The 55235-nt window shown below is 66.4% G+C and carries 56 protein-coding genes (1 of these 56 running past the window's edge); 29 read left to right on the forward strand and 27 right to left on the reverse strand.

Translation table 11 applies throughout. The annotated features are described in order from the left end of the window. Positions 1 to 87 precede the first annotated feature (87 nt). Complete coding sequence (locus GGQ93_RS07490; protein WP_183216119.1) at positions 88 to 2286, reverse strand: glycosyltransferase; 2199 nt, start codon at positions 2284 to 2286, stop codon at positions 88 to 90. Positions 2287 to 2411: 125 nt separating this feature from the next. Here GGQ93_RS07490 and GGQ93_RS07495 point away from each other — a divergent pair, with 125 nt between their 5' ends. Then, the gene (locus GGQ93_RS07495) at positions 2412 to 3248 is read left to right on the forward strand and encodes a phytanoyl-CoA dioxygenase family protein (RefSeq protein WP_182713351.1); all 837 of its coding nucleotides are present in this window, start codon (positions 2412 to 2414) and stop codon (positions 3246 to 3248) included. 171 nt (positions 3249 to 3419) lie between these two features. Here GGQ93_RS07495 and glmS read toward each other — a convergent pair whose 3' ends face one another. Further along, entirely contained in the window at positions 3420 to 5234 is a 1815-nt protein-coding gene (gene glmS / locus GGQ93_RS07500) for a glutamine--fructose-6-phosphate transaminase (isomerizing) (RefSeq protein ID WP_183216121.1), read from the reverse strand. 166 nt (positions 5235 to 5400) lie between these two features. On the opposite strand from glmS, the gene glmM reads away from it, so the two are divergent. Beyond that, on the forward strand, positions 5401 to 6750 hold the full coding sequence (gene glmM, locus GGQ93_RS07505) for a phosphoglucosamine mutase (RefSeq protein WP_183216123.1): 1350 nt from the start codon (positions 5401 to 5403) through the stop codon (positions 6748 to 6750). A 248-nt stretch (positions 6751 to 6998) separates the two neighbouring features. After that, a complete protein-coding gene (locus tag GGQ93_RS07510; RefSeq protein WP_183216126.1) occupies positions 6999 to 8834 on the forward strand; it encodes a DUF885 domain-containing protein in 1836 nt (611 codons plus the stop codon). 9 nt (positions 8835 to 8843) lie between these two features. On the opposite strand, the gene GGQ93_RS07515 is transcribed toward GGQ93_RS07510, so the two are convergent. Genes GGQ93_RS07515 through GGQ93_RS07525 form a run of 3 tightly spaced genes read right to left on the reverse strand, consistent with a single transcriptional unit; the run spans position 8844 to position 11109 of the window. Continuing rightward, positions 8844 to 9803 carry an NAD(P)/FAD-dependent oxidoreductase gene (locus GGQ93_RS07515; protein ID WP_183216128.1) on the reverse strand — a complete coding sequence of 320 codons (960 nt, stop codon included), beginning with the start codon at positions 9801 to 9803 and terminating at the stop codon, positions 8844 to 8846. Further along, entirely contained in the window at positions 9752 to 10900 is a 1149-nt protein-coding gene (locus GGQ93_RS07520) for a DUF1176 domain-containing protein (protein ID WP_183216130.1), read from the reverse strand. The genes GGQ93_RS07515 and GGQ93_RS07520 overlap by 52 nt, the downstream gene beginning before the upstream one ends. Continuing rightward, on the reverse strand, positions 10897 to 11109 hold the full coding sequence (locus GGQ93_RS07525) for a hypervirulence associated TUDOR domain-containing protein (RefSeq protein WP_183216132.1): 213 nt from the start codon (positions 11107 to 11109) through the stop codon (positions 10897 to 10899). The genes GGQ93_RS07520 and GGQ93_RS07525 overlap by 4 nt, the downstream gene beginning before the upstream one ends. 308 nt (positions 11110 to 11417) lie before the next feature. Between GGQ93_RS07525 and GGQ93_RS07530 the strand changes: the two genes are divergently transcribed. The 3 genes from GGQ93_RS07530 to GGQ93_RS07540 all read left to right on the forward strand — a co-directional run bounded on the left by GGQ93_RS07530 (position 11418) and on the right by GGQ93_RS07540 (position 14027). After that, positions 11418 to 12638 (forward strand): NADP-dependent isocitrate dehydrogenase, encoded by a 1221-nt coding sequence (locus GGQ93_RS07530; protein WP_183216134.1) that lies wholly within the window; start codon positions 11418 to 11420, stop codon positions 12636 to 12638. A gap of 210 nt (positions 12639 to 12848) precedes the next feature. Next, positions 12849 to 13430: a DUF2939 domain-containing protein gene (locus GGQ93_RS07535; protein WP_183216136.1), complete on the forward strand. Its 582-nt coding sequence runs from the start codon at positions 12849 to 12851 to the stop codon at positions 13428 to 13430. A 45-nt stretch (positions 13431 to 13475) separates the two neighbouring features. Continuing rightward, positions 13476 to 14027, forward strand: coding sequence for a DUF2939 domain-containing protein (locus GGQ93_RS07540; RefSeq protein WP_183216138.1), 552 nt, complete (start codon positions 13476 to 13478; stop codon positions 14025 to 14027). Between the two features lie 139 nt (positions 14028 to 14166). On the opposite strand, the gene alaS is transcribed toward GGQ93_RS07540, so the two are convergent. Then, positions 14167 to 16815: an alanine--tRNA ligase gene (gene alaS, locus GGQ93_RS07545; RefSeq protein WP_183216141.1), complete on the reverse strand. Its 2649-nt coding sequence runs from the start codon at positions 16813 to 16815 to the stop codon at positions 14167 to 14169. 191 nt (positions 16816 to 17006) lie between these two features. On the opposite strand from alaS, the gene GGQ93_RS07550 reads away from it, so the two are divergent. Next, positions 17007 to 17309, forward strand: coding sequence for a hypothetical protein (locus GGQ93_RS07550; RefSeq protein ID WP_152949374.1), 303 nt, complete (start codon positions 17007 to 17009; stop codon positions 17307 to 17309). A gap of 43 nt (positions 17310 to 17352) precedes the next feature. On the opposite strand, the gene GGQ93_RS07555 is transcribed toward GGQ93_RS07550, so the two are convergent. Continuing rightward, positions 17353 to 18219, reverse strand: a complete 867-nt coding sequence (locus GGQ93_RS07555; protein ID WP_183216143.1) for a pirin family protein — start codon at positions 18217 to 18219, stop codon at positions 17353 to 17355. Between the two features lie 265 nt (positions 18220 to 18484). Here GGQ93_RS07555 and sdhC point away from each other — a divergent pair, with 265 nt between their 5' ends. The 7 genes from sdhC to GGQ93_RS07590 all read left to right on the forward strand — a co-directional run bounded on the left by sdhC (position 18485) and on the right by GGQ93_RS07590 (position 25249). Beyond that, positions 18485 to 18949: a succinate dehydrogenase, cytochrome b556 subunit gene (sdhC, locus tag GGQ93_RS07560; RefSeq protein ID WP_183216145.1), complete on the forward strand. Its 465-nt coding sequence runs from the start codon at positions 18485 to 18487 to the stop codon at positions 18947 to 18949. Next, a complete protein-coding gene (gene sdhD / locus GGQ93_RS07565; RefSeq protein ID WP_183216146.1) occupies positions 18946 to 19350 on the forward strand; it encodes a succinate dehydrogenase, hydrophobic membrane anchor protein in 405 nt (134 codons plus the stop codon). The genes sdhC and sdhD overlap by 4 nt, the downstream gene beginning before the upstream one ends. Before the next feature lie 7 nt (positions 19351 to 19357). Beyond that, positions 19358 to 21142 carry a succinate dehydrogenase flavoprotein subunit gene (gene sdhA / locus GGQ93_RS07570; RefSeq protein WP_183216148.1) on the forward strand — a complete coding sequence of 595 codons (1785 nt, stop codon included), beginning with the start codon at positions 19358 to 19360 and terminating at the stop codon, positions 21140 to 21142. 12 nt (positions 21143 to 21154) lie between these two features. Then, positions 21155 to 21952, forward strand: coding sequence for a succinate dehydrogenase iron-sulfur subunit (locus GGQ93_RS07575; protein ID WP_054764563.1), 798 nt, complete (start codon positions 21155 to 21157; stop codon positions 21950 to 21952). A 10-nt stretch (positions 21953 to 21962) separates the two neighbouring features. Then, the gene (locus tag GGQ93_RS07580) at positions 21963 to 22337 is read left to right on the forward strand and encodes a gamma-glutamylcyclotransferase family protein (protein ID WP_183216151.1); all 375 of its coding nucleotides are present in this window, start codon (positions 21963 to 21965) and stop codon (positions 22335 to 22337) included. A 312-nt stretch (positions 22338 to 22649) separates the two neighbouring features. Next, positions 22650 to 23873, forward strand: a complete 1224-nt coding sequence (locus tag GGQ93_RS07585) for an ATP-binding protein (protein WP_183216153.1) — start codon at positions 22650 to 22652, stop codon at positions 23871 to 23873. Then, positions 23873 to 25249: a DUF6414 family protein gene (locus tag GGQ93_RS07590; protein WP_183216155.1), complete on the forward strand. Its 1377-nt coding sequence runs from the start codon at positions 23873 to 23875 to the stop codon at positions 25247 to 25249. The genes GGQ93_RS07585 and GGQ93_RS07590 overlap by 1 nt, the downstream gene beginning before the upstream one ends. Before the next feature lie 58 nt (positions 25250 to 25307). Here the strand turns inward: GGQ93_RS07590 and GGQ93_RS07595 are convergent, their stop codons facing one another. After that, complete coding sequence (locus tag GGQ93_RS07595; RefSeq protein WP_183216157.1) at positions 25308 to 25445, reverse strand: hypothetical protein; 138 nt, start codon at positions 25443 to 25445, stop codon at positions 25308 to 25310. 159 nt (positions 25446 to 25604) lie between these two features. Between GGQ93_RS07595 and GGQ93_RS07600 the strand changes: the two genes are divergently transcribed. Together GGQ93_RS07600 and GGQ93_RS16410 are read left to right on the forward strand one after the other, a co-directional pair. Beyond that, complete coding sequence (locus GGQ93_RS07600) at positions 25605 to 25925, forward strand: 2Fe-2S iron-sulfur cluster-binding protein (RefSeq protein ID WP_054764560.1); 321 nt, start codon at positions 25605 to 25607, stop codon at positions 25923 to 25925. Positions 25926 to 26024: 99 nt separating this feature from the next. Continuing rightward, positions 26025 to 26372 (forward strand): PilZ domain-containing protein, encoded by a 348-nt coding sequence (locus tag GGQ93_RS16410; RefSeq protein ID WP_152949368.1) that lies wholly within the window; start codon positions 26025 to 26027, stop codon positions 26370 to 26372. 2 nt (positions 26373 to 26374) lie between these two features. Here the strand turns inward: GGQ93_RS16410 and GGQ93_RS07610 are convergent, their stop codons facing one another. Beyond that, positions 26375 to 27235, reverse strand: coding sequence for a haloacid dehalogenase-like hydrolase (locus GGQ93_RS07610; RefSeq protein ID WP_183216159.1), 861 nt, complete (start codon positions 27233 to 27235; stop codon positions 26375 to 26377). 42 nt (positions 27236 to 27277) lie between these two features. Beyond that, positions 27278 to 27805 carry an S-type pyocin family protein gene (locus GGQ93_RS07615; protein WP_224764303.1) on the reverse strand — a complete coding sequence of 176 codons (528 nt, stop codon included), beginning with the start codon at positions 27803 to 27805 and terminating at the stop codon, positions 27278 to 27280. Between the two features lie 108 nt (positions 27806 to 27913). Between GGQ93_RS07615 and coaBC the strand changes: the two genes are divergently transcribed. Together coaBC and dut are read left to right on the forward strand one after the other, a co-directional pair. Then, the gene (gene coaBC / locus GGQ93_RS07620) at positions 27914 to 29137 is read left to right on the forward strand and encodes a bifunctional phosphopantothenoylcysteine decarboxylase/phosphopantothenate--cysteine ligase CoaBC (protein WP_183216161.1); all 1224 of its coding nucleotides are present in this window, start codon (positions 27914 to 27916) and stop codon (positions 29135 to 29137) included. Then, positions 29134 to 29592: a dUTP diphosphatase gene (gene dut / locus GGQ93_RS07625; RefSeq protein WP_183216163.1), complete on the forward strand. Its 459-nt coding sequence runs from the start codon at positions 29134 to 29136 to the stop codon at positions 29590 to 29592. Before coaBC ends, dut begins: the two co-directional genes overlap by 4 nt. Before the next feature lie 86 nt (positions 29593 to 29678). On the opposite strand, the gene GGQ93_RS07630 is transcribed toward dut, so the two are convergent. From GGQ93_RS07630 to GGQ93_RS07645, 4 genes are all read right to left on the reverse strand, one after another. Further along, positions 29679 to 31406 carry an ATP-binding protein gene (locus tag GGQ93_RS07630; protein ID WP_183216165.1) on the reverse strand — a complete coding sequence of 576 codons (1728 nt, stop codon included), beginning with the start codon at positions 31404 to 31406 and terminating at the stop codon, positions 29679 to 29681. A 103-nt stretch (positions 31407 to 31509) separates the two neighbouring features. Next, on the reverse strand, positions 31510 to 32727 hold the full coding sequence (gene fabB / locus GGQ93_RS07635; protein ID WP_183216167.1) for a beta-ketoacyl-ACP synthase I: 1218 nt from the start codon (positions 32725 to 32727) through the stop codon (positions 31510 to 31512). Positions 32728 to 32793: 66 nt separating this feature from the next. Beyond that, positions 32794 to 33330 (reverse strand): 3-hydroxyacyl-[acyl-carrier-protein] dehydratase FabA, encoded by a 537-nt coding sequence (gene fabA, locus GGQ93_RS07640; RefSeq protein ID WP_152949363.1) that lies wholly within the window; start codon positions 33328 to 33330, stop codon positions 32794 to 32796. Positions 33331 to 33409: 79 nt separating this feature from the next. Further along, positions 33410 to 33982 carry an SH3 domain-containing protein gene (locus GGQ93_RS07645; RefSeq protein WP_224761158.1) on the reverse strand — a complete coding sequence of 191 codons (573 nt, stop codon included), beginning with the start codon at positions 33980 to 33982 and terminating at the stop codon, positions 33410 to 33412. A 63-nt stretch (positions 33983 to 34045) separates the two neighbouring features. On the opposite strand from GGQ93_RS07645, the gene GGQ93_RS07650 reads away from it, so the two are divergent. Together GGQ93_RS07650 and GGQ93_RS07655 are read left to right on the forward strand one after the other, a co-directional pair. Then, positions 34046 to 35032 carry a 2-hydroxyacid dehydrogenase gene (locus GGQ93_RS07650; RefSeq protein WP_183216169.1) on the forward strand — a complete coding sequence of 329 codons (987 nt, stop codon included), beginning with the start codon at positions 34046 to 34048 and terminating at the stop codon, positions 35030 to 35032. A gap of 116 nt (positions 35033 to 35148) precedes the next feature. After that, entirely contained in the window at positions 35149 to 35400 is a 252-nt protein-coding gene (locus tag GGQ93_RS07655; protein WP_054764550.1) for a hypothetical protein, read from the forward strand. A gap of 10 nt (positions 35401 to 35410) precedes the next feature. On the opposite strand, the gene GGQ93_RS07660 is transcribed toward GGQ93_RS07655, so the two are convergent. Beyond that, positions 35411 to 36148: a HesA/MoeB/ThiF family protein gene (locus tag GGQ93_RS07660; RefSeq protein WP_054764549.1), complete on the reverse strand. Its 738-nt coding sequence runs from the start codon at positions 36146 to 36148 to the stop codon at positions 35411 to 35413. A 51-nt stretch (positions 36149 to 36199) separates the two neighbouring features. Next, positions 36200 to 36619 carry a BLUF domain-containing protein gene (locus GGQ93_RS07665; RefSeq protein WP_183216171.1) on the reverse strand — a complete coding sequence of 140 codons (420 nt, stop codon included), beginning with the start codon at positions 36617 to 36619 and terminating at the stop codon, positions 36200 to 36202. Between the two features lie 237 nt (positions 36620 to 36856). Between GGQ93_RS07665 and hslV the strand changes: the two genes are divergently transcribed. Then, positions 36857 to 37411 carry an ATP-dependent protease subunit HslV gene (gene hslV, locus GGQ93_RS07670; protein WP_152949360.1) on the forward strand — a complete coding sequence of 185 codons (555 nt, stop codon included), beginning with the start codon at positions 36857 to 36859 and terminating at the stop codon, positions 37409 to 37411. A 10-nt stretch (positions 37412 to 37421) separates the two neighbouring features. Here hslV and GGQ93_RS07675 read toward each other — a convergent pair whose 3' ends face one another. Beyond that, positions 37422 to 38003 (reverse strand): peptidase S14, encoded by a 582-nt coding sequence (locus GGQ93_RS07675; protein WP_152949359.1) that lies wholly within the window; start codon positions 38001 to 38003, stop codon positions 37422 to 37424. Next, positions 38000 to 38227, reverse strand: a complete 228-nt coding sequence (locus GGQ93_RS07680) for a hypothetical protein (RefSeq protein ID WP_224761157.1) — start codon at positions 38225 to 38227, stop codon at positions 38000 to 38002. Before GGQ93_RS07680 ends, GGQ93_RS07675 begins: the two co-directional genes overlap by 4 nt. Before the next feature lie 127 nt (positions 38228 to 38354). On the opposite strand from GGQ93_RS07680, the gene hisS reads away from it, so the two are divergent. Continuing rightward, positions 38355 to 39842, forward strand: coding sequence for a histidine--tRNA ligase (hisS, locus tag GGQ93_RS07685; RefSeq protein ID WP_183216173.1), 1488 nt, complete (start codon positions 38355 to 38357; stop codon positions 39840 to 39842). A 370-nt stretch (positions 39843 to 40212) separates the two neighbouring features. On the opposite strand, the gene GGQ93_RS07690 is transcribed toward hisS, so the two are convergent. Then, entirely contained in the window at positions 40213 to 42333 is a 2121-nt protein-coding gene (locus tag GGQ93_RS07690) for a M13 family metallopeptidase (protein WP_183216175.1), read from the reverse strand. A gap of 155 nt (positions 42334 to 42488) precedes the next feature. On the opposite strand from GGQ93_RS07690, the gene GGQ93_RS07695 reads away from it, so the two are divergent. Together GGQ93_RS07695 and GGQ93_RS07700 are read left to right on the forward strand one after the other, a co-directional pair. Beyond that, on the forward strand, positions 42489 to 44324 hold the full coding sequence (locus GGQ93_RS07695; RefSeq protein WP_183216177.1) for a cation:proton antiporter domain-containing protein: 1836 nt from the start codon (positions 42489 to 42491) through the stop codon (positions 44322 to 44324). A gap of 203 nt (positions 44325 to 44527) precedes the next feature. Further along, entirely contained in the window at positions 44528 to 45169 is a 642-nt protein-coding gene (locus GGQ93_RS07700) for a TetR/AcrR family transcriptional regulator (RefSeq protein ID WP_054764542.1), read from the forward strand. 403 nt (positions 45170 to 45572) lie between these two features. Here the strand turns inward: GGQ93_RS07700 and GGQ93_RS07705 are convergent, their stop codons facing one another. The 3 genes from GGQ93_RS07705 to GGQ93_RS07715 are packed head-to-tail and all read right to left on the reverse strand — an operon-like array spanning position 45573 to position 47055. Beyond that, entirely contained in the window at positions 45573 to 46184 is a 612-nt protein-coding gene (locus tag GGQ93_RS07705) for a Smr/MutS family protein (RefSeq protein ID WP_183216179.1), read from the reverse strand. Then, complete coding sequence (locus GGQ93_RS07710) at positions 46181 to 46420, reverse strand: helix-turn-helix domain-containing protein (RefSeq protein ID WP_183216181.1); 240 nt, start codon at positions 46418 to 46420, stop codon at positions 46181 to 46183. Before GGQ93_RS07710 ends, GGQ93_RS07705 begins: the two co-directional genes overlap by 4 nt. Positions 46421 to 46443: 23 nt before the next feature. Continuing rightward, positions 46444 to 47055: a DUF2975 domain-containing protein gene (locus tag GGQ93_RS07715; RefSeq protein ID WP_183216183.1), complete on the reverse strand. Its 612-nt coding sequence runs from the start codon at positions 47053 to 47055 to the stop codon at positions 46444 to 46446. Between the two features lie 463 nt (positions 47056 to 47518). On the opposite strand from GGQ93_RS07715, the gene rdgB reads away from it, so the two are divergent. Beyond that, positions 47519 to 48136, forward strand: coding sequence for an RdgB/HAM1 family non-canonical purine NTP pyrophosphatase (gene rdgB, locus GGQ93_RS07720; RefSeq protein ID WP_183216186.1), 618 nt, complete (start codon positions 47519 to 47521; stop codon positions 48134 to 48136). Beyond that, on the forward strand, positions 48129 to 49301 hold the full coding sequence (gene hemW, locus GGQ93_RS07725; RefSeq protein ID WP_183216188.1) for a radical SAM family heme chaperone HemW: 1173 nt from the start codon (positions 48129 to 48131) through the stop codon (positions 49299 to 49301). The genes rdgB and hemW overlap by 8 nt, the downstream gene beginning before the upstream one ends. A gap of 9 nt (positions 49302 to 49310) precedes the next feature. Here the strand turns inward: hemW and yihA are convergent, their stop codons facing one another. The 4 genes from yihA to rpmH are packed head-to-tail and all read right to left on the reverse strand — an operon-like array spanning position 49311 to position 52338. Then, positions 49311 to 49964, reverse strand: coding sequence for a ribosome biogenesis GTP-binding protein YihA/YsxC (yihA, locus tag GGQ93_RS07730; protein WP_183216190.1), 654 nt, complete (start codon positions 49962 to 49964; stop codon positions 49311 to 49313). Next, positions 49961 to 51760, reverse strand: a complete 1800-nt coding sequence (yidC, locus tag GGQ93_RS07735) for a membrane protein insertase YidC (RefSeq protein ID WP_183216192.1) — start codon at positions 51758 to 51760, stop codon at positions 49961 to 49963. The genes yihA and yidC overlap by 4 nt, the downstream gene beginning before the upstream one ends. Beyond that, positions 51757 to 52173 (reverse strand): ribonuclease P protein component, encoded by a 417-nt coding sequence (rnpA, locus tag GGQ93_RS07740; protein ID WP_183216194.1) that lies wholly within the window; start codon positions 52171 to 52173, stop codon positions 51757 to 51759. The genes yidC and rnpA overlap by 4 nt, the downstream gene beginning before the upstream one ends. Before the next feature lie 30 nt (positions 52174 to 52203). Next, the gene (gene rpmH / locus GGQ93_RS07745) at positions 52204 to 52338 is read right to left on the reverse strand and encodes a 50S ribosomal protein L34 (protein ID WP_003164000.1); all 135 of its coding nucleotides are present in this window, start codon (positions 52336 to 52338) and stop codon (positions 52204 to 52206) included. A gap of 126 nt (positions 52339 to 52464) precedes the next feature. Here rpmH and GGQ93_RS07750 point away from each other — a divergent pair, with 126 nt between their 5' ends. Then, entirely contained in the window at positions 52465 to 53226 is a 762-nt protein-coding gene (locus GGQ93_RS07750) for a TVP38/TMEM64 family protein (RefSeq protein WP_183216196.1), read from the forward strand. Then, positions 53223 to 54695: a sensor histidine kinase gene (locus GGQ93_RS07755; RefSeq protein WP_054764532.1), complete on the forward strand. Its 1473-nt coding sequence runs from the start codon at positions 53223 to 53225 to the stop codon at positions 54693 to 54695. The genes GGQ93_RS07750 and GGQ93_RS07755 overlap by 4 nt, the downstream gene beginning before the upstream one ends. Positions 54696 to 54698: 3 nt before the next feature. On the opposite strand, the gene GGQ93_RS07760 is transcribed toward GGQ93_RS07755, so the two are convergent. After that, positions 54699 to 54962, reverse strand: coding sequence for a hypothetical protein (locus tag GGQ93_RS07760; RefSeq protein ID WP_007390203.1), 264 nt, complete (start codon positions 54960 to 54962; stop codon positions 54699 to 54701). Between the two features lie 152 nt (positions 54963 to 55114). Here GGQ93_RS07760 and GGQ93_RS07765 point away from each other — a divergent pair, with 152 nt between their 5' ends. Next, a protein-coding gene (locus GGQ93_RS07765) for a hypothetical protein (RefSeq protein WP_183216198.1) crosses the window boundary here: on the forward strand, positions 55115 to 55235 show its 5' end (the start). The gene runs 374 nt beyond the window's last position; the window shows 121 of its 495 coding nt (coding positions 1–121); its start codon is at positions 55115 to 55117; the stop codon falls past the right edge of the window.

Consider the following 55235-nt stretch of genomic DNA (forward strand, 5'->3'; position numbering starts at 1 on the left):
ATCTGCTCTTCCGTGAACCTCGATCGCTTCATTCTGTCCGTCCTTCGTTGGGCGGACTCTAGCTATTCCTGGAGGAGTTTCAGGGGGTCACGTCACCGCCTCTCTTATCCTCAGACATAAATCTATGTCATTAAATCCAACTGCGAGGAGAGGATCAAAACCGCCCACCGTCTTAAATATGTCGGCGCGCACCATCATACAGGCACCGGTAACAGCCGAAAAATCACGCACGGAAACCAAGCCGCTTATATACCCTGGGTTCCTTCCCTCACCAAGGTTCGAGGGCGCATTCTTGTACACGTGCTCTGCAGGCCCACCCACATTCAGCACAACGCCGCCGTGCTGAACGGATCCATCAGAATAGAGGAGAAGCGCTCCTACAGCCCCAACATCCTCACGAAGGCAAAGCCCCTGCATGTGCTCAATCCAACCAGCTTCGATCGCTTCGACGTCATTATTGGCAAACAAGTAGAGATCATAACCACTCCCCGCCTCTTCGACTGCCCTGTTATTCATTGCAGAAAAATTGAACGGTCCGGAATACCTTATTACTTTTACACGATTCGGAAGTTGAGACATGTAATCCAAAGTCGACTGATCGTTCGAATCATGATCGACGATCAATACGTCAGATTCTGTCGTTAGCAACAAAGAATCTACGCAGGGCTTCAGCAGGTCAACGCGATTCTTTGTCGGAATTATGATCAGAGATTTGGCGCAAGAAGGAAAATCATGGCGGAATGTATTGAACGTTAGTCCATTCGACACTTCAGCCCTACTATTTGTTCGGGCATGATGTCGCTCTAAAGAACGTCGCGTTGCGTCCATTACGGCGTCGATTTTCTCATGACCAGCACTGCCATCGTGCGTCCTCCACCGATAAAGCGGAACAGGAATGTGCGACACGGATTTCGAATTTTCCAAGATGCGCAGGACAAAATCAACGTCCATAGAGATGTTCATTTTTAGATCATACCCGCCCACCTTCTTAGCTAATGATCTTTTTACAGAAACAAAGTGAACAAAATATGGATGCGATATGTAATAATCGTAGGAAAAACTGGGGCGAGCTACAACTTGAGATATAACATCTATGTCCTCACCACATATGACTTCGTCAGTATATATAATATCGTGACCTGACAGTGATTCTTTCAGAACCCTATACACAGCCTCCGGCTCTAGGGCATCATCATGGTCGAGAAAGGCGACATATTTTCCTCGCGCATGTCGAATGCCATCATTCACAGCCGCAGACACACCGCCATTCTTCTCTCTTCTTATCACCTTAATCCTGGAATCGACAGCAGAAAACTCAGTCAACACTTGTTGCACCAGAGGTTCTGTGGAGGCATCATCTACACACAGCAGCTCCCACCTGCTACAGAACTGTGAAATTACGCTGTTTATTGCCCGTCTGAGCCAATCAACGGGCGTATTGTAGACGGGCATTACAATGGACAATAAACTTCCAGCTGTTTCACGATCCATTGAATCGCAAAGCTCTTCTAGCTCATGGCTGGCCAAGCCGTCCCACCGCTTGAGCCATATGGCTACATGATCGTCTGCAGAAGGCTGGTACGGCGAGTTTACCAAGGTCCGTTTGCTGCGCGCCAACCTAGCCACCACCGCGCCGGCCTCCGCTCGGTAGTCAGAGCTGAGCGCGATCCTAAACCCAGCATGAGTGTTGCTAAAGCCGGCGGCCACCACGTCTGGCCGCGGCAACGATGTCCTGCCCTCCCCGACAACCAAGCCGTTTTGGAGAAATTCCAACTCGGCCGGACCTTCGGGCCCATCGGGGTCCACACACCAGCCGAAAATCGAATTCGCGACGAGACCGTCGATGCACCCGACGATATCCGGCGCATCTCGGACTGACGCGCCGTGCTCACCCATTCTAAGAAGCTCCCGCCCAGCTTCCGAATTGCCGTCAAGCTCGAAGCTCCGACGGAAGAAAGCCGCAGCTCGTTCATTGTGGCCGGAAAATTTTGCGAGATAAGCGCGCCTCAGCCAAGCATTGGACGAGCGCGGCTTGAGCTTGCAGCCTCTTTCATAGGCTGCCTCCGCCTCGTCGTAGCGGCCGGTGTCCTTCAGCGCATTTCCCAAGCGCACCCAACTGTGACCATCATGAGGGCGCACAGCGAGATGCCTGCGAAGCGCATCTATAGCTTCCAGAGGACGCCCCGCCCTCAAAGCAGCCACCCCCTCGTCACGATGAACGGTATTGTTGGACTTCCTGAGCCTCTCCAGTGCCTTGGCCCACCCGCCAGCGATTTTGTAACTCAACACCTGTCTACGGGTCCCTGTCATTGCTCATCCCTTTTAGATGCCTTGCGGCATGAGACAACTGCTGCAGATACGGTTGAACGGAAATCCCGCGCTCGTTAATATGCCTTCTCGGGAGCCACTCAATGTTCAACGCGTTTCGATCGCTTTCTGCAGCACAGCAGAAAATATGGAAAGATCAGGGTTATCTGCATCTCAAGAAGGCCATAAGCCCGACGGAGATGGCGGCCGTAAGAAAGGCTGTTGATTGGCAGTGGGCGAACCCCATGGGCAACCCACACCAAGTAGATGTCATCACTGGACCGCACGCGGGTCGCTGCTTTTCGATGAATGAGGCCCCGCCGTCAGTGAGATCCGAAGCCTACAAGCTGAACAATCTATTCCTTTACAGCGAACAAATCCGCAATGTTGCGCTGTCAAGGAGACTTAAGCCTGTCCTAGCTGAGCTGCTCAATGGCGAACCCATGATATGCAACTCTCTCAATTTCGAACGGGGCAGCCAACAGGATGCACACATAGACAGCTGGTACATGCCCCCTCCGAAAGACGAAGGCATGGTGGCGGCAAGCATCACCTTAGATCCAGTTGACGACCAAAATGGCCCGATCTTCTTCTACCCGGGAAGCCATCAAATTCCACCATACCGTTTTTCGGATGGACGACTGAACGCGATCGAAGCAGAGATGGCAGCCTGCCACGATTACATTCGAGGAGAAATCGAAAAGCGAAATCTCGAAGTTACGCTTTACAAGGGGCAGCCGGGAGATGTTCTAATCTGGCACGGTCAACTAATCCACGGCGGATCGCCGATCAAAGACTTCGCCCGAACCCGTAATAGCTTGGTCGTTCATTACTGGCGAGCTGAGGACGTTTCACAGAGCGCCTTGTTTCGTGGTAAAGGAGGCAGCGCTTACCTCGGTCACACTTTGCGTGGCGAGCTAACGCCGCTGTCGATCAAATAGAAAACTAGCCCTGAGCCGCGAAATTTAACGAGCTGCCCATGCAATAAATTTGCCGGATGGGCACTCATCAATAAGGATGCAATCCCGATTGCCGCCGAGCCCTTGACGATATTTCAGGCTGAATCGCGACCTATAGTTTAATTCTAAGTATGCTTTTTGATCACCCGCGCGTCACTCCACCGTGACGGACTTGGCCAGATTGCGGGGCTGATCGACGTCCGTGCCTTTCTGAACGGCCGTGTAGTAGGCCAGAAGCTGCATCGGCACGGCGTAAACCAAGGGCGCGATCAGGGGGTGGCAGTCCGGGGCGTGGATACGGCGAATGCCGGCGCCGTGCGGGTCGGGGGCGTTTTCCGGGGCGATCATGATTACGGGGCCGCCGCGCGCGGCGACTTCCTGCAGGTTTGAGGCGGTCTTTTCGAACACATCGTCCAGGGGGGCCAGGGCGATGGTCGGGGTTTCCTCGTCGATCAGGGCGATCGGGCCGTGCTTCAGCTCGCCGGCGGCGTAACCCTCAGCGTGGATATAGCTGATCTCCTTCAGCTTCAGAGCGCCCTCCATGGCCAGGGGGAACATGGCGCCCCGGCCCAGGAACAGGATGTCGTCGGCCTTGGCCAGATCCTGGACCACGGAGCGGATGCTGGCGTCCATGCGCAGGGCTTCGGCGATCAGGCGAGGGCTTTCGAACAGGGCCTTGACCAGTTCCGCCTCCTGGGCCGCGTCGATCCGACCACGCGCCACGCCGGCCGCGACGGCCAGGGCCAGCAGGGCCGCGACCTGGGCGGTGAAGGCCTTGGTCGAGGCGACGCCGATCTCCGGCCCGGCATGGGTGGGCCACAGCACCTCGGCCTCACGCGCCATGGAGGAGGAGTGGACGTTGACCACCGCGGCCGTCTTCAGTCCCTGGGCCTTGCACCAGGTCAGGCTGGCCAGGGTGTCGGCGGTCTCCCCCGACTGGCTGACGGCGACGGCCAAGGTCTTGGGCGACACCGCCGGCGAGCGGTAGCGGAACTCGGAGGCGATCTCGACGTCGCAGGGCAGGCCCGCCAGCCTTTCAAAGGCATAGCGACCGATCTGGCCGGCGTAGAAGGCGGTGCCGCAGGCCACGATCTGAATCCGCTCGACGGCGGCGAAGTCGATGGCGTTCGTCTTGGCCTTTCCGGTCACCAGATCGAGGTATTCCGACAGGGTGTGCTGGACGCTGTCGGGCTGTTCATGGATTTCCTTCTCCATGAAGTGGCGGTATTCGCCCTTCTCGACCATGGCCGAGGAGGCCGAGACCTGGACGACGGCGCGTTCGACCGGCTTGCCGGCGACGTCGAACATCTGGGCGCCGGTTCGGGTGACGGCGACATAGTCGCCCTCTTCCAGGTAGGAGATCTTCTGGGTGAAGGGCCCCACGGCCAGGGCGTCAGAGCCCAGATACATTTCATCCTCGCCCCAGCCGACGACCAGGGGGCTGCCGCGGCGGGCGCCCAGGATCAGATCGTCCTCGCCGTCGATCAGCACCGCGAGGGCGTAGGCGCCGGTCAGACGGTCCAGAGTGATCTTGAACGCCTCCAGGGGGCTACGACCAGTGTTGAGCTCGGCGTCCAGCAGGTGGGCGATGACCTCGGTGTCGGTCTGGCTTTCGAAGACATGGCCCTCTGCGGCCAGTTCCGCCTTCAGCTCGGCGAAGTTCTCGATGATGCCGTTGTGGACCAGGGTGACGCGGCCGGCCTTGTGCGGGTGGGCGTTGGCGGTGGTGGGCGCGCCGTGGGTGGCCCAGCGGGTGTGGCCGATGCCGACCGTGGCCTTCAGCGGCGCTTCGGCCAGGACGGCTTCCAGATTGCGGATCTTGCCCTGGGCGCGCCGGCGCTCGACCGCGCCGTCCACAACGGCGGCGACTCCGGCGGAGTCATAGCCTCGGTATTCCAGCCGTTTCAGGCTGTCGATCAGCCGGGGAACGACGGGTCCATTGCCGGTGACGCCGATGATGCCGCACATGCGCTGGGAACTCCGAAGAGGAAGGAAACAGAAGGGCGCCGCTTTGCACTGGCGGCGATCCGGGGCTAAGCCACGCATCGAGCCCCACCGGCCGTCTAGGCAATCTTAAGGCGGACTGCATCAAAAATGGGGTTTCGGAACGTTACCCGAAACGAAGGACGACGCCTTGGGCGACAGGAAATATTTCGGCACCGACGGCATTCGCGGGCGCGCCAACACCTATCCGATGACGGCCGAGGTCGCGCTGCGCGTGGGGCTGGCCGCCGGGAAACTGTTCCGCACCGGCGACGACCGTCGCCATCTGGTGGTGATCGGCAAGGACACGCGCCTGTCGGGTTATACGATCGAGCCGGCCCTGGTCGCCGGTTTCGCCTCAGTGGGCATGGACGTGCGCACCTTCGGCCCGGTGCCGACGCCGGGGGTGGCCATGCTGACCCGGTCGATGCGCGCCGACCTGGGGGTGATGATCTCAGCCTCGCACAATGACTATGCCGATAACGGGATCAAGCTGTTCGGGCCGGACGGCTACAAGCTGTCGGACGAGATCGAGCTGAAGATCGAAGCCCTGATGGACGACGGTCTGGACCAGGGGCTGGCGCCGTCGAACAAGCTGGGTCGGGTCAAGCGGATCGACGACGCCCAGGCCCGTTACATCGAGATCGCCAAACAGGCCTTCCCCAAGCGGCTGAGCCTGCAGGGGCTGCGGATCGCCGTCGATTGCGCCAACGGCGCCGGCTACAAGGTCGCGCCCACCACCCTGTTCGAACTGGGGGCCGAGGTCTTCCCCGTGGGGGTGGCCCCGAACGGGACCAATATCAACGCCGAATGCGGCTCCACCCACCCGCAAACCCTGGTCGAGGCGGTCAAACGCTACCGCGCCGACATCGGCATCGCCCTGGACGGGGACGCCGACCGGGTCATCATCTGCGACGAGAAGGGCCAGGTGGTGGACGGCGACCAGATCATGGCCCTGGTCGGCCTGGACTGGGCCCGGCGCGGCCGGCTGGCGGGCGGCGGGGTGGTCGCCACCGTCATGTCGAACCTGGGGCTGGAGCGCAAACTGAAGTCGCAAGGCCTGACGCTGGAGCGGACCAAGGTCGGCGACCGCTATGTGATGGAGCGGATGCGCGAGGGTGGTTTCAACATCGGCGGCGAACAGTCGGGGCACATCATCCTGCACGACCACGCCACCACCGGCGACGGCCTGATGGCGGCGCTGCAGGTGCTGGCGGTCCTGGTCGAGTCCGGCAAGCCGATGAGCGAACTGGCCCGCCAGTTCGACCCGGTGCCGCAGAAGCTGGAGAATGTCCGCTTCACCGCCGCGAAACCGCTTGAGAACGAAAAGGTCAAGGCGGCCATCGCCGAGGCCGAGGCGGCGCTGAACGGCTCGGGGCGGCTGCTGGTGCGGCCCTCGGGCACGGAGAAGCTGATCCGGGTCATGGCGGAAGGCGACGATGCGGCCCTGGTCAAACGGGTGGTGTCGGAGGTTTCGGCGGCGGTGAAGGCGGCGGGGTGACTTTCAAGACCCTCTCCCGCTTGCGGGGGAGGAGGCCCGGCGTTCGCGAAGCGAACCAGGGTCGGAGGGGGAAGTCTTCTTTCTTTAAGAGGCGGAACTTCCCCCATCGTCAGCCGTCTCGCTGCTCTCTACGAGCTGACACTTCCCCCGCAAGCGGGGGAAGGTGGTCTGCGCCTGTCCGCGATTTCACTTGCGGGTCGAGACGACCGGCGCTCCATTGGGGTCAGACATACTCGCTGGGGCCTTCCATGATCGACCGTCGCCGCCTTCTTCTGTCCGCCGCTGCGGGCGCGGGTCTCGCCGCCGCCCACGGCCAGGCGTTTGCGCTGAACGCCCCGGCCGGCGACGCCGCCCAGTCCAAGGCCGCCCTGGCCGCCTTCATGGACCAGGCGTTCGAAAAGACCCTGGACCTCAGTCCCGAAACCGTGACCGCCTTCGGCCTGGACGCCGGCGCGCGCGCGGCCGCCAAGTCGCAGTTGACCGTTCCGACTGCCGAGAACGAGGAGAAGTTCCGCGCCTTCACCAGAGCCCAGCGGACCGCGCTCGGCGCTCTGGATCGGTCGTCCATGGACGCCCAGGACGGCATCTCTTACGACACCATCGCCGACAATCTGGACGGGGTGATCGCCACCTTCGCCATCCCCTACGGCCAGGGCGGATGGCCCAACCCCTACCGCGTCAGCCAGCAGGGCGGGGCCTATCAGTCGACGCCGGACTTCCTGGCCAACCAGCATACGATCCAGACGGCCGAGGACGCCGACGCCTATGTGGCCCGCGTCGCCGCCTTCGCCGACGTCCTGACCGCCGAGACCGAACGTCTGCGCGAGGACTACGCCCTGGGCGTGATCCCGCCGGACTTCATCCTGGCCAAGGCCATCGCCCAGCAGGACGGGATTCTGGCCACCGCCGCCGCCGCCTCGCCCATGGTCGCCTCGGTCGTGGACCGCACGCGGGCCAAGGGCCTGTCGGGGGACTGGGGCGCCCAGGTCGAGGCCCTGCTGACCCAAAAGGTCTATCCCGCCCTGTCGGCCCAGAACGCCCTGCTGAAGGCCGCCCTGCCGCGCGCCGGGCACGAGGCCTCGGTCCGCCGCCTGCCGCAGGGCCAGCAGTATTACGCCAACAGCCTGCGCTTCATCACCACCACCCGGCTGACGGCGGACGAGATTCATCGCACCGGCCGCGCCCAGATGGCCGAGCTGACCGCCCGCGCGGACACCCTGCTGAAGGCCCAGGGGCTGACCCAGGGCGCCGTGGCGGAACGGATCCGCGCGCTCGGCCAGGACCCGAAATACGTCTATCCGAACACCGACGCCGGAAAGGCCGAGCTGATCGAGAAGCTGAACGCCCAGATGGCCGACATGCAGGCCCGTCTGCCCGGCGCCTTCGGCCGCCTGCCCAAGGCTTCGGTCCAGATCAAGCGCGTCCCGCCTGCGGTCGAGGCTGGCGCGCCCATGGGCTACTACAACTCGCCGAGTCTGGATGGGTCGCGGCCGGGCATCTACTGGATCAATCTGAAGGACACGGCGGAATGGCCGTCCTGGACCCTGCCGACCCTTACCTATCACGAGGCCGCGCCGGGCCACCATCTGCAGATCAGTCTGCAGCAGGAGAGCGAGGCGGCGCCCAAATATATGAACCTGCTGGGCTTCTCCAGCTATGTGGAAGGCTGGGGTCTGTACGCCGAACAGCTGGCCGACGAACTGGGCGCCTATGAGAACGATCCGGTGGGCCAGATCGGCTATATCCAGTCGCTGATGTTCCGCTCCGCCCGTCTGGTGGTGGACACCGGCATCCATTCCAAGGGCTGGAGCCGCGAACAGGGCATCCAGTACATGATGGAGTCCTACGGCGATCAGGAAGGGGCCGCCGTGTCCGAGGTCGAGCGCTATTGCGGCTGGCCGGGCCAGGCCTGCGCCTACAAGGTCGGCCATAACGAATGGGTGCGGTTGCGCGAAAAGGCCAGGACCAGCCTCGGCGCCAAGTTCGACCTGAAGGGCTTCCACGACACGGCCTTGGCCGCCGGGGGCGTGCCCCTGTCGGTGCTGGAGCGGATCGTGGACGGCTGGATCGCCACCCAAGCCTAGTGTTGGGCCCTAACCGTCGGAGACGGTCTGTCCGTCGAGCCGACGCAGGCGGTTGTGGATGTCGGTGGCGGCGACGGCCGCCTCCGCCGTGGCCACGGCGATCTGGTTGAGGCCGCGCACCACGTCGCCGGCGGCGTAGAGGCCGGGCACGCTGGCGGCCTGATGCAGATCGACTTCCAGCCGGCCGTCGGCGGCCAGCCGGGCGCCGAGCCCCCTCGCCAGATCGGCGTTGGGCGACGCGCCCAAGGCGGAGTAGACGAGGTCGAAGGCGCGGCTCTGGCCGCCATAGCTCAGGGCCGTCACCCGGTCGTTTTCGATGTCGATCGAGTCCAACGGCGCCAGGATCAGTTCGACGCCGAGCCGTTCCAGCTCGTCAGGACGGCTGAGCGCGTGAGGCGGCCCGATGTGGATCAGTGTCACCCGATCGGAATAGGTGCGCATGAAGGCGGCTTCACGGGCGCCCTTGTCGCTTTGGCCGATGATCGCGACGGCCTTGCCGACGGCCTCATAGCCGTCGCAGATCGGACAGATGCGGACCAGCGCCCTGCGCACCGCCGCTTCGACGCCCGGCAAGTCAGGATGATGATCGACGACTCCCGTCGCCAGAAGAACGGCGCGGGCGCGAACAGATCGGCCATCCCTCTCTGCGATGAAACGCTCGCCGTCGTGGGTCAGGCGATCGATAAGACCCGGCGTGATGACGGCGCCGTATTCTTCAGCCTGTTCGCGCATCCGCTTCAGAATACCCGCGCCAGTGACGCCCGCCGGAAAGCCCGGCATATTGTGGCTGAGCGGAATCCAGCTGGCGCGAGGCGCGCCGCCGTCCGCCACCAGGGTGCGCCGACGAAACCGGCCCAGATAGGTCGCCGCCGTCAGGCCGGCCGGACCGGCGCCGATGATCAGAACCTCCGGGTCGTTCACCGCGTGCGCCAGGCGACGGGCCACAGATCGGATGGCACGCCGGCGCATTCGCCCATGACGCTTTCCTGCGTCAGTGTGAAGCCCTGCCCGGTCCAGGCCCAGGTCTGGGCCGCGCCGCAGTCGCCGATGCCGCGCCCCTTGGCGAAGGCCGACAGGGTGCGGGTCTTCGGATCATAGGCGCCGTTGACGGTCGCATTGTCGGGCATGACCGGATCGGAGCCTGGGCCTTCCGTTCCGGCGAGGATCGCAGGACGAGGATCGCGGCCGCCCGGCCCCGTCAGATACCAGTTGTGAGTTACGTTATAGGCGCCTGCGCCGCAGGGCACGCCCCACAGCTCGGTCCGCGCGTCAAGTCGGGCGGACATGACCATGTCGCTGACGGCGGGCATGGCGGACGCTTTCAGGCAGTTTCCGACCTCGGTGCGGGCGCGCAGCGCGGCGGGCACGCGCTGGTTCTGATCACCGAACCCCGACTGGTCCACGGCCGGAGCGGGGGTGACGGTCGGCAGCGGCGGCGCGACCGGAACGAGGGCGGCCGGACGGGAGCCGCGTCGGATCAGGGCGGTGGGCGTGTCCAGACGGCCCTGTTTCTCGTCGATCCACAACAGGGCGGCTGCGGCGCCGTGCAGCGAGACTTCCTGGGTGGAAGCCCCGCGAATGGTCATGACCTTTCCCTGGGCAAGGGCGTCAAGGGCGCCGCGGACCCCAGTGCGGATTTCGCCGATGGGCGCGTCGGCGTTGCTCGCCTCGCTGAGCGCGGCCGGATAAGCGCGGCCGTCGATGGTCAAGCCGAGGGGGTTGGCGCCCTTGGCGTCGCCGTCGGGCCAGTAGCCAAACAGGATTTGCGGCTGGGCGTCCGGTCCGGGCGCCAGGGCGATACGGACCCAGCCGGCGGCGAACTCGGGCGCGAAGCCGAAGGCCCAGCAGGTTCCGTCATTGCCGCAGGTGGCGCGCCAGTCGCGGAAGGTCTTGGTCTCGGGGCGAATTTGCAGCACCGGCGCGGCGACGGCGGGCGCCGCCGTACTGGCGGCCTTAGGCGCAGCAGGGGTCTCGGCCGCATCCTTATCGCCGCATCCGGCAATGGCGAGCGCAGCCAGAACAACCGCGGACAGGGGGACGCCGCGCGACAGTGCGTTCAGCTTCATGCCTTCTTCAACTCCGACGGCCTGTGCGCCGCGCGTGCGCCGGTCTTGGCGCTTTCGACGATATACTCCGGATTGTCCTCGGAGGCCGCAACCTTGTGGCCCTTGATCCTGGTTTCGGAGGTCACCTTCTTGACCACCTTGCCGGTCGTCACGCCCTGGCTGTGGTCCCATTTCACCTTGTCGCCGGCCTTGAATGTCTTGTCCGACATGGTTTCGCTTCCTGCTGCATCGTTTCCTGCTCAGCGATCAGCCTGCGCATCAGTTCCGCATCGACCACCGGCGGCGCCTCGCAGAAGGTGATGATCCACTGATCCACCAGTCGGCGCTCTTCCTCCGTCATCCTGACGTCCGTGTCTGTTGCTGAGCCAAAGAGAAGCCCGGGCGCGCCAAAGGGTTCAGGCGGGATCTGCGTTATTCCGCGCGCCGACGATGGGCGGCGGGGTTTGCGCGGGCGCTTGGCCTCGCTATACCGCCGCCACGACATTCCCTTCCCCACAGTCACAGGCGGACCGCACGCATGGCCAAGATCAAGGTCGAAAACCCCATCGTCGACATCGACGGCGACGAAATGACCCGCATCATCTGGCAGATGATCAAGGACAAGCTGGTCTTCCCGTTCCTGGATCTCGAGCTGGACTATTACGACCTGGGCATGGAGAACCGCGACGCCACCGACGATCAGGTGACGATCGACGCGGCCCACGCCATCCAGAAGCACGGCGTCGGCGTGAAGTGCGCCACCATCACCCCGGACGAGGCCCGGGTGAAGGAGTTCGGCCTGAAGAAGATGTGGAAGTCGCCGAACGGCACCATCCGCAACATCCTGGGCGGCGTGGTCTTCCGCGAGCCGATCATCTGCTCGAACGTGCCGCGCCTAGTGCCGGGCTGGACCCAGCCGATCGTCGTCGGCCGTCACGCCTTCGGCGACCAGTACAAGGCCACCGACTTCCTGATGCCGGGCGCCGGCACCCTGTCGATCAAGTTCGTCGGCGACGACGGCCAGGTGATCGAGCATGAGGTGTTCAAGTCGCCGGGCGCCGGCGTCGCCATGGGCATGTACAACTTGGACGACTCGATCCGCGACTTCGCCCACGCCTCCTTCGCCTACGGCCTGGCGCGCAACTATCCGGTCTATCTGTCGACCAAGAACACGATCCTGAAAGCCTATGACGGCCGCTTCAAGGACATTTTCCAGGAGGTGTTCGACGCCGAATACGCCGAGGAGTTCAAGAAGCGCGGCCTGACCTATGAGCACCGCCTGATCGACGACATGGTCGCGGCCGCGATCAAATGGTCGGGCGGCTTCGTCTGGGCGTGCAAGAACTACGACGGGGACGTTCAGTCGGACGTCGTGGCCCAGGGCTTCGGCTCTCTGGGTCTGATGACCTCGGTCCTGATGACGCCGGACGGCAAGGTGCTGGAGACGGAAGCCGCCCACGGCACCGTGACCCGCCACTATCGCCAGCACCAGAAGGGCGAGGCCACCTCGACCAACTCGATCGCCTCGATCTTCGCCTGGACCCGCGGCTTCAAACACCGCGCCAAGCTGGACGGCAACGAGGCCCTGGGCGTCTTCGCCGACACCCTGGAGAAGGTGGTCGTCGAGACCGTGGAGTCGGGCGACATGACCAAGGACCTGGCCCTGCTGGTCGGCGATCAACAGGGCTGGCTGACCACCGAGGGCTTCCTCGACAAGGTCGCCGAAAACCTGAAGGCCGCCCTGCCGGACGTCGGCTGAGCCCGTCCTCAAGCCGTCAGCGCGGCAGGACAGCGAGCATCCTCAAGCCGCGCAAAGCGCGGCAGGACAACAGCCGTCCTCAAGCAGAGCGAAGCGCGGTAGGACACCAAGAGAGAGAGAGAGACAGCCCCGCCGGATCCGTCCGGCGGGGCTTTTCGTTGCGTCCTCCGGTGGGCCGTGCATGATCGGGCCCAGGGTGGGGGAAGCGACGTGAAACGGTTGTTCGGCAATCTGGTGGTTCTGGCGCTCGTGACGGCGGTCGCGGCCTTTTTTGCGGCGCCGGCGGTGGGCTTTTTCGCCATCCGGTCGGCGGCGGAGGCGGGCGACGTCCAGGGCCTGACCCGGCTGATCGACTTCCAGGCCGTTCGCCAGTCGTTGCGGCCGCAGCTGAGCGGCGGGGTTCAGGCGCCGGCGCCCTCCTTCCTGGAAGACCCGATCGGGGCGGTAAGGCGCCAGATGGAACGGAACCCGGTGCTGAACGCGCCAGACGTGGACGCCTATCTGACCCCGGCGGCCATCTCGGCCCTGACGCGGGGCGAGGGGCGCTACGCCAGCCAGTGGTCCGGAGCGGTTGCGCACCCGGCGGAGGCGAACACACCCAAGCCCTGGCCTCGGCCGGTGTTCTGGAGCGTGAACCGGGCGCGGATGGCGGTTCAGGACCAGGGCGGATCGCGCACCGTCTTCACCTTCGAACGGCGGGGGCCGTTCGAATGGGTGCTGGTCCAGATCGGTCTGCCCGACGGGGCGGCGCCCGCCGCGCCCAGGCCGGCCGAGCCCTCGTCGAAACCCTAGACGCAACATCCCGCCCGTCTCGACGTTTCGACTGAAGGAGCACCCATGAAGAAGATCGCCATTGGTCTGGTCGCGGCCGTTCTGGGACTGGCCCTGGTCGCCTGTTTCATCTCGCCCTTCGTGGCGGCCCAAAGGCTGATCCGGGCTGCGCGGATGGGGGATGTGGCCGGCCTGGAGCAGACGGTGGACTTCCCGGCCTTCAGGGCCAGTCTGAAGGCCGAGCTGAACGCCCGGGCGGCGATGGAGATTCGCGACCGGACCGGCGAGAACCGGGCCCTGGCCGCCCTGGGCATGATGCTGGCCCCGTCCCTGGTCGAGGGCGCCGTGGACGGCCTGGTCACGCCGGAGGGCGTAGCCGCCATGGTCCGGTCGGGCGACAAGCCCCGGCCCGAGAAACCGGTCCCGTCGGCCGACACGCCGGCGACGCCGAAGGAGCGGATTCACCAATCCTGGGCCTATCGCGGCGTCAACCGGTTCGCCGTCACCCTGACCCGCGACGACCGACCCGACGACCCCCTGGTGCTGATCATGGAGCGGCGGGGGCCGTTGAGCTGGAAACTGGCGGGGGTGGATCTGACGCCGGACCCGATGGGCTAGGCGCGGCGATCGCTCGCGCGGAGCAAGACGGCTGACGATGGGGGAAGTCTCATTTCCTGAGAACTTCCCTCTCCGTCGCTGGATCGCTTCGCGATCGACGCAACACCTCTCCCGCAGGCGGGAGAGGGTCGGGGTGTGCTCAACCCTTCAGCGCCTCGCGGACGGCGGCCAGGCCCTCTTCGGCCTTGGAGCCGTCGGGAGCGCCGCCTTGGGCGAAGTCGGGCTTGCCGCCGGCGCCTTGTCCGCCCATGGCGATCACGGCGGCGCGGGCCAGGTCGGCGGCGTTGACGCGGTCGGTCAAATCAGAGGTGACGGCGACGGTGACGGCGGCCTTGCCCTCAGTGACGCCGATCAAGGCGACGACGCCGGTTCCGACCTGTTTGCGGAAGTCCTCGGCCACGCCGCGCAGACCCTTGCCGTCCACTCCGTCCAGGACGCGGGCCATCAGCTTGATCCCGCCGATCTCTTCCGGCGCGGAGGACGCACCCGAGCCGCCGCCCAGGGCCAGCTGCTTCTTCAGCTCGGCGACCTGTTTCTCCAGCGCCTTGACCGAGCCTTGCAGGGCCTCGACCCGAGGGAGCACGTCGGGGGTCTGGATCTTGAAGTCGCGGGCCAGCTTGCGGGTCACGCCGGCCTGGGCTTCCAGATAGAGGCGGGCCGCCTCGCCGGTCAGGGCCTCGATACGGCGGACGCCGGCGGCGACGCCGGTCTCCTGAACGATCTTGAACAGGCCGATGTCGCCGGTGCGGGCGACGTGGGTGCCGCCGCACAGTTCGACTGAGTAGGGAGCATTGTCGCTGGTCAGCGACCGGCCCAGCGTCAGCACCCGGACTTCGTCGCCGTATTTTTCGCCGAACAGGGCGATGGCGCCGGCGGCGATGGCGTCGGCGGGGGCCATCAGCTTCGTCTCCGCCGGGACGTTCTGGCGGATGACGGCGTTGACCTCGGCCTCGATGGCGGCCAGCTCGTCCTCGGTCACGGGGGCGCCGTGGCTGAAGTCGAAGCGGGCGCGCTCGGAATCGACCAGCTGGCCCTTCTGGGCCACGGCCGCGCCCAGCACATTCTTCAGGGCCGTGTGCAGCAGGTGGGCGGCCGAGTGGTTGGCGCGGGTGGTCATACGCTTGTCGGCGTCCACCTGTTGGGCGACGCGAGCGCCCATCTCCAGCCGGCCGGCCGTGATCTGGACCGACAGGACGTGCAGGTCGCCGGCGTGCTTCTTGACGTCCAGCACCTCGGCCTCCCCGCCCGGCCATTCCAGCGTGCCCTGGTCGCCGGTCTGACCCCCGCTTTCGGCGTAGAAGGGGGTCGTGTCGAACAAGACCTCGACGATCTCGCCCGCCTCGGCCGCCTCGACCGGCGCGCCGCCGTTCATGAGGGCCAGGACTTCGCCCGAGCCGTCGATGGAGTCATAGCCGGTGAAGACGGTCGGCCCCATGCGGTCGCGCACGGCCAGCCATTCGCCGGCGTTGGCCGACTGGCCCGAGCCCTTCCAGTTCTCGCGCGAGCGCTGGCGCTGTTCGGCCATGGCGGCCTCGAACCCGTCGACATTGACCGAAAAGCCGCGACGACGCGCCTCGTCCTGGGTCAGGTCCAGCGGGAAGCCGTAGGTGTCGGACAGGGTGAAGGCGGTCTGGCCGTCCAGCATGTCGCCCGGCTTGAAGCCCTGAACCGCCGTGTCGAACAGGGCCATGCCCCGGCCGAGGGTGGTGCGGAACCGCACCTCTTCCTGTTTCAGCGTGTCCTCGATGAAGGCCTGGGCGCGGGCCAGTTCAGGATAGGCGTCGCCCATCTGATCGACCAAGGTGGGGACCAGACGGTGCATCAGCGGGTCGGCCGCGCCCAGCAGATGGGCGTGGCGCATGGCGCGGCGCATGATCCGGCGCAGCACATAGCCCCGGCCTTCGTTCGACGGGGTCACGCCGTCGGCGATCAGGAAGGAGGAGGAGCGCAGGTGGTCGGCGATGACCCGGTGGCTGGCGGCCTGGTCGCCGGCGGCCTTGGTCGAGGTGGCCTCTTCCGAGGCGGCGATCAGGGTCTTGAACAGGTCGGTCTCGAACACCGAATGCACGCCCTGGAGCACGGTGGTCATCCGCTCCAGACCCATGCCGGTGTCGACGCTGGGCTTGGGAAGGTTGCGAACGATCTGGTCGTTCTCCTTCTCGAACTGCATGAAGACGTTGTTCCAGATCTCCACGAAGCGGTCGCCGTCCTCGTCCGGCGAGCCGGGAGGGCCGCCGGCGATCTTATCGCCGTGGTCCCAGAAGATCTCGGTGCAGGGGCCGCAGGGGCCTGAGTCGCCCATGGCCCAGAAATTGTCCGAGCCGGCGATGCGGATGATCTTGTCGTCGGAGAAGCCGGTGACCTTCTTCCAGATGGCGGCGGCCTCGTCGTCATCGATATAGACGGTGACCAGCAGGCGCTTGGGATCCAGATCGAAGTCCTGGGTCACCAGTTTCCACGCCCGGTCAATGGCGTGTTCCTTGAAATAGTCGCCGAAGGAGAAGTTACCCAGCATCTCGAAGAAGGTCAGGTGGCGGGCGGTGTAGCCGACATTGTCCAGGTCATTGTGCTTGCCCCCGGCGCGGACGCATTTCTGCGAACTGGTGGCGCGCGGATAGGGCGGCTTGGACGCGCCGGTGAAATAGTCCTTGAACGGCACCATGCCGGCGTTGACGAACAGCAGGGACGGATCGTTCTGCGGCACCAGCGGCGCCGAGTGAACCTTCTCGTGACCGTCGGCCGCGAAGAAGTTCAGATAGGTGGCGCGGATCTCGTTCAGGCTGGGCATTTGGGCGTGTCTTCGGCTCGGCGGTCGCTAAGGAACCGGCGTCATATAGGGTTTTGTCGGGGAACGCATCATCCGCGCGCTGTGTGGCGGCTCCGAAAGGGATGCTTCGGCGGCAATATACAGATTGAACTAGAGGTTGATCTGTACGCATATTTAGCGTGCGCAATTTCGCGCCTCTGGAGAGGACTGAAATGAAACGCGTTCAAAACCTCGCAATCGCCATCGCTGCCGTCGGGGCGACCACGGTGGCGTTCGGCCCCGCCGAAGCCTTGGTTCGGGAATCCTGGGATCCCAGCCTCGTAGCCTATTCCTATGTCTACTATGCTGACGCAGCAAAGACGGAAGTGCTTGGCTACGCTTGGGATACGTGCGGCGAAGGCGGCGGCAACGTGTATGTGCTTAAGCCCTATATTCCGACGCCCTATTACGATGAGACACCTGCCTTTGTGTGCTCTGGCATGGGCCCGTATCTGCCGCCCGACTGGCCTTACTGATCGGCAAGGGGCGGTTCGGTGAACCGCCCCTGTTTCATGCGCCTCACCCCCGCGGCGGCGGGCCGAACTTTCCGGACTGGTAGTCCTGAATGGCCTGGATGATTTCTTCGCGGGTGGTCATGACGAAGGGGCCGTGGCTGAAGACCGGCTCCTTGATCGGTTCGGCGTGGCCCAGCAGGACGACAGCGTCTGTCTCCGCCGTGACCTCGACCCTATCGCCGTCGCCCAGGCCGGCCAGGTTCCATTCGGGCACGGGGGTTCCGGCGACGGAGACCTGGCCCTTGATCGCATAGAAGAAGACAGTGCGGCCGGGGGCGACCGGGACTTCGAACCGGGCGCCGGCGGGCAGGCGGACGACGGCCAGATGGATGTCGATCAGGGACTGGATCGGCGCCTTGACGCCCAGCCATTCGCCGGAGACCGGCTCGACCGTGACCCCGCCCTCGGTGGTGAAGGTCGGAATGTCGGCGGCCTGAAGCCCCACATAGTCGGGCTTGGTCATCTTCAGCCGGGACGGCAGGTTCACCCACAGCTGCAGGATCTCCATCGGTCCGCCGTCGCGTTTGAAGTCGGCTGGCGAAAGTTCAGCGTGGATCAGGCCCGAGCCGGCGGTCATCCACTGGATCCCGCCCGCCTTGATGATGCTTTCGCCGCCGCCGGAGTCGTTGTGGGCCAGTTCGCCGTCCAGGATGAAGGTGACGGTCTCGAACCCCCGATGCGGGTGCGGGCCGAACGGCAGGCCGGCGTTGTTCGGCGGATAGGTCTGGGGCCCGTGATGGTTCAGGAACAGGAAGGGATCGACCTGATCCAGGTCCGGACCAGGCACCGGCCGACGCGTGGTCAGGTCGCCGATGTCATCCCGGTGGGCCGGATGCAGCCGAAGGACGGGGCGGGGCGTGGTCTCGGTCATGGGGTCCATATAGGGGCAGGCGCGGCTTTGGCGAGCTTGGCGGCGCGCAGCGATCCAAAACCCAGGGCGCCGCGTAAAACCTGCATCTCAGGCGGAGCGTGGATCGATCATGCCTTGAATATCGCGATTTCGACACGCATCGGCCTGAGCGACGCTAGAATCCGCTAAGTGATCAACGGTCCGTTGACACCGTCCCTCTAGGGTCACAAAAGCCTTCGCAACCGCACACGGCGATTGAATTCATTCGCTTTTGAGAAGCATTCGCATGACTCAGCCCAAGCCGAACCCGGGGGTTGCATCGGGCGACCGAACCGGTCGTTTCGTCATCCAGCCCAACCGCCATCTGACCCCGCTCTCGCCCCATATGGGAATCTGGCGCTGGCACGTGACCATGGCCGCCTCGATCCTGTTCCGCGCGACCCTGATCGCCGGCACCGTCGGCCTGGTCTTCGTCGTCGCCTGGCTGGGCGCCCTGGCCTTCGGGCCGGAGACTTATGAGACGGCTTTGGCCCTGGCGGGCTCGCCGCTGGGCCTGTTCGTCGGCTTCGGCCTGACGGTGGTCCTGTTCTCCTTCATCCTGAACGGCGCCCGCCACACGATCAACGACACGGGCAACGGCCTGACCATCAAGTCGGCGACTGCGCTGTCGAACATCGCGGTCTGGGCGCCCGTTCCCCTGGCGATCCTGTTCTGGGTCGTCCTGTTCGCTGCCGGGAGGGTCTCGCTGTGAGCGGCGCCGCCAAGTTCAAGAACAAGGTCAAGATTTCCGAGCGCCACGGCGGCGGCGAATGGCTGACCGAGCGGGTGCTGCTGACGGCGCTGCTGCCGCTGGGCGTCTGGGTCGCCTCGACCGGCTTCACCCTGGCGGGCGCCTCTTATGACGCCGTCATGACCTGGTTCGCCAGGCCGCTGAACGCCGGCCTGATGGCGGTCACGGCTGTGCTGCTGTTCGGCTACCTCAGCCTGGCCTGGAAGGTCATCCTTGAGGACTATGTGCCCCAGGTCGGCGCCCGCAAGGCCCTGACGGGCCTGCTGAACCTGGTCCTTCTCGTGCTGGCGGCCGCCAGCGTCTTCTTCATCGTGCGGCTGGCGCTGGGTTCTGCGCCCCTGCCCGCCGGTTTCGGAGCCTGATCCCCAGATGGCCGCTTACGAACTGATCGATCACGAATATGACGTCGTCGTCGTCGGCGCCGGGGGCTCCGGCCTTCGCGCCGCGCTTGGCGCCGCCCAGCAGGGGCTGAAGGTCGCCTGCGTCACCAAGGTCTTCCCGACACGCTCCCACACCGTCGCCGCCCAGGGCGGCATCTCCGCCTCGCTCGGCAATATGGGCGAGGACAGCTGGCAGTGGCACATGTACGACACCGTCAAGGGGTCGGACTGGCTGGGCGACCAGGACTCGATCGAATATCTGGTCAGGAACGCGCCCAAGGCCGTCTATGAGCTGGAACACTGGGGCGTGCCCTTCTCGCGGACCGAGGAAGGCAAGATCTATCAGCGCGCCTTCGGCGGCATGACCCGCAACTTCGGCGAGGGCCCGGTGCAGCGCACCTGCGCTGCCGCCGACCGCACCGGCCACGCCATCCTGCACACCCTTTACGGCCAGTCGGTGCGCCGCGAGGTGAAGTTCTTCATCGAATATTTCGCGCTGGACCTGATCATGCAGGACGGCGCCTGCACCGGCGTTACGGCGCTTCAGCTGGACAATGGGCAGCTTCACCAGTTCCGGGCCAAGATGGTGGTTCTGGCGACCGGCGGCTACGGCCGGGCCTATTTCTCGGCCACCTCCGCCCACACCTGCACCGGCGACGGCAACGCCATGGTGCTGCGCGCCGGCCTGCCGCTGCAGGACATGGAGTTCGTCCAGTTCCACCCGACCGGCATCTACGGCGCCGGCTGCCTGATCACCGAGGGCGCCCGCGGCGAGGGCGGTTATCTGACCAATTCGGAAGGCGAGCGCTTCATGGAGCGCTATGCGCCGACCGTGAAGGACCTGGCCCCCCGCGACATGGTCAGCCGCTCCATGACCATCGAGATTCGCGAAGGCCGCGGCGTGGGCCCGAACAAGGACCACATCTTCCTGCACCTGGACCACCTGGATCCGAAGATCCTGCATCAGCGCCTGCCGGGCATTTCCGAAAGCGCCAAGATCTTCGCCGGCGTGGACGTGACCAAGGCGCCGATCCCGGTCCTGCCGACGGTCCATTACAATATGGGCGGCATCCCCACGAACTATCACGGCGAGGTGCTGACCCTTCGTGATGGAAACCCCGACAGCGTCGTGCCCGGCCTGATGGCCGTGGGCGAGGCGGCCTGCGTCTCGGTGCACGGCGCCAACCGCCTGGGCTCCAACTCCCTGACCGACCTGGTGGTGTTCGGCCGCGCCGTCGGCCTGCGCTGCGGCGAGGTGGTTGACAAGGCCTCGGCCGTGCCGTCCGCCTCCAAGGCCCAGACCGACGCCCACCTGGCCCGGCTGGACCGCTTCCGCAACGCTGACGGCTCCACCCCGACGGCTGAGCTGCGCCTGGCGATGCAGAAGGCGATGCAGGCCGATGCGGCGGTGTTCCGCACCGGCGACACCCTGCAACAGGGCACGGACAAGCTGCGGGCCATCGACGCGGCCGGCGCGGACATCAAGACCTCGGACCGCGGCCTGATCTGGAACACGGACCTGATGGAGACGCTGGAGTACGACAATCTGATCGCCCAGGCCGTCGTCACCATCGAGAGCGCCCTGAACCGCACGGAATCGCGCGGCGCCCACGCCCGCGAGGACTATCCGGACCGGGACGATGCGAACTGGATGAAACACACCCTGGCGTGGAAGCGCCCGGGCGAACAGGTCCAGATCGACTACCGCCCCGTGCACAATTACACGATGTCCGACGACATCGCGTACATCGAGCCCAAGGCTCGGGTTTACTGAGGTCGAACGCAGATGGTTCAACTCTCCCTCCCCCGCGGCTCCAAGCCCACGAAGGGCAAGGTCCACAAGGCCCCGGCCGGCGCCAAGAACGTCAAGACCTACAAGGTCTACCGCTACGACCCCGAGGTCGACGCCGACCCGCGCTGGGACGTCTATGAGGTCTCGTCCGACGATCACGGGCCGATGCTGCTGGACGCCCTGATCCACATCAAGAACACAATCGACCCGACCCTGTCGTTCCGGCGCTCGTGCCGCGAAGGCATCTGCGGCTCCTGCTCGATGAACATCGACGGGCGCAACGCCCTGGCCTGCACCAAGGGCTGGGACGAGTGCGCCTCGCACAACATCACCATCTCCCCCCTGCCGCACCAGCCGGTGGTCAAGGATCTGGTGACGGACCTGAGCCTGTTCTACGCCCAGTACGACTCCATCCAGCCCTATCTCCAGTCGGACGAGCCCGACCCGGAGAAGGAACGGCTCCAGACCCCGGCCGAGCGCGAGAAGCTGGACGGCCTGTACGAGTGCATCCTGTGCGCCTGCTGCTCCACCTCCTGCCCCAGCTACTGGTGGAACCAGGAGGAATATCTGGGCCCGGCGGCCCTGCTGCAATCCTATCGCTGGATCGCCGACAGCCGCGACGACGCCACCCAGAAACGTCTGGACGACCTGGAAGACCCGTTCAAACTGTACCGCTGCCACACCATCATGAACTGCGCCCAGGTCTGCCCCAAGGGGCTGAACCCGGCCAAGGCCATCGCCGAAACCAAGAAGCTGATGGTCGCCCCCGGCCGCAAGAAACAGGCGGCCTGATCCAGACGGCTTGGCCGCCGACGCCGCCGCCTCCATGACCGCCGGGAGCCTGCTGTTCGCCTATGGCACGCTGCAGGACCCGGCGGTCCAGACGGCCGTCTTCGGCCGCGACCTGGGGCCCGGCGCCCCGGACCGACTGAGCGGTTTCCGCCTGTCGCACATCCCCGTCGACGACCTCCAGGTCACGGCCGAGACCGGCCTGACCCATTATCCGATCCTGATCCCGACGCCGGACGCCGCCCCGCCCGTCCCCGGCCGCCTCTACCCCCTGACCCCCGCCGACCTGACCGCCGCCGACGCCTATGAGGGCGAGGCCTATCGCCGGGTGCGCGTGACGACGGAGGCGGGCGTGGGGGCGTGGGTGTATGTGGCGGCGGAGGGGTGAGGGGCGGATCGGTGTTTGCTCAACACTAAGTCGGCGTAGCGAGTTCGCTGCACCTGACCGATCTCCCGCTGACCTCAGAAAGTCCTCTTGGAGAGGCCGGTGGCCCGCCACAGGAGTCGATCACGGAGCGCGTCGTACTTGCCATTGGCCCGTAAGACGCGACCTGCGGTTGGTGATCAAGAACGCGATCCCCTTGAAGCGTTGCACTGGACAGGCCATTTCAAGGTAACCGGGTTTTTCCGGTCACCTCAACAGGTCAGGAAGCGGCCGTCCCTGGGACGACGCGATGACGCGCTCACCCCGGTCCGCTGAATGGTTTTTGAGTACCCTGAAGTTCTTGATGGCGACCTGATGAAGGTTGTCCGCGTCGATGATGATGGAAGCGTCTTCGTTCGCTATCAGGATGATAGCTGCGCGACGGTCACCGGCTTGACCACGTTGCCGAAGCGGGGAGACATTCTTCTTATGGGCAACGGCTTTTGGCGGGTCGCCCCGCCCGAGGCGTGGAAGGAGAACAGCGAGGTCGGGATCGTCCGCCGCGTACTCGATGACGGTGGCCTAGTCGTGGAGACCGCCGGTTTCCTCAGGACGGTCAGAGCCACCGAGGGAATAAACTGCATCAAGGGCCACGCCATTGAGTTCAACACCGTGGAGGGCGTCCTCCGCATCCTATCAGAAACCCCGATCACCAGGCTGCGCGAAGAGCTTGAGGCCATAGACGAGCCGACGCCCGCGAAGGTTGTGCCTCGCGCCGGTACACCCAAACTGGGGTTTGCCGATTTTGGGGGCTTTGGGGATGTGGTCGCCGAGGCCCGCGAATTGGTCGAGTCGCAGTTTCGCTATCGCAAATACGCTGACCAAATCGGTGTCCGGCCGCTCCGGGGCGTGCTGTTCACCGGTCCGTCCGGGGTCGGAAAAACGCATCTAGCCCGCATCATTGCCCGGGAGACCGACGCTGAGTTTCACCTAGTCGATGGCCCGTCCCTGGTAAGCAAATGGGTTGGTTCGTCCGAACGGGCGCTGAGGGAAGTCTTTGCCCGAGCGGAGGCGGCGGCGTCCGGAAGGGCCATCATCTTCTTCGACGAGATCGATAGCATCGCCGAACGGCGCACCGACCACTCCAGCGAGACCTCAAGCCGCATGGTCGGCCAGCTTCTCACTCTAATGGACGGCTTCCGGCGGGACTCGGCCGTGATCGTGCTCGCAGCGACGAACCGGCCGGAGGCCTTGGATCCCGCCATCTTACGAGCCGGGCGATTCGACCGTCACGTGGCGTTTCGGGTGCCAACGGAATATGACCGTCGTGAGATACTGAAGGTGGGGGCCCGTCCCCTGCAGACCGATACAGACCTTCCGTTCGAGGATATCGCCGCCCTCACCGTCGGCTGGTCTGCGGCCGACCTCGGCCTGATCTGGACCGAGGCGGGCATGGTGGCCGCGAGAGACGAACGAAGCCGGATCTCCGCAGAAGATATGGTGGTGGGATACGAACGCGCCGCCCGAAGGGTCGTGATCGCCGTGCCGGAGACTGTCTGATGATCCCGTTCATCGCCTGGCCGAAACTCCGGCGACCCCGCGAAACCGATCTCGCCGCGACTGAGCGCGAGCGCCCGCCGCTCCGCGAGTTCGTCTATCTCGACGAGGGCAGCCTACGCAGTCTGCTTTCATCCCAGACCGGCGAGATCAAGGAGACGGTGTCCGAGCAGACCCAGGCCGCGCTTCTGGACGAATTCCAGATGAAGGCCGGCGGCGAACTTCCCCTGACGGTTAAGGCGGAAGCGGCCTACAGGCTGCAGGCCACCAACAGCAGCTCGCTCCAGACCTCGCGCAAGGCGACCGTTCAGTCGTGGTTTCGGGAGCTCCACGACCGGAGCGAGCTACGCCTGATCAGCGCTCTCCAAAGCGTTGAGCCGGTCGCGCGCCTCGAAGACTTCGTCGGGCTGGGGGAGCCTTCCATCGCGGTCGTCTCGGGGCAGCTCGAGCGCGGCGTTTTAGCCGAGTTCCGCGTGCGTCTCGCGGCCCATCCCGCCTTCCACCTGACAACCATGATGACCGAGTTCACCGGGATGGCCGAGGACTACGGCGGGTTCGTGCCCGATGCCTCCGTGATGTCCTTCCGGGAAATCCAGCCGATGGTGAAGGTGCTGCAGAGAATGATGGCAGGGCTGATCCCGATCACGGCCGAGGCCATCGATCATGTGGTCGTCGATATCGACGGGACCGATTACGTTGTTCACCGCAACGCGATCGCGGGTCTCGGGGTGGAGACCCGCCCTTTGGTGATCGCCGGCGTGACGGAACTGCAGGCCTACTGGAAAGACATCCGTCACCTCCTGTTCTCCAGCGCGGAGTTCACCCTCCTTTGCCGAGTCTCGCGCTCGGGCCTCCAAACCGACTGGACGCCGGTCAAGCTGGTGGACCTGTTCGACAAAGTGGCACCTGACTTCGCGCGTCAGATGAGCGTCGCTTGGACGATCCCGTTTGGGACTGGCAGCAAGGTTGAAGCTGTGCCCGTAGAAACGTCGCCCAAGGCCTCGCCCCTTGAGAGTGCCCTGTTCCACTATGCGACCGCGCTGCTCGAGCGTCGAAAGTCGGGCCGATCTGCAGATGAGCTGAACAAGATCGCACTGCAAGTATCCGTCGAAATATCGAGGCTCGCCACGCGCACCGGGTCCGTCTCCGATCAGAAGAGCGCCTTCGCAGCAATTCGCAACGTTTTGGTGGATATCGCTGGCGTCCGGGTCACGGGGCAACAAGACCTCAAACTCCGAGACGCGGCGCGCACAGCGGCCGGCCTCACCCTGTTTCCATCCCTTGAAACGTCCAGCGCGCAGGCTACTCCGAGCGCCCTTCCCACTCTGGAGGAAACCCGCGCCTATCTCGATGTCGAAGTCGTCGCCATTTACTGGTGAGCTCGGGTACCCGATCCGGGCTCAGACCACGCGGAAAATGCGTAGAGGATTGCGACGATCAAGCGGTTCGGTCCTGGCGGTCCTGACACAGATCGTCCAGATCGAGGTCTAGCGAAACTCGACCTTTCAGGGCCAACAGGCGACGGCTCCAGTCCGACTGGGGCAGGATTTCATGCGCCGCAAGATGATCCTCCATCAAACCCCGTCCGGTCGTGTCCGGGGGCGCCGCCGAAGGGCGCGTGGGTGGGGCGGCGGTGATCTTGCGCCTATCGGTCATAGCGGGAGGATGCCATGGAGCGTCTGCGCCGTCGATGAGCGCCCTTGCACCATCGCCCCGGCTTGATATGAGCGGGCCATGGCCAGCATCACCTATATCGAGCATGACGGAACCGAGCACGTGGTCGACGTGAAGCCGGGGCTTTCCGTCATGGAGGGCGCGATCCGGAACAATGTGCCGGGGATCGATGCGGATTGCGGCGGGGCCTGCGCCTGCGCCACCTGCCATGTCTATGTCGATGAAGCCTGGCGCGAGGCGACGGGCAAACCCTCGGCCATGGAGGAGTCGATGCTGGACTTCGCCGAGGAGGTCGAGCCCAACAGCCGGCTGTCGTGCCAGATCCGGGTGTCGGAGGCGCTGGACGGCCTGGTCGTGCGCCTGCCCCAAAACCAGCACTAAGAACCCGCCCCAAGACCCCGTACTGAGGTCAGGCCGCCCGGCGCCTTTGTCGTCGGCGCGCGTTGCAGGACGGCAGTGTTTCCAAGGCCGAGTTTCCCCATGCGTCTGTTCGGATCCAAGCCCGCCCTGCCCGCCGATCGACGCGGCGAGGCTCGTCGCACCGTCAATGCGCGCGGCGTGGTCAGCGCGGCGGGGCTGGAGACGGTCTGCGTCATCGTCGATCTGTCGGACACGGGAATGCGGCTAAGGCTGGACCGCAGCGCGGCCCTGCCGGCCCAGGTGGTGGTGATCGATGTGGCCGAGGGCCTGGCCTATGAGGCGACCCTGGTCTGGCAAAAGGGGCAGGAGGCGGGTCTGAAACAGACGGGCGCCAAATCCCTGCGCGGCCTGGCGCCCGCCCGGCTGGCCGGGGCGCGCGACGCCTGGGTGAGGGCCGGGGGCCGCTAGGCCTACATCCCCGCCGGCATGGCCCCGGCGTTGATGGCGATCCGGCCGATCAGCCCCTTGACGATCAGGTCCAGGGCCGAGCCCTCGCGATAGTCGGCGGCGGCGACGAAATTGACCCGATCCTCCGAGATCAGGGAATAGACCTTCTTCTGGTCCTTCTCGTTCGAGCGCGGGTCATAGACGGCGATCGAAAAGCCGCCCTTGGTGTGCATCATCTTCATGGTCGGCACGTCCGTGTCGCCGTCGCCGATGAAGATCATCCGGTCGAAGGGGACCGGCCGCTGGTCGTCGGGGATGAAGTGGTTGATCCGCTCGTGCTCCCAGTGGTTCTTCACCCCCTTGTTGATGCGGAACAGATACTGGGTCTTGGTGGTGTAGTTGACGCCGACCGCCGGCCAGGCCGCCTCGCCCTTTTCGTCATAGACATAGTGGGAGGCGAAGACGTGGGTCAGGGCGGGCCGGATCGGCGTGCCGTCGATCATCTCCTCCAGCCCGGCCGAGACGATATAGTGTTCGATCTCCAGCCCGTATTTGGCCCCGAAGGCGTTCATCCGGTCGAACCAGCTGAGGTCCTTCAGACCTTCGAACAGGGCCACCGCCTCGCCGTGGCGACGCAGGGTCTCGCGCGTCACAGGGGCGCCGTTCTGGCGCGCATGGTGCAACATCAGCTGCATGTACATCAGTATGCCGTCGCCGTCGGCGTCCTTGGTCAGGGCCTCGGCCTCGCCCCAGAAGGCGCCGACGTCCATGCCCACCGAAGGGATGAAGCTGACCTCCTGCATGTTGCCGCGCGCCAGGGTGCCGTCGAAATCATAGATCAGGGCGGTCTTGAGCGGGGGCGCGGCAGAGGGGGCGTCGGCCATGGGCGAGGTCCGGAAGAGCGGCAGGGAACCCCGCCCTCTATATCAGCCGGCCTCCTGCGTCGATCTCCGCCTCTGGCCGAAGGTCGGGGCCGCCGCCTTCTGCTCGGCCCAATAGTCGGCCCCGGTGGTCGGTTTGAACATGGTGCGGGGCGTCCCGTCCTTGGCCACCACAGCGAAGGTGTTGGTCGAGGCCTGATAGATCAGGGTGTCGCCGTTCGGCCGTTTCACCGTCTCGGCGTCGCCGGGCGGCCGGGTGGTGAAGGCGGTCACCTTGTCCAGATAGGCTTCGGCCGAGGCCGCGCCGAAATCGGCGCCGTTGCGCGCATAGAGGCGGGCGATCTTGGCGTCCACCGTTTCCCGCCGGCTGGCGGTCAAAACCGGCTTGGCCGTTTCCGCCGCAGTCGCCTCGACCGGCGCGGAGGACGGGTCGCCGGCCCCGACGGGCGCCGACGCCGTCCGATCGCGCGTCTGCACCGCCGAACTGTTGTCGCAAGCCGCCAGACCCATGAGGCCGCACAGCATCAAGCCAAACGAGACCGGAACGGCCCCTCTTATCCTCAGCGCGATCATCTTCCCCTCCGACACTCGCTTAAGGCGACGTAAGCACAACTCTATTGTTCGCGCAATGTTCTTTTTGATCGTCTCGACGCCGTCGCCTGAGACCGCTAGAGCGGGGCCATGGACATGCGCGCGCTTACCGACCGAAAGGTGCTGTTGATCGTCGGCGGCGGCATAGCGGCCTATAAGGCGCTGGAGCTGGTGCGTCTGATCGCCAAGGGGGGCGGCGAAACCCGGGTGATCCTGACCGAAGCGGGGGCCGAGTTCGTCACACCCCTGTCCCTGGCGGCGCTCAGCGGCCATCCGGTGCGGTCCGGCCTGTTCCACCCGGACGACGAGACCAGCATGGGCCATATCGAGCTGTCGCGCTGGGCCGATCTGGTGGTCGTGGCGCCGGCGACGGCCGGGCTGATCGCCAAGGCGGCCAATGGGATCGCCGACGACCTGGCCTCCACCACATTGATCGCCACGGACAAGCGGGTGCTGCTGGCGCCGGCCATGAATGTGCGGATGTGGGACCACCCGGCGGTCCAGGCCAATATGGAGCGGCTGAAATCCTTCCCCGGCTTCCACGGCGCGGCCGTGGTCGGACCGGATGAGGGCGAGATGGCGTGCGGCGAGTACGGACCCGGCCGAATGGCTGAGCCGGCGGCCATACTGGAGGCGATCCAGGGCCTGCTGGGCGGCCCCCGGTCACTGGCGGGCCGGAAGGCAGTGGTCACGGCCGGCCCCACCTTCGAACCGATCGACCCCGTGCGCGGCCTGACCAATCGCTCCAGCGGCAAACAGGGCTACGCCGTCGCCGCCGCCCTGGCCCAGCGGGGGGCGGAGGTGACGCTGGTGTCCGGCCCCACCGCCCTGTCCGCTCCGCCCGGCGTCACTCGGATGGAGGTGGAAAGCGCCCTGGAGATGAAGGCGGCGACGCAAGCCGCCCTGCCGGCCGACATCGCCGTCCTGTCCGCCGCCGTGGCCGACTGGCGTGTGGACACCGTCGCCGGGGGCAAGATCAAGAAGGGGCCGGGCGGGCCGCCGACGCTGGCCCTGATCGAGAACCCGGACATTCTGGCCGGGGTCGCCGCGCCGGGACCGAACCGGCCCGCCCTGGTCATCGGCTTCGCCGCCGAGACCACCGATCTCGAGGCCAACGCCCGCGCCAAATTGTCGAGGAAGGGCTGCGACTGGATCGTCGGCAACGACGTCTCGGACGAGGTGTTCGGATCCGACGGCAACGCCGTTCTGCTGGTCACCGCCCAGGGCGCCGAGGTCTGGCCCCGCCAATCCAAGACCGCCGTCGCCCAGGCCCTAGCCGACCGTATCGCCGACCATTTCAAGAGCGCCCAATGACCGAAGCCGTCTCCGTTCAGATCCTGCGCCTGCCCCACGCCGAGGGCCTGCCCCTGCCCGCCTATGAGACGGCCGGGTCGGCGGGCATGGACCTGCGCGCCGCCGTGCCCGAGGACCAGCCCCTGACCCTGGCGCCGGGCCGGCGCGCCCTGGTGCCAACGGGGCTGAAGATCGCCCTGCCTTTGGGCTATGAGGCCCAGGTCCGCGCCCGCTCGGGCCTGGCCCTGAAGCACGGGATCATCTGCCCCAATGCGCCGGGCACGATCGACAGCGACTATCGCGGCGAGTGCGGCGTCATCCTGGCCAATATCGGCGATGAAGACTTCGTCATTCGCCGGGGCGAACGCATCGCCCAGCTGGTGATCGCCAAACACGAACGGGCGGACTGGATCGAAGTCGAGACCCTGGACGACACCGCGCGGGGCGCGGGGGGGTTCGGTTCGACGGGGCGGTAGGGCTCACCTGAAGGCGGGACCACGGCCTCAGGCCGGCCTTGTCGGAGACGGCGCCGCCCCGGCGCGCTGATCCGATTGCGCGCCGCTCAGGCCGTCGCGGCCACGGCGGCCTCGCCTCGCACGGCCGCCTCCAGCGCCGAGGCGAGGCGCGCCGGGTCGATCGGCTTGGTGACGAAGTCGTCCACCCCCACCGTCGCCCAGGCCGCGCGATGGGTCTCCAGGGCGTTGGCCGTCAGGGCGATGACCGGCGTGCCGGCATTGGGCCCGTCCGAGCGAATGGCCCGCGTCGCCGTCAATCCGTCCATAACCGGCATCTGCATGTCCATCAGAATGGCGTCGAACCGGCGCAGGGCCGCCGCCTCCACAGCCTCCTGACCGTTTTCGGCGAAGGTCAGGACACACCCCATGGGCTCGAGCAGCAGGGCCACGATCCGACGATTCACGGGGTGATCGTCCACCGCCAGAATGTCCAGCCCGTGTGCGAAGGTCGAGGGTGCGCTGACCGCCAGGGTCGCCGAGGGGGCGGCGGCGATCCCCATCGGCAGATCGACCGTGAAGATCGAGCCTTCTCCCAATCGACTTTCGACCGACACGGACCCGCCCATCAGCTGGGCCAGTTTGCAGGTGATGGCCAGGCCGAGGCCTGAGCCCCCGTGCCGGCGCGTCACCCCCGCGTCGACCTGTTCGAACACGTCGAAGACATAGGGCAGGCGGTCGTCGGGAATACCGCATCCGGTATCGGTCACCGCGACGGTCAACCGGCCCAGGGCGGCGTTCCAGCGGGCGCGGACCTCGATCCGTCCCGTCGCCGTGAACTTGACGGCGTTCGAGACGAGATTGAACAGAATCTGTTGCAGCCGCAGCGGATCGGTCCGCACGTGGCGCGGCAGGTCGTCAGGCAGGGAGACCTCAAAGGCGACGCCGGCGGCCTGCGCCTTGGGCGCCCACATCCGCTCGAGAGCCTTCAGCTTGTCCACCAGATCGACGGGCGCCTCTTCCAGCTCCATCTTTCCGGCCTCGATCTTCGAAAAGTCGAGAACGTCGTTCAACAGGCCGATCAGAACCTCGCTGGCGTCCTTGAGCATCACCACGTGCTCTTTCTGCGCCGGATCGAGCTGGGACCGTTCCAACAGATTGGCCGAAGTGACCACCGCATTCATGGGGGTGCGGATTTCGTGGCTGACCACGGCGAGGAAGTCGGATTTGGCGGCGCTGGCCACCTCGGCCCTGCGGCGCTCCTCCTGAGCGCGGTCGTTGGCGATCTGAATGGCGCGGTTGGTCTGTGAACTCTGCCGCACCGCGACCAGCAGATGGGTCATGTACAGGACGCAACCCACGGCCACGAGAAGATCGGTAGGCTGGCCCAGGACATAGCCGTGGATGACGGGCAGGGCCAGAAAATAAACGACGGGCGGCGTGGCGGCGCTGATGAGGATTTCACGCTCATGATAGAGGTGTATGGTCACATGAAGCAGCGCCCCTGCGATTAGGATGCTGCCGAACACCATCTGGGACCCACCCCCGTCCGCCCACAGATAGGCGGCGATGGCGGAATAGAAGACGCTGTTGACGAACAGGCTGATGCAGGCGGCGATCCTGAGCCCCCGCGAGGGCGTTCCCCCTCCCAGCCTGCGGATGGCGCCGAAGACGATCCAGTCGGCCGACTGTCCGGCGAAGACCAGCGCCAGCCAGATCGCCGGCCATTTCGACGGCGCTAGCGCCCAGACGGTGCAGGCGATGAAGACGGCGAAGCCGACCCTGACCTTAATTTCGCGTTGCCTGGCCTCGGCGATCCGTGCGTAACGCGCGTGCATTCTTGTGTTTCTCCCGGCCTGCAGCATGCACGGGATTCCCTAACCGCGGCTTTCGCCGGGCCGAGGGACACTACCTAGGGTCGGAGGGTCGCCCCTGCGCGTCTCACACCTTCGACAGGATCAGGGTTCCGTTGGTGCCGCCGAAGCCGAAGCTGTTGGACATGACGTGGGTCAGCTCGCCCTCGTGGCGCTGACGCAGGATCGGCATGCCCTCGAAGGCCGGATCAAGGGTCTCGATATGGGCGCTCTCGGCGGCGAAACCGTTCTGCATCATCAGCAGGCAGTAGATGGCCTCTTGAGCGCCCGCCGCGCCGAGCGAGTGGCCCGTCAGGGACTTGGTCGAGGAGATCATCGGCATCTGATCGCCGAAGACGGCGCGCACGGCCTCCATTTCCTTCGAATCCCCGACCGGGGTCGAGGTGCCGTGCGGGTTCAGATAGTCGATCTTCGGGTTGCCGGCCTGTTCCAGCGCGATCCTCATGCAGCGCTGGGCGCCCTCGCCCGAGGGGGCGACCATGTCATAGCCGTCGGAATTGGCGCCATAGCCGGTGACCTCGGCATAGATGGTCGCGCCGCGCGCCTTGGCCCGCTCGTATTCCTCCAGCACCACTATGCCGGCGCCGCCGGCGATGACGAAGCCGTCGCGGTTGACGTCATAGGCGCGCGAGGCGACCGAGGGGGTGTCGTTGAAGTTCGACGACATGGCGCCCATGGCGTCGAACATGTTCGACATGGACCAGTCGATGTCCTCGCAGCCGCCGGCGAAGACCACGTCCTGCTTGCCCCACTGGATCTGTTCGACCCCGGCGCCGATGCAGTGGGCGGAGGTCGCGCAGGCTGAGCTGATCGAATAGTTGACGCCGCGCATCTGGAACCAGGTCGACAGCACGGCCGAGGGGCCGGACGCCATGGCCTTCGGCACCGCGAACGGCCCGATGCGCTTGGGCGAGGTCTTTTCGATGGTGGTGGCGGCGGCCTGAAGAATGACCTGGGTCGAGGGGCCGCCCTCGCCGACGATCAGGCCGATGCGGTCGTCCTTGATCTCGTCGGCCGTCATGCCCGAAGATTTCAGCGCCTCTTCGAAGGCGATGTGGGCCCAGGCCGTGCCGTTGGCCAGGAAGCGGGCGGCGCGGCGGTCCACCAGTTCCTCCCACGGGCCGATCTTGGGCGGGGCCCAGACCTGGCTGCGGAAGCCGTATTTGGCGTGATCAGGCGCATGGACGACGCCCGAACGGGCTTCGCGCAGGGACTGGGTCACCTCTTCGGCGCCGTGGCCGATGGAAGAGACGATGCCCAGGCCGGTGACGACGACACGACGCATGGTGTTTCCTTACTCTAGCTTCTCGACCCTGGGGGTCTTCCGCGCTGTCCGCGGTTATATAGGTGTTCAGGCACCCGCCTGCTCGTCCTTGGCGGCGCCGAAGAGTCCCACCCGCATGTCATTGCAGGTGTAGATGACCTCGCCGTCGGCCTCCAGCACGCCGTCGGCTATGCCCATGACCAGTTTGCGATTGATCACCCGTTTCAGGTCGATCTTGTACACGACCTTCTTGATGTCCGGCGTCACCTGGCCGGTGAACTTGACTTCGCCGACGCCGAGCGCTCGGCCGCGGCCGGGCCCGCCGATCCAGCCCAGATAGAAGCCGACCAGCTGCCACATGGCGTCCAGACCCAGGCAGCCGGGCATGACCGGATCGCCGATGAAGTGACACTGGAAAAACCAGAGGTCGGGATGGATATCCAGCTCGGCCTCCACATAGCCCTTGCCGTGGGCGCCGCCGTCGGCCGTGATCTGGGTGATCCGGTCGAACATCAGCATAGGCGGCGCAGGCAGTTGGGCGTTGCCGGGACCGAACAGTTCGCCGCGCCCGGAGGCGAGAAGGGCCTCGTGATCGAAGGACGAGGGATATTGGGACTGGGTCAAGGCGATTCCGTCAGGTCTGCTGTTGCCTGCGGGTTACACGACCGCGCCGCTTCGCTCAACAGCGGCGGTCATCGACCCTTCAGCCTCGACCGGTTCCCGCAGGCCGGTTGGCGTTGCATAGCGCGCGTTGCTGGACGCCGAAGACGGCCCTTTCCTGAATCCAGCCGCGCAGGCGGCGCGCCCGCACCCGGCACCAGCCGTCCTCACATTCGTCCAGCGACACCAGGGACCGGGGCGACAGTCGCGCACGGACCGCCGAGGCCTGGGACTTGCCGGCGTGGATCATCACCTCTTCGGCCGAGGTGTTGAAGACATAGCGGCGGCCGGAAGAGACGGTGCGGTGAATCCAGGCTACGGCCCCGTCCGGATCGCAGATCTTTCGCCATTCGGTCGTCTCGGCGATCACCTGGACCGGCAGGCCGGCGGCGCGATACTCCCACAGGATCGGATAGTCCAGCCCCGGCCCCTGGCGGGCGCGGACGTGGGAGGACTTCAGCGAGATCCAGCGCGGCACCTCCAGCCCCGTCGGGGTGGGGCGCCCATCGGGCATGGTCGCGCCGGCGCCGGCCATCACCCCTAGGCCCAGAACGGCCAGGGCGACGGCGGTGCGGCGTCGCAGGCTTTGGAAGATGGCGGCGGCTTTGCTAGACACAGTTGGAACGACCCGTCGCGCGGGCTTCGATCCTGAACCATCGCCCGCTAACCAAGGCCCGCAATGTCCGTTCGCAAGCTTAAGGTCGTATTAACCAGACGCCTGCCGGACGCGGTCGAAACGCGGATGCGCGAACTGTTCGACGCCGAGCTGAACCTTAAGGACCAGCCGATGGACCGGGCGGCGCTGGAGGCGGCGGTTCAGCGGGCGGAGGTCCTGACGCCCACCATCACCGACCTCATTGACGCAGACCTGATCAACGGCGCCGGCGAACAGCTGAAGATGATCGCCAACTTCGGCGCCGGGGTCGATCATATCGACGTCGAGGCGGCCGTGGCGCGCGGCATCATCGTCACCAATACGCCCGGCGTCCTGACCGAGGATACGGCCGACCTGGCCATGAGCCTGATCCTGGCCGTCAGCCGCCGCATCGTCGAAGGGGCCCAGGTGGTGGCCGAAGGCCGTTTCGAGGGCTGGACCCCGACCTGGATGTGCGGGCGCAAGCTGTGGGGCAAGCGGCTGGGGATCGTCGGCATGGGCCGGATCGGCCAGGCCCTGGCCCGTCGCGCCAAGGCCTTCGGCCTGCAGGTGCATTACCACAATCGCAAGCCCGTCTCGGACCTGATCGCCGAGGAGCTGGGCGCCACCTATTGGGACGACCTGGACCAGATGCTGGCGCGGATGGACATCGTCTCCTTGAACTGTCCAGCCACACGGGAGACCCATCATCTTCTGTCGGCCGAACGCCTGGCGCGGCTGCAGCCCCATGCCATCCTGATCAACACCGCGCGCGGCGAACTGATCGAAGAGGCGGCTCTGGCCCAGGCGGTGGCGGCGCGGGCGATCGCCGGCGTGGGCCTGGATGTATTCGAACATGAGCCGGCCATCCATCCGGGCCTGATGGGCCATCCCAACGTCGTCCTCCTGCCCCACCTCGGTTCGGCGACGCTGGAGGCGCGCCAGGACATGGGCGACCGGGTCATCGCCAATGTCATGACCTTCCAGAACGGCCATCGCCCGCCCGACCGGGTCATTCCGGCGATGCTTTAGGACCTGCGATTTCACAGGACTGTCGGGGGGGCCTCACACCCCTGTCGAAAACGCCGATCACTGGAGGAACCGCCGCGATCAGGGATCGTTTCGGCGGCCTGTAAGGGAAGCGTGCGTTGGACTCCTACTATTGTATCGTCAACCTGCCGGGTGTTCCGGTGCGTGACATCTGCGTTCTGAAGGCCGAGGACGATCGCGCCGCCGACCGGGCCCTGGCCGATGTGGCGGCGACTTGGCCGGGATTCGAAACTCTTTGCCTCTATTGCGGCGAGCGGCTGGTGACGGTGCTCAGCAATCCTGCCCTGGGCTTCGCCGCTCCCCTGCCCGAGTTGGCCCTGGACGACGTGCGGTTCGAAACCGCCGCCTGAGTCGGACAAATCAGCCGCCGCAAACCGGGCATGCGGGATCAGGCGCGATCCGCACCGTTCGCGCCGTTCCCGCCAGGCCGTCATAGATCAGCAGCCGCCCCTGAAGGCTCTGACCCGCGCCTACGATCCATTTGATCGTCTCCAGGGCGGCCATCGAACCGATCACCCCCGCCAGGGCGCCGACGACCCCCACACGCGCGCAGGTCTCCGCATCCGGCGGAACCTCGGGCGTCAGGCACTGATAGCAGGGCCGACCCGCAAACACCCCCACCTGACCGCTCCACCGACCCAGGGCGCCCGAGACCAGGGGCTTGCCCGCCGCAACACAGGCGGCGTTGACCGTATGGCGCGTGGCGAAGTCGTCGGTCCCGTCCAGAACCAGATCGAAGTCGGCGATCAGGCGCGCTGCGTTTTCGGGCGTCAGACGTTCGGCGAAGGTCTGGATCGCGACATGCGGATTGAGGCCGGCCAATCGGTCCCGCGCCGCCTCCACCTTGGCCCGACCCACGTCGGCGGTGGCGAAAAGGATCTGACGCTGAAGATTGGACAGGGCCACGACGTCGTCGTCGATCAGGCCCAACGTCCCGACGCCCGCCGCCGCCAGATAGAGGGCGGCCGGCGCTCCGACCCCGCCCGCGCCGACGACCAGGACGCGGGCGCGCTTCAGCGCCTGCTGCCCCGGCCCTCCGACCTCGGCCAGCACCAGATGGCGGGCGTAGCGTTCCACTTCATCGTCAGAAAAGGCCATGCCCGTCTCTAGACCGTCGGCGAGGGCGGTGGAATGGCGCGTGCGGCCCCGTCAGCGCGTCCCGTCGAGGGCCAGACGGGCGTCGGCGATCACCTGATCCACTTCGAAGGCCACTTCCGACAGGGGCCGCGTCCCGGCCAAACGGGTCAAGATCGGTTCAAGACTGGGCAGGGGGTCGATCTGGGCCATGGCCCATTGCGGAAAGAGACGCCGGTCCACCGGCGTATCGACCAGGACCCGAATATTCTGATGACGGCGGTCGGCCGCCAGCCGGCCCATCAACCGCTCCAGATCAACCCGCCCGCCTTCCAGCAGCTGGAAGAATCGGTCCTGATGCCGCAGCAGGAAACCGGTCACGTGGTCGCGCCGATTGTTCCGATCCGAGGCCCCGATGATGTCGATCAAGGGCAGAAGCCCCGCGCCCGCGTCGCCCACGGCGTCGCTGACATAGAAGATGCGAAACAAACTCATAGGGTACTCATACGCTTAACAACTCGACCGACGAAAAAGGCTCTAGGAGCGAGAGGGTTAACGAAGCCCCCTTGGTTCGACCCATCGCACACTGCGGCCGGCGCCGCTCTCGCTTAGGTTAAGGCTGACGGACGCCGGAACCTCTGCGGTAGCCAGGTAAGGCCAAGGAAATGTGACACACCCCTCAACAGGCGAGCGAGGCTTGATCGCGACGGGCCGCCGCTCCATCTGCGGACCATGACCCAATCCAATTTTCCCGACTGGCACGGCACCACGATACTGGCGGTTCGCAAAAACGGCCGCACGGTGATCGCCGGCGACGGTCAGGTCTCGATGGGACCGACCATCGTCAAGGGCGCGGCGCGAAAGGTGCGGACCCTGGCCGGCGGCAAGGTTCTGGCGGGGTTCGCCGGGGCGACGGCCGACGCCTTCACCCTGATCGAACGCCTGGAGGCCAAGCTGGAGCAGTACCCGGACCAGCTCGCCCGGGCCTGCGTCGATCTGGCCAAGGACTGGCGCACAGACCGCTATCTGCGGCGGCTGGAGGCCATGCTGCTGGTGGCGGACAAGACGTCGATCTTCACCGTCACCGGCGTGGGCGACGTGCTGGAGCCGGAGCATGGGGTCGCGGCCGTCGGTTCGGGCGGCAACTACGCCCTGTCGGCGGCCCGCGCCCTGATCGAGGAAACCGATCTGGACGCCGAGGCGATCGCCCGCAAGGCCATGAAGATCGCCGCCGAAATCTGCGTCTACACCAACGGCAATCTGACGGTGGAGACCCTGGGGGACTGACGCCGCGGGGTCACAGCACGCCGGCGACCAGGCCGAGGGCCTTCGCCTCCTGAGCCTCGATGTACCAGTTCTCCGGCGCGCGCCGAAGCACCTCGTCCATGGTGACGGCGCTGCCGCGCACCAGGTTCTCGAACCCTTCGTTCTGGATGGCGATGGAGTGCTCAAGTTCGTTCAGCATCGCCTTGACCGAGGCGATGCAGGTGGTCAGCGGCCCGGCGATGTGGAGCGTCTTGTCCATCTTTCGCTCATGGATCATCACCCGAGCGCCGCGCGTCAGATAGCGGTTTTCCACCGCAAAAAAGCTCATGAAGGTCGCGCCGGCCGAATAGATGGCGGCCTTGCCCAGAAAGACCAGCCGGCGCGCGGGGTTGATGTCGCTCTGAAACCGCACGTCCTCGCCCATCATCCGCGCCACCTCCGGATCGCCGCCCAGGGTGGACAGTTCGATCACCACCAGACCGCTGTCGGGCGCCTGGGTCAGTCGGTCGCGGAACCGGTCGTACATGGCGTAGTCTACGGCGCCGGCCAGAAGGATGCGCGGGGTGTCGAAGGCCGAGGCGTCGAGCGGACCCGAGGGGGCGGCGCCGATCATCGCGCGTCCTGGATGTCGGCGTCGTCCACCGGATAGCCTTCGGACGAGGCCCAGGACTTGGCCTCGTCCAGCGAGAAGAAGGCCCGGTTTCGCAGACGGCGCGCGCCCTGGTCGTCGATCAGTTCGCACTCATACCACCGGATGGTCCGCCGGTCGGAGGTTCTGCAGGTCCGCGTGAAGACAAGGGCGTGGGGGATCATGGCGCTGAAACGGCGACGGCCCACGCCTGTTCCGTCTGTGTAGGCGTTTTTCCTTTAAGGTCAGTATATTGCACAGGCTGAGGCAAAGACGGCGCCGCCACTCGGCGCCGGAGCATTTGCGCCGCGCCGCCCCTTGGCTTAAGCGCCCGGCATGACCGACGCCCCTCCTCGCCCCCTCGCCCGCAATCCACGCGGCTTCGCCGACAAGCGCGGCCGCGACCTGACCGCCGAACGCCGCATCGTGGCGCGCGTGTCGGAAGTCTATGAGCGCTGGGGCTTCGAGCCGCTGGAGACGCCGGCCTTCGAATACGCCGACGCCCTGGGCAAGTTCCTGCCTGACGCCGACCGGCCCAATGAGGGGGTGTTCGCCCTTCAGGACGATGCGGGTTCGGACGAGCCGGGCGAATGGATGGCCCTGCGTTACGACCACACCGCCCCCCTGGCCCGGTTCGCCGCCCAGACCTGGGAGACCCTGCCCAAGCCGTTCCGCCGCTACGCCTATGGGCCGGTGTGGCGAAACGAAAAGCCGGGTCCGGGCCGGTTCCGCGAGTTCTGGCAGTGCGACGCCGACACCGTCGGCTCGGACCGGCCCGAGGCCGACGCCGAGATCATCGCCATGGCCTGCGAAGGCCTGGGCGCCGCCGGCCTGGACGCGGGCCAGGCCCAGATCCGCGTCTCGAACCGAAAACTGTTCGACGGCCTGTTCGATGCGGGGGGGGTGACCGAGGCCGGCCAGAGGCTGACGGCCCTGCGCGCCATCGACAAGTTCGACCGGCTGGGCTGGGAAGGCGTGGTCCAGCTGCTGGGCGAAGGGCGACTGGACGAGTCCGGCGACTACACCAAGGGCGCGCGGCTGCCCGCAAAGGTCACGGGCGCAATCGAGGCCTTTCTGGCGTCCGCCAACACGCCCGGCCTGTCCCGGGCGGCGACCTTGGAGGCCGTAGCCCGGTCCGGCGACCTGGGGGCGGCGGGCGATGCGGCGCTGAGCGAACTGGCGGCGATCGACCGGGCGCTGAACGCCATGTCGGTGGGCCAGAACGCCGTGAAGTTCGACCCCACCATCGTGCGGGGCCTTGAGTATTACACCGGCGCCGTCTTCGAGGCGGAGCTGTTGCTGGAGACGACCGACGACAAGGGGCGGCCGGTGCGATTCGGCTCCATCGGCGGCGGCGGCCGCTATGACGACCTGGTCGCGCGCTTCACCGGCCAGAGCACCCCGGCGACCGGCTTCTCCTTCGGGGTCTCGCGCCTCGCCTCCGCCCTGCGCGCGGCCGGACGCGGCGCGGAGGACGCCGTGCGCGGGCCGGTCGTGGTCATCGTCTTCTCCGAAGAGGACATGGCCCACTATCTGACGGCCGTCGCCGAACTGCGCGGCGCGGGGATCGCGGCCGAACTCTATCTGGGACGGGCCGGGATGAAGGCCCAGATGAAATACGCCGACCGCCGCGGATCGCCTGCGGTCGTCATCCTGGGCGGGGACGAGATCGCCGCCGGCGAGGTCACGATCAAGGACCTGGACGCCGGGCGCGCCGCCGCCGCCGCCATCGCCGACAATGACGCCTGGAAGGCGCAACGGCCGGGGCAGATGCGTGTCGCCCGAACGGCACTGGTCGGCGCCCTTCGAGCCATTATCGAATAAGCTTCGATAAATAACTCTGAGCAGGGTGAGTTATCGACGATAAGTCGAAGAAAGTTCGATTCCGTCCCAGAAGCCCGTTGACGACCTCGGCGGGGTTGCGTCAAATGAACTCACTCGAGGGCAAGCGTTGCTCAAGCGCGCAGCACTCGAAGGCGTTTCGGGGAGGAAACGTCCGCTCTTTAAAGAGCGCGAAAGCCCGCTGCGATGTATCCCCCGCAGCGGGCTTTTTCGCGTCTGGAGTCCAGGCCGACATCGAAAATTTGCAGAAACTGTCGCGGCCATCGACCAATTTTCAGTCTGATGTGTCCAAGGGCTCATGAAAAAAGGCCGGGGCGAACCCCAGCCTTTTCCCGTTTTGCGATCCGGCGACCTACCAGATGCGGACGCGCTCTTCCGGCGTCAGATAGTATTTCGTCCCCGGCTGGACGTCGAAGGCGTCGTACCAGGCGTCGACGTTGCGCAGCGGGCCGATGACCCGGAACTGGGCGGCCGAGTGGGGATCGGTGGCGACCTGCTGCTTCAGGGCCTCGTCGCGATATTTCGACTGCCAGACCTGGGCCCAGCCGTAGAAGAAGCGCTGGTCGCCGGTCGTGCCGTCCAGCACCGGGGCCGGCTGGCCGTTCAGCGACAGGTGATAGGCTTCAAGACCCACGGCCACGCCCGAGGCGTCGCCGATGTTCTCGCCCATCGTCAGGCCCGGATTGATCTTATAGCCGGCGATCGGCTCATAGGTGGCGTACTGGGCGCCCAGACGGGCGGTCAGGGCTTCGAAATTGGCCTTGTCCTCGGCCGTCCACCAGTTGCGCAGCACGCCGTCGCCGTCGGACTTGGAGCCCTGGTCGTCGAAGCCGTGGCCGATCTCGTGGCCGATCACCCCGCCGATGCCGCCGTAGTTGACCGCCGGATCGCCGTTCGGATCGAAGAAGGGCGGCTGCAGGATGGCGGCCGGGAAGACGATCTCGTTATTGGCCGAGTTATAGTAGGCGTTGACCGTCTGGGGGGTCATGCCCCACTCGGACTTGTCGACCGGCTCGTCCAGGCGGGCCAGATCGTAGTTCCATTCGAACAGGCCGCGACGCTCGGCGTTGCCGACCAGGTCGTCGGCGCGGATCTCGAGACCCGAATAGTCGCGCCACTTGTCGGGATAGCCGATCTTGACGGTGAATTTGCGCAGCTTCTCCTGCGCGGCCGCCTTGGTCTCGTCGCCCATCCAGGTCAGGTTGTCGATCCGGTGCGACAGGGCCGTGCGCAGATTGGCGACCAGCTCTTCCATCTTGGCCTTGGATTCGGCCGGGAAGTACTGGGCGACATAGAGCCGGCCCGTCGCCTCGCCCAGCGAACCCTCGGCGAAGGAGATGGCCCGCTTCTCGCGGGTGCGCTGCTCGGGCTGGCCCGACAGGTCGCGGGCGCGGAAGCCCCACTGGGCGTCCGAGAACCGCTTGGACAGCAGGGGCGCCATGTCGTCGGCGGTGTGGAAGGCTTCCCAGGCCTGGAGCAGTTCGACCGGCGTCTCGGCGTAGATGGCCGCGATCTTGGGCATGGCCGTGTCCTGACGCACGATCAGGCGCGGAACGCCGCCCAGCTTGGCCGCGTCGAAATAGGACTGCCAGGCGAAGCCCGGCGCGTCTTCAGCCAAGCGAGCGATGGTGTATTCGTTGTAGGTGCGGTCGCGGTTGCGGTTCTCGACCGGGCTCCAGTGGGCCTCGGCGATCTTGGTCTCCAGGGCGACGATCTGGGCGGCGGTCTCGGTCGGATTGGCCCAGCCGATCATGCCCAGCATGTCGGCGACATAGGCCTGGTACTTCTCTTTCTTGTCGGCGTAGCGGGCGTCCAGATAATAGTCGCGGTTCGGCAGGCCGATGCCCGACTGACCGGTGGAGACGACGTAGCGCGTCGGCTGTTTGGCGTCGATGGTGATGCCGCTGCCGAAGAAGGAGCCGCCGAAACGGCCGACCGTCTGGCCCATGTAGACGGCCATCTTCTCATGACTGTCGGCGGCGCGGATGGCGGCCAGATAGGGTTGCAGCGGCTGGGCGTCGAGTTGCTCGATCCGGGCTTCGTCGATGTAGGAGCGATAGGCGTCGGCCACCTTGGCCTCGTCGGAGCCGGGCGTCAGATCGGTGCGCGCGGCCAGACCCAGCACCAGTTCCTTCATCCGGTTGTCGGACAGTTCGCGCAGCAGGGCGAAGGAGCCGTAGCTGGTGCGGTCCGAGGGGATGACTAGTTTGTCGACGGCCGCGCCGTTGGCGTAGCGGAAGAAGTCGTCGCCCGGCTTCACCGAGGTGTCGCGGCCGGCCATGTCGAAGCCCCAGGTCCCGTACTTGGGCGCCTGGGTTCCCTGCCAGCCCGCCGCGGTCTCTTCGCCCGAGAAGAGCGAGACGACGGAGCAGGTTTCGTCCAGGCAGGCGTGGTCGTGATCGACGTCCTGGGCCAGGGCGGCGGCCGGCAGCAGAAGGGCGCCGACCGCGGCCCCGATAAGCAGTCTTTTCATCACTCTATCCTCGGTTCCACCCCCCACGGGCGGGTCGGAGCGGACCCTAGACCCGACGCGGGGCCTGTCGCCTTAAAAAAAGTTCATGAAAGCGCCGCGACCTCTCGCCACAGGCGCCGGTTCCGGGTCACATGCCGGCAGAGCTCGGAGGGCGAATGCAGACGCACGGCGGCGACTATAAGGATCTGGTGGTGTTTCTGGCGGCCGCCGGGGTCATGGTGCCCCTGGTCAATCGTCTGAAGATCAGCCCCGTCCTGGGTTTCCTGGCCGCAGGGGTGGTGCTGGGCCCCGACGGCCTGGCGCGCTTCGCCGACCGGCTGCCCTGGCTGTCCTATTTCACCATCAGCGACCCCGGCCAGCTGGCCCAGCTGTCGGAGCTGGGAGTCGCCTTCCTGCTGTTCATGATCGGGCTGGAGCTGTCGTGGGAACGGCTGCGGGCCCTGCGACGGCTGGTGTTCGGCCTGGGGCTGATGCAGGTGGCGGCCTGCACCCTGGTGCTGGCGGGCCTGTTCATGCTGCTCGGCCAAAGCCTGGTCAGCGCGGCCGTCCTGGGCATGGGCCTGGCCCTGTCATCGACGGCGGTGGTGATGCCGGTTCTGGCCGAGGGCGGACGGTTGAAGACCAGTGTCGGCCGATCCACCTTCGCCGTCCTGCTGGCTCAGGACCTGGCCGTGGCCCCCATTCTGATCACCGTCAGCGTGATGGCGGCCCTGGCCCAGGGCGGGGGAACGCTGGACCCCGCCGTCCTGGGCCGCGCCCTGTTCACCCTGGTCCCGGCGGCGATGGGCCTGGGCCTTCTGGTGCTGCTGGGCCGGGTGGTGCTGCGGCCCATGTTCCGGTCGGTGGCGCGGGCGCGCAAGGCGGCCCAGGGCGGGGAGCTGTTCGTCGCCGCCAGCCTGCTGGTGGTGGTGGGCGCCGGCCTGGCGGCCCAGTCGGTCGGCCTGTCGATGAGCATCGGCGCCCTGGTCGCCGGGGTGCTGCTGGCCGAGACCGAGTTCCGGCGCGAGGTCGAGGTGTCGATCGAACCCTTCAAGGGCCTGTTGCTGGGGGTCTTCTTCGTCGGGGTTGGGCTGGGGCTGGACCTGGGCGCGGTGGCGGCCGATCCGGTCCTGCTGTTCGGCCTGGCCCTGGCCGTCACAGTGGTCAAGACCGGCGTCATCTTCGCCCTGGCCCGGCTGTGGGGCATGGGCGCCCGGCCCGCCCTGGAGACGGCCCTGGTGCTGGCGCCGGCGGGCGAGTTCGCCTTCGTCGTCTTCGCCACCGGCATGGTGGAGGGGATCGCCCCGCCCGCCCTGACCAGCACAGTGGCCCTGTCGGCGACCCTGAGCATCTTCTCCATCCCGCTTCTGGCCCTGCTGGGCCAGAGGCTGTCGCGCACCAAGGCCCCCGACCGCCCGACCACGCCCGAGGGCGCCGCGCCGCCGGAACAGGCGGACGGGGCGGTGATCGTCGTCGGCTTCGGCCGCGTCGGCCGCCTGATCGGCGAATTGCTGAAGGCGCACGACCAGCCCTTCATCGCCCTGGACACGGACGCCGCGGCCGTGGCGGCGGGGCGTCGGGACGGGTTCGACGTCTTCTACGGCGACGCCGGTCGGCCCGAGATGCTGTCCCATTGCGGGGTTCAGACCACCCGCGCCCTGATCGTCACCATGGACGCGCCGGGCAAGGTCGATGAGGTGGTGACGGCGGCCCGCGCCCTGCGCGAGGATCTGATCCTGATCGCCCGAGCGCGCGACGATCAGCATGCGGCGCGCCTTTACGCCCTGGGGGTTACGGACGCCGTGCCGGAGACGACCGAGGCCAGTTTGCAGCTGGCTGAGAACACCCTGGTCGATCTGGGCGTGCCCATGGGCCGCGTCCTGGTCTCCATCCATGAGAAGCGCGAACAATTCCGCAAAGCCTTCCAGGCCGCCATGCCCGCAGGAGGACGCAGTAGAACCACCCGCGCGTTGAGAATGTCCCAAATCAATACAGCCAAGCTTGAAAGTTAACCTTGAATATTTTCTCGCCTCACAGGAGAAAAATCGGCCGACCCATTTTCGTCATGGTTCCGTGATGCAAGCCGTTCCTCAGTATCGCGCCGATGACGAGGTCCGGGCGGCAACGCCTCTCTCGTCAGCTCAAGGCGCTTCACCCAAAGTCAACTCGGACCGCCTAGGCGCATCCGAAATCGCGTAGAGTTCAACCTGATTTCATGACCGAATCCGCCCTATCGACCGAAGCTGCGCCCCGCCTGAACCGTCGTCAGGCGGCCAAGGTGCGGACCCGCCAGAAGGTTTTGGACGCCGCCCGCTCCCTGTTCGCTGAGCGGGGCTATGAACCCGCCACCATCCGCGACATCGCCAAGGGCGCGGGCATGTCGACCGGCGCGGTCTTCGCCAACTTCCAGGACAAGGCCGAGCTGTTCGAGGCGGTCCTGACCGAGGACATGTCGCGCCTGGCCGAGGTGGTCGAGGCCGGGGCGCCCGAGGGCGAGCCGGTCCGCCAGCGTCTACTGGGCGCGCTGAGCGCCGGCTATCATTCGTCGCTGGAGCATCTGCCCCTGTTCCAGGCCATCGTCGCCCGATCCTGGTTCCAGCCCCTGGCGGCCGAGATGCGCGCCCGGGCCGCGACCAAGAAGCTGCTGCTGACCATCGGCGATATTCTTCAGGAGGCGGTCGCCAAGGGCGAGCTGCGCCAGGACGCCGATCTGCGCCTGTTGGTCGAGCTGATCTGGGACGCCTATCTGTCCAACTATCGCCGCGCCGCCTATGACGAATGGGACGCAGCCGCCCTGTCGGACCATATGGGCAAGCAGATCGACGTCATCCTGGCCGGGGCCCTGTCGGCCAAATAGGCCGCCTTTACCTTGTCAGAGCGCCCTTCAGGCCCGCCCGCGCCCGTCGCCGGCGGGCCTTCGTCCGTCTGGGGCCGGGCCTCGCATCGGACCGTGAAAAAACAGTCCGATGAGTCCCATCGGTCCGACGCCGTGATCGGGGTTTCGGACATCGAAAAAGACTGTCCGATGTGTCCGATGTGTCCGACGCCCTTTGTTTTAAAAGTGGATTTTTGGCGCATCGTGTCGGACAGTCCGATCGGCGTCCGGCGGGCGGGAGGCGGAGAGACGTTCAGAGCCGCACAATGTCAAAGACCGGGCCGCAAGCCTAACACGGTTTCGAGAGGCGCCGGGTCGAAGCCGCACGTGAGCGCCTGCCCCTTGAAAAGTCAGGACCTTGTCTTTGAACTTGCGAGGATCGGCCTCAGTCGCGGCGTTTCAGGGTGACGTAGAAGGCGCCGTCGCCGCCGTGGCGCCGATGGGCCGAGGTGAAGCCCGAGACCACGCCGCGCAGGGCCGGCGACTGCATCCATTCGGCGAAGGAGGCGCGGATGACCCCGCCGCCCAGCCGCCCCTGGCCGGTGATGACCAGGACCGCCCGCAGGCCCCGCGCCTGGCAGCCGGTCAGGAAGGCCCGAAGCTGGTCCTCGGCCTCGAACCGGCCGAAGCCGTGCAGGTCGATCCGGGCCTCGATCGGATCGCGCTCGCGCGACAGCCGCTGTTTGCGGCGGGGCTCCAGATCCTCAGGCGCGGGCCGGAGGCGAGAGGGCGTGGGGCGAACGGGGGGGCGCGGCTCGGACGTCGGTTCGGTGCGGGCGAACCGCGCCGGAGCGGTCTTGGCCGGCGGCTTTTCCGCGCGCGACAGAGGGCGGTCCGGGATCGGGGCGATCAGATGGGCCGGCGCCTCGGCGCCGGGCGTGACCCGCGCGGCCTTGCGCGTTCGGGGCGGCGAGACCGTGCCGGTGATGCGGTTCCAGATGCGACGGTCCTCGGGCGTCAGGCCGTTCTCGTCCCGGCCGGAACCCTTGCGCCTCATGCCGCTTCGTCGTCCTCGATAGGGTCGGCGGGACCGGGTTCATGGGCGAGGAGATCGCCCGGCTGGCAGTTCAGTTCACGGCACAGGGCGTCCAGGCTCGAAAACCGCACCGCCCGCGCCTTGCCCGTCTTCAGGACCGACAGATTGGCCACCGTGACCCCCACCCGGTCGGCCAGCTCGGTCAGCGACATGCGGCGTTCGACAAGGACGCGATCAAGCTGGACGCGGATGGCCATGAGGAAATCCTAGCGGAAACGGTTCAGATCGTCAGTTCGGATTCGCGGCGCAGCCGCGCGCCCTCGCGAAAGACCTCCGCAAGGACGAAGACGATCAGGACGGAAAACACCGGGGTCAGCAGTTCGCCCAGCCCTTGCGGGTCCATGACGCCGGGCGCCAGGCGGGCGGCGACGAAGCCCTGGGCCAGCCAGACCCCGCCGGTGACCAGGGCCAGGATCAGGCCGATCTGGCGCAGGCGACGCACATTGGCCGGATGAAAGGGGTCGCCCATGATCAGAGTACGGAAGATGAGGCGCAGGCTGCGCAGAATCAGCATGAAGCCGCCGAAATAGGCGGTGGCCGCCCCCAGGCCGAACAGCAGAAGCAGCCGGGTCAGGGGCAGTTGGCGGCCGCCGGTCTCGCCGCTGACGGTGATGTTCACATTGTCCAGCGGGATGAAGACGGCCGCGATCAGCAGCAGAAGAAGAAGGCCGGTGACCAGCCAGAGCAGGACATAGGCCACGTCCAGGGCCACCTTCAGCACGCTGGAGACCGAACCCGGTCCCAGGGCGCGAAACGGGGCGGTGATCGGGGCCCACCGCTGCGGCGTGCGCCCCTCGCCTCGCTTCAGCAGATGGGGCAGGGGCAGGCGCATGGTCGGTCGGTGCTCAGGCCGGAAGGAAGGACGCGGCGGCTGCGCGGGGTCCGGCGAACCCGCACGCAGCCCTATACATCGCGATCTTCGTCAAGGTCGTCAAAGCTCTCGTGATCGATAAGGACTGGACTTGAGGTCGATCAGAAGGCTTGGACCAGGATGGCGACCAGGGCGGTCGGCAGGGCGGCGATCAGAACCGTGTTGACGAAGGCGGCGCCGACCTTGTCCAGCAGCAGCGAGAGGTTCATCGTATGCATAATGTGTCTCCGTTTTTCCTGTTGGGCGATCATCGCCCATTTTAAGTTTTTTCCGCATGATCCTTCCGGTTATGCCCGGCGTCTTGAACGTTGCGGCCCCGTTCCTGACGATCAATAGATAGGCCGTGTCCTGCGGAAAATCACGTTACATATCGTTTAACGATATTAAACTTTGGCAATAGACTGTTTCAGGACCGTGATCGGCAATGAGTCTCAAGCTTTTCAAGGGGATGCGTATCGTCCTCGCCACCCACAATCCAGGCAAGGTTCCCGAGATCGCCGCTCTGCTGGGCGAAGATTACGAGATCCTCACGGCGGGGCAGCTGAATCTGCCTGAACCCGAGGAGACCGAGACCACCTTCGCCGGCAACGCCCTGCTGAAGGCGCGCCATGCGGCCGATCGGTCGGGCGAGGTCGCCTTGGCCGACGATTCGGGCCTGTCGGTCGCGGCCCTGGACGGGGCGCCGGGCATCTATTCCGCCCGCTGGGCCGGTCCGGGCAAGGATTTCGCCGTGGCCATGAAGAAGGTGGAGGCGCGGCTGGAGGAGATCGAGGCTGCGGACATGAGCGCCTGGTTCACCTCGGCCCTGGCCGTCGCCTGGCCGGACGGGCCCAGCGTGGTGGTCGAGGGGGTGGTGCGGGGTCGGCTGACCTTTCCGCCGCGCGGCGACCGGGGCTTCGGCTATGATCCGATCTTCATTCCGGACGAGGCGCCTGATGACGCAAGCGGCCTGACCTTCGGGGAGATGGAGCCTGCGGCCAAGGAGGCGATCAGCCACCGCACCCGCGCCTTCGCCAAGCTGAGAGCCGCCCTGATTGACTGAGCCCGCCCAGACCTGGGTCGATCCGGGAACGGACGTCGGACTCTATGTCCACTGGCCCTATTGTGCGCGCATCTGCCCCTATTGCGACTTCAACGTGGTGCGCGACCGGGGGCGGGTCGAGGAACAGGGGCGGCTGGTCGAGGCGATCCTGGCCGATCTGCGGGCCCAGCGCGCCCTGACCGGGCCGCGCCGGCTGGCCTCGGTCTTCTTCGGCGGGGGCACCCCGTCGCTGATGGCGCCGGAGGCGGTGGCGCGGATCATCGACCAGGCCCGCGACCTGTTCCCGCCGTCAGGACCGATCGAGATTTCGCTGGAGGCCAATCCGACCGATGCGGAGGCGGCCCGGTTCGACGCCCTGGCCCAGGCCGGGATCAATCGGCTGTCCATGGGGGTGCAGGCCCTGGACGACGCCGCCCTGCGGTTTCTGGGGCGCGACCATTCGGCGGCCGAGGCGCGCCGCGCGGTCGCCCTGGCCGGACGCGCCTTTCAGCGGCTGTCCATCGACCTGATCTACGCCCGGCCGGGCCAGACGCCCGCCGACTGGGCGACGGAGCTGGGCGCGGCCCTGGACATGGGGTTCGAGCATGTCTCGCCCTATCAGCTGACGCTCGAGCCGACGACGGCCTTCGGCCGGGCCCTGGCGCGCGGAACCCTGGTCCCGCCGGACGAGGACCAGGCTGCGGCCCTGTACGAGACCACCCAGTCGGTGCTGGAGGCCGCCGGTTTCGACGCCTATGAGGTGTCCAACCATGCGCGGGGCGTGGCGGCCCGGTCGGCCCATAATCTGCATGTCTGGCGCGGCGGGGACTATCTGGGCCTGGGGCCGGGGGCGCATGGGCGACTGACCCTGGACGGCGTTCGCACCGCAACCGTCGCCCATCGCCGCATCGGCGACTATGCGGCAGGGGTGCAGGCGGGCGCCCCCTGGGCCGAGGTCGAACGGCTGGACGCCGCCGGGGCGGCGGAGGAGCGGCTGCTGCTGGGGTTGAGGACGGTGGAGGGGGCGCCGGTCGGCGTATTGGGGGACCTGGGCCTGTCGCCCGAGGCGGAACCGACCGCGGACCTGATCGCCGACGGCTTTCTGACGGTCACGGGCGGGCGGCTGGTCGCCACCCCGCGCGGGCGGCCGGTGCTGGACGGAGTGCTGAAGGCCCTGCTGACCTGACGCCGCGCCTCAGCCCAGGGTCGCGCCGGTGGTGCGCATGATCTCAGCCCGCAGCTCAGGCAGGCCCAGCCCCTTTTCGGAGGAGGTCAGGGCCACCACGGGGAAGGCGGCGGGGCGTTTGGAAATGGCCTTCAGCGTGGCCTCCTGCATCCGCTCGCCCTCGCCCTTCTTCAGCTTGTCGGCCTTGGTCAGGACGATCTGATAGGAGACGGCGGCGAGATCCAGGGCGTCCAGCGCCTCCGTATCCACCGACTTCAGGCCGTGGCGGCTGTCGATCAGCAGATAGACCCGCTTCAGCGTCACCCGGCCGCGCAGATAGTCGCGCCCCAGGTCCTGGAACTTCTTGACCGTGGTCTTGGACGCCTTGGCCCAGCCGTAGCCGGGCAGGTCGACCAGGCGCAGCCGGCCGTCCAGATCAAAGAAGTTGACCTCGCGCGTGCGGCCCGGCTCGTTGGAGGCTCTGGCGAGCTTGTGCATGCCGACCAGGCCGTTGATCAGGCTGGACTTGCCGACGTTGGAGCGGCCCGCAAAGGCGATCTCCGGCAGGTCGGGATCGGGCAGTTGCTCGATCTTGGCGGCCCCCATGACGAAGGTCGCCGGCCGCGCGAACAGAATCCGTGCGGCCTCGATCTCTTCGGGGCTGAACTCGGTTTCCTCGATCACGCGGGCTTTTTCTTGAAACGGGCGATGAAGTCGTCGATCGGATTCTCGGCCTTGTAGCGGTGCATGATGACGTACTGCTGCAGGATGGTCAGGATGTTGGACCAGGCCCAATAGACCAGCAGGCCCGCCGCAAAGGGCGCCATGATGAAGGTGAAGACCAGGGGCATGAACTGGAAGATCTGGCGCTGGACCGGATCGGCCGCCGGCGGGTTCATCGCCGTCTGCAGCCACATGGTGAGACCATAGGCGACCGCCAGCAGGCCGATGCCCAGAGGCCCGACCAACAGGCCGCCCAGCAGGGGCAGGGTCGCCGGATCCCAGGGGATCAGGCCGAACAGGTTCCACACCACAGAGGGGTCACGGGCCGACAGGTCGTGGATGAAGCCCAGGAAGGGCTGGTGGCGCATTTCGATGGTGACCGTCAGCACCTTGTACAGGGCGTAGAAGACCGGGATCTGGAGCAGAAGCGGAAGACAGCCGGCGACCGGATTGATCTTCTCCTTCTGGTACAGGGCCATGGTCTCCTGTTGCTGCTTCTGCGGATCGTCTTTGAACTTCTTCTTGATCTCCTCCATCTTGGGCTGGAGGTTCCGCATCTTGGACATCGAGGCGTAGGCGTTGTTGGCCAGGGGGAACATCACCAGTTTGACGATGACGGTCAGGGCCAGGATGGCGACGCCGAAGCTGCCGACCAGGCCGTAGACATTCTCCAAAATCCAGAAGATCGGGCGCGTCAGGAACCAGAACATGCCCCAGTCGATCGCATAGACGAAGCGCGGCAGGTTCAGGTTGGTCTCATAGGTCTTCAGCACCTCGGCCCGCTTGACCCCGGCGAACAGGCGCTGGGTCTCGGTGGCGGTTCCGCCGGGCTGGATGGTGCGGGTCGCGCCCAGGACGTTGGCTTCCAGCTGCGGCTGGCCGCCCGGAACCTCGCGGACCCGGAATTCGGTTTCGACCGCCTCGTCCTGCTGCGGCAGCAGGGCCGCCAGCCAGTATTTGTCGGTGATGCCCAGCCAGCCGCCGATCGAGGCGTTCTCGATCCGCGGCTCCTTCAGCCAGTCCTTGTACTTCTTCTGCTCGGTCCGGTACTCGCCCGGCTTGCCGAAGGCGCCGATGGCGCCTTCGTGGACGATGTGGGACGAACCGGCCAGGGGCGGGACGCCCTGGCGCTGGACGCTGCCGTAGGGGGCGATGGTGATGGCCTGGGTTCCCAGGTTCTGGACCGTGTCCTTGATCGAGAAGACATAGCGGTCATCGACCGAGACCACGCGGGTGAAGCGCAGACCCTGGCCGTTGTCCCAGGTCAGGGTGATCGGCGAGGTGGGGGTCAGGGTCGAACCGGCGGTCAGGCGCCAGACGGTGTTGGGCCCAGGCACGCCGCCGGCCACATTGGGGCCGGTCCAGCCGAACTGGGCGAAATAGGCGTTCTGCATCCCCTGGGGGCGGAACAGTTCGACCGGCTCAGGCTTGTCCTGGACCTCCTTGTAGTCGGTCAGGAACAGGTCGTCGATCCGCCCGCCCTGGAGCGACAGCGAGCCCTTCAGGGTGCCGGACTGGATCGGCACGCGAGCGGCGGTGCTCAGCGCCTGGCGACGATCGGTGACGAAGACCGGCCCCTGGGGGCTCAGCGCCGTGCGAGCGGCGTTCCTGGCCGTCTGAGACTGTTCGGCCTGGGCCTGCTGCTGGACGGCGCGGCGCTCGGCCTGGGGCCGCAGCACGGCGAACCAATAGACCCCCAGGATCAGGGCCGAGCACACGATGAAGAGGATCGTGTTGCGCGAGTTCTCGTTTTTCATGGATTCGGGCGGTCCTGGCCGGAGGGGGCGGGGGCGGGCGAAGGCCGGTCGGCCCCCCGATCGTTTCTCGGTGTCGCCAGCCTTGTAAGCGTCGATTTCACATCGTCAAGCAGACGGTCCCACGCCCGCTCGGTCGTGCCCATGCGGGCGATGAAGACATAGTCGCTTCCGGGCACGCCATGTTGGGGCAGCATGGCCCGCGCGGCCTCGCGCAGACGGCGTTTGGCGCGGTTCCTGACCACCGCCCCGCCGATCTTGCGCGTGGCGGTGAAGCCCAGGCCGATGTGCGGCGAACCGTCGCCGCGCTCCAGCCTCTGGATCACCACCCCGCCGCGCGCTTCGGAAACGCCTTTGGCGGCCGCCAGAAACTGGGGCCGCCGCAACAGACGTTTGATCTGTAAAGGGTCGCTCATGCGTCCTTGGCTTTCGGACGCGAGAGCCGCTTACGCCGTCAGGCGCTTGCGGCCCTTGGCGCGACGGCGCGCAACGATCTTCTGGCCGTTCTTGGTGGCCATCCGGCTGCGGAAGCCGTGACGGCGCTTGCGCACGAGTCGCGACGGCTGATAGGTCCGCTTCACGGTCGGCTCCTGACGTTAAAAGGTTGGGCGACGGGGCGAAAGGCGTCCGCCGCAGGAAGGGCGGGCGTATAAGTCGCATGGTCGCGCGAGTCAACGCTCGACCGGCAATTCGGGATTGAAGCGCGTATGGCGAAACGAACGGCGAAGGACTGGGCCCTGCGGTTGACCCCGCTGGCGGTCATCGCCGGCCTGGTGGCCGCCTTCTTCGCCCTGGGCTGGAACCGCTATCTGTCGATGGACCTGATCCGCGAGCATGGGCTGAACCTGCAGGCCTACGCCCAGGCCCATTGGTGGACCGCCCTGGTCGCCTTCATCGCCGTCTACGCCGTCGCCACCGCCTCCACCATTCCGGGGCCGGTCTTCCTGACCCTGCTGGGCGGGATGATGTTCGGCCCCTATGTCGGCGCCCTGGCCCAGGCCAGCGGGGCGACCCTGGGCTCGGTCGTGATCTATATGGTCTATCGCACCTCGATCGGAACCTGGCTGCGCGCCAAGTTTGAAGCGGACGCCGGCTTCATGGACCGGCTGGCCAAGGGGATCGACCGCAACGCCTTCACCACCCTGTTCACCCTGCGGGTCATCCCCAGCGTCCCCTTCGTCCTGGTCAACGCCACCGCGGGCATGATGGCGGTGCCGCTGCGCCCCTATGTGATCGCCACCTTCATCGGCCTGCTGCCGTCCACCTTCATCTACACCTGGATCGGATCGCAGCTGGGCGATCTGTTGCGGGCCGGGGTGCGGCCGGACCTGCCCATGCTGCTGCATCAGTTCTTCTGGCCGCTGATGGGGGTGGCCTTCCTGTCCCTGCTGCTGCCGATCGGCATCAAACTGGTCCAGATGATCCGCGCCCGACGCGCCCGAAGCCAGGGAGGGGCGGCCCCGGCATGATCCCCCTGTTCGATCGGCTCGCGACGGCGCTGAAGCTGTCGCCCCAGACGGCGGAGACCTGGCGCGAACGGCTGCGGCCCCGGGCGCCCGACGGCCTGTCGGCCCGGCTGCTGCTGCTGACCTTCGCCTTCACCCTGGCGGTCGAGGCCCTGATCATGGGGCCGAACCTGGCCGCCTTCCACGAGCGCTGGCTGCGCGACCGGCTCCAGGCCGCCGAACTGGCCTCGGTCGGGGTGGAGGCCCTGCCCTACAGCGCGGTCGAGGACGACACGGCCGCCGAGCTGATGCGGATCGGCGGGGTCCAGGCCGTGGCCCTGACCGAACAGGGGGTGCGGCGGCTGCTGCTCCAGGCCCCCAACCTGCCGCGCGCGCCGGAGCTGATCGACCTGCGTCAACAGAACAGCTGGGCGCGGCTGACCGACCCCTGGCGCACCCTATTCGGCCATCCGGACCGGTCGCTGCGGGTCCAGGCCAAGCCCCGCTATCGCTCGGGCGACTTCATCGAGATCGTCACCCCGGCCCAGCCGTTGAAACTGGAGCTGAAGGCCTTCCTTCTGAACAGTCTGCTGGTCAGCCTGCTGGTGTCCCTGACGGCGGGCGCCCTGCTGTACGGCGGTCTGGCGCTTCTGGTGCTGCGGCCGCTCCAGCGCGTCACCCGCTCGATGGAGCGGTTCGCCGCCGATCCGGAGAGCGCGGCCGAGCCGCCGTCGGACCGCCACGATGAAATCGGCCGGGTCGAGCGCGAACTGGCCCGGATGCAGGAGGAGGTCCGTCAGTCCCTGCGCTCGCGCGCCCGGCTGGTGGCGCTGGGCGAGGCGGTGGCCAAGATCAATCACGACCTGCGCAACATGCTGACCTCGGCCCAGATGGCGTCCGAACGCCTGGCGACCTCGGCCGACCCCCAGGTGGCCAAGGCCCTGCCCCGGCTGGAGCGGGCGCTGAGCCGGGCCGCAAGCCTGTCGCGCAATGTGCTGGAATACGGCCGCAGCGAGGAGCCCGCGCCCCAGAAGACCCGCGTGGTCCTGACCAAGGCCCTGACCCTGGCGGCGGAGGACGCCGGCCTGGAGCCCGACGGGGTGCGGCTGATCAAACAGGTGCCCGCCCGGTTCGCGGTCGAGGCCGATCCGGATCAGCTGTACCGCATCCTGGTCAATCTGATGCGCAACGCCCGTCAGGCCATAGAGGCCGATCCGGGCCGCTCCCCCGAGCGGCGCGGCAAGGGCGCCGTCACGGTCAGCGCCTTCGGTCAGGACGGGGTCTGCGTGATCCGCATCGCCGACGACGGGCCGGGCATTCCGCCGCGCCTGGCCGAACGGCTGTTCGAACCCTTCGTCAGCTCCAAGAGTTCGGACGGATCGGGCCTGGGCCTGACCATATCGCGCGAACTGGCGGCCCTGCATGGCGGCGATCTGAGACTGGTTCCCGGCGACGGCGGCGGGGCGGTGTTCGAACTGCGCCTGCCGGCCTGATAGCTATTCCAGCCCGTCGTCGGTGACGACGAAGGGTCGGTCAGCGGCCTTGGCCTGGGCCGCCAGCTCTTCCTGCACCAGGTGCCAGCGACGCAGGCGTTCATAGCTGATGGCGTGTTCGGGCGAGGCGTCCAGCCAATGGCGGAAGTCCTCGATCTGCAGACGGGCGTTGGGGGCGGCCGGGTCCGGCAGGGCCGGGACGTTGGGCAGTTGACGCGCCACATCGGCGGGAATGGGGAAGTCTCCGGACGAGGTGCTCAGGATCATGAAGGCGGCTCGGCGTCGATTGTGCGTCAGTGGAGAGGGGAACCATGACGCGAAGCGCGGCCGGGCGCCACCTTTTCGTCATGACAGCGTTGTTGCCGCAACCGCCCTTTACGGCCAAGGTTGGCCGACAGGGTCTGAACCAGGAGATGTCCATGACCATTCGCACGTCCCTGATGTCCGCCTTGCTGGCGGCGACAGCCGTCGCGGCGCCCCTTTCGGCGGCCGCCCAGCAGGCGTCGGACCCCTATGGCGATCAGCGTGTCCTGCCCGATC

The organism is Brevundimonas aurantiaca (assembly GCF_014199955.1).
In the GTDB taxonomy this organism is placed as follows: Bacteria; Pseudomonadota; Alphaproteobacteria; order Caulobacterales; family Caulobacteraceae; genus Brevundimonas; species Brevundimonas aurantiaca.

Bases quoted from the DNA above. Each gene is read 5' to 3' on its own strand.
- GGQ93_RS07675 (WP_152949359.1), bottom strand. From the start codon at position 38,003: ATGATCGGCGCCGCCCCCTCGGGTCCGCTCGACGCCTCGGCCTTCGAC.
- rdgB (WP_183216186.1), top strand. From the start codon at position 47,519: ATGAGTCTCAAGCTTTTCAAGGGGATGCGTATCGTCCTCGCCACCCAC.
- GGQ93_RS07695 (WP_183216177.1), top strand. From the start codon at position 42,489: ATGCAGACGCACGGCGGCGACTATAAGGATCTGGTGGTGTTTCTGGCG.
- GGQ93_RS07610 (WP_183216159.1), bottom strand. From the start codon at position 27,235: ATGGCCGACGCCCCCTCTGCCGCGCCCCCGCTCAAGACCGCCCTGATC.
- GGQ93_RS07575 (WP_054764563.1), top strand. From the start codon at position 21,155: ATGGTTCAACTCTCCCTCCCCCGCGGCTCCAAGCCCACGAAGGGCAAG.
- dut (WP_183216163.1), top strand. From the start codon at position 29,134: ATGACCGAAGCCGTCTCCGTTCAGATCCTGCGCCTGCCCCACGCCGAG.
- GGQ93_RS16410 (WP_152949368.1), top strand. From the start codon at position 26,025: ATGCGTCTGTTCGGATCCAAGCCCGCCCTGCCCGCCGATCGACGCGGC.
- GGQ93_RS07630 (WP_183216165.1), bottom strand. From the start codon at position 31,406: ATGCACGCGCGTTACGCACGGATCGCCGAGGCCAGGCAACGCGAAATT.
- GGQ93_RS07650 (WP_183216169.1), top strand. From the start codon at position 34,046: ATGTCCGTTCGCAAGCTTAAGGTCGTATTAACCAGACGCCTGCCGGAC.
- GGQ93_RS07660 (WP_054764549.1), bottom strand. From the start codon at position 36,148: ATGGCCTTTTCTGACGATGAAGTGGAACGCTACGCCCGCCATCTGGTG.
- glmS (WP_183216121.1), bottom strand. From the start codon at position 5,234: ATGTGCGGCATCATCGGCGTCACCGGCAATGGACCCGTCGTTCCCCGG.
- GGQ93_RS07540 (WP_183216138.1), top strand. From the start codon at position 13,476: ATGAAGAAGATCGCCATTGGTCTGGTCGCGGCCGTTCTGGGACTGGCC.
- GGQ93_RS07760 (WP_007390203.1), bottom strand. From the start codon at position 54,962: ATGATCCTGAGCACCTCGTCCGGAGACTTCCCCATTCCCGCCGATGTG.
- GGQ93_RS07600 (WP_054764560.1), top strand. From the start codon at position 25,605: ATGGCCAGCATCACCTATATCGAGCATGACGGAACCGAGCACGTGGTC.
- fabB (WP_183216167.1), bottom strand. From the start codon at position 32,727: ATGCGTCGTGTCGTCGTCACCGGCCTGGGCATCGTCTCTTCCATCGGC.
- GGQ93_RS07590 (WP_183216155.1), top strand. From the start codon at position 23,873: ATGATCCCGTTCATCGCCTGGCCGAAACTCCGGCGACCCCGCGAAACC.
- GGQ93_RS07750 (WP_183216196.1), top strand. From the start codon at position 52,465: ATGGCGAAACGAACGGCGAAGGACTGGGCCCTGCGGTTGACCCCGCTG.
- GGQ93_RS07715 (WP_183216183.1), bottom strand. From the start codon at position 47,055: ATGCGCCTGCCCCTGCCCCATCTGCTGAAGCGAGGCGAGGGGCGCACG.
- GGQ93_RS07595 (WP_183216157.1), bottom strand. From the start codon at position 25,445: ATGGAGGATCATCTTGCGGCGCATGAAATCCTGCCCCAGTCGGACTGG.
- GGQ93_RS07520 (WP_183216130.1), bottom strand. From the start codon at position 10,900: ATGAAGCTGAACGCACTGTCGCGCGGCGTCCCCCTGTCCGCGGTTGTT.
- sdhA (WP_183216148.1), top strand. From the start codon at position 19,358: ATGGCCGCTTACGAACTGATCGATCACGAATATGACGTCGTCGTCGTC.
- hslV (WP_152949360.1), top strand. From the start codon at position 36,857: ATGACCCAATCCAATTTTCCCGACTGGCACGGCACCACGATACTGGCG.
- GGQ93_RS07495 (WP_182713351.1), top strand. From the start codon at position 2,412: ATGTTCAACGCGTTTCGATCGCTTTCTGCAGCACAGCAGAAAATATGG.
- GGQ93_RS07615 (WP_224764303.1), bottom strand. From the start codon at position 27,805: ATGATCGCGCTGAGGATAAGAGGGGCCGTTCCGGTCTCGTTTGGCTTG.
- GGQ93_RS07510 (WP_183216126.1), top strand. From the start codon at position 6,999: ATGATCGACCGTCGCCGCCTTCTTCTGTCCGCCGCTGCGGGCGCGGGT.
- GGQ93_RS07555 (WP_183216143.1), bottom strand. From the start codon at position 18,219: ATGACCGAGACCACGCCCCGCCCCGTCCTTCGGCTGCATCCGGCCCAC.
- coaBC (WP_183216161.1), top strand. From the start codon at position 27,914: ATGGACATGCGCGCGCTTACCGACCGAAAGGTGCTGTTGATCGTCGGC.
- GGQ93_RS07515 (WP_183216128.1), bottom strand. From the start codon at position 9,803: ATGCGCCGGCGTGCCATCCGATCTGTGGCCCGTCGCCTGGCGCACGCG.
- GGQ93_RS07525 (WP_183216132.1), bottom strand. From the start codon at position 11,109: ATGTCGGACAAGACATTCAAGGCCGGCGACAAGGTGAAATGGGACCAC.
- rnpA (WP_183216194.1), bottom strand. From the start codon at position 52,173: ATGAGCGACCCTTTACAGATCAAACGTCTGTTGCGGCGGCCCCAGTTT.
- GGQ93_RS07550 (WP_152949374.1), top strand. From the start codon at position 17,007: ATGAAACGCGTTCAAAACCTCGCAATCGCCATCGCTGCCGTCGGGGCG.
- hisS (WP_183216173.1), top strand. From the start codon at position 38,355: ATGACCGACGCCCCTCCTCGCCCCCTCGCCCGCAATCCACGCGGCTTC.
- sdhC (WP_183216145.1), top strand. From the start codon at position 18,485: ATGACTCAGCCCAAGCCGAACCCGGGGGTTGCATCGGGCGACCGAACC.
- GGQ93_RS07530 (WP_183216134.1), top strand. From the start codon at position 11,418: ATGGCCAAGATCAAGGTCGAAAACCCCATCGTCGACATCGACGGCGAC.
- GGQ93_RS07585 (WP_183216153.1), top strand. From the start codon at position 22,650: ATGGTTTTTGAGTACCCTGAAGTTCTTGATGGCGACCTGATGAAGGTT.
- GGQ93_RS07700 (WP_054764542.1), top strand. From the start codon at position 44,528: ATGACCGAATCCGCCCTATCGACCGAAGCTGCGCCCCGCCTGAACCGT.
- GGQ93_RS07665 (WP_183216171.1), bottom strand. From the start codon at position 36,619: ATGAGTTTGTTTCGCATCTTCTATGTCAGCGACGCCGTGGGCGACGCG.
- GGQ93_RS07710 (WP_183216181.1), bottom strand. From the start codon at position 46,420: ATGGCCATCCGCGTCCAGCTTGATCGCGTCCTTGTCGAACGCCGCATG.
- yidC (WP_183216192.1), bottom strand. From the start codon at position 51,760: ATGAAAAACGAGAACTCGCGCAACACGATCCTCTTCATCGTGTGCTCG.
- GGQ93_RS07690 (WP_183216175.1), bottom strand. From the start codon at position 42,333: ATGAAAAGACTGCTTATCGGGGCCGCGGTCGGCGCCCTTCTGCTGCCG.
- GGQ93_RS07705 (WP_183216179.1), bottom strand. From the start codon at position 46,184: ATGAGGCGCAAGGGTTCCGGCCGGGACGAGAACGGCCTGACGCCCGAG.
- alaS (WP_183216141.1), bottom strand. From the start codon at position 16,815: ATGCCCAGCCTGAACGAGATCCGCGCCACCTATCTGAACTTCTTCGCG.
- GGQ93_RS07755 (WP_054764532.1), top strand. From the start codon at position 53,223: ATGATCCCCCTGTTCGATCGGCTCGCGACGGCGCTGAAGCTGTCGCCC.